Raw genomic sequence first — 56,782 nt, forward strand, 5'->3', positions numbered from 1 at the left:
GTCGGCCCTGCGCTGTTTTGTCGTCACGTATCGGCCGTTGGTACTAGTCGATTGACGATTTTTCGTCGGTTCAGAGGACGTTCTGCACAAAACGTGATGTAGGTCATGCTGATTGTGTTGTAAGTGATTACGCACACAAAGGTCAGTCAAAGGGGGTAGGGGAGGAGCAGTATAGAGTATGAATATCTTCCTGCTCGGTGCTCCCCATGCTCACGCTGCCCCACCGGTTCCCACGGCTGCCCGCCCTGTCGACGGAACCTCGCCGCATTTGTCGATGGATGGCGCTTCTCGTGCTGGCCCTGCTGGCGCTGGTCAGCTTGGTGCCCCATGGCGTGCCCGTCGACCTGGCTATCTGGGCCGGGGTACTCAATGCCATGCTGTTGCCGAGCATGGATCTGGTGCTGGGTGTATTGCTCGAGGGGCTTCGCCCGCTGCTGACCTCCCTTGAGCGTCCGTGGACGCGCCTCCTGCTTGTCGTTTTGGTTGCCGCCGCGATGTGGTGCTTCGCCATCTTTCTGCTGCCGCTGGCGCTGGCCTGCCGTCATCTGCGCGGCCATGGAGCAGCGCAAGACTACTGAGATGGCCGTCAGACCGTTACCATGATGGCAACGCATCGACGCCATCGAGGAATCCCATGACGACAACGCCCTTCGACCAGGCCCAGGCAAGGCTCGACGCCCTGCATGCCGAGGACCCTCGCCGCGTGGAGGTGGGCGGGGCGTCACAGCCCCAGGAGCTGTGGCACGCTGGGCGCATGAGCGCCTGGCTCGAGCGACTCGATCCCGAAGCACCGGAGCTGGTGCAGCTTGCCGTGCACAACCAGCACCTGAAACGCTGGGAGGTGCCGCGCAGTGACTATGAAGAGGGCCGCATCGGCTATTTGACCTGGCGACGTGACCAGGGCAAGCGCGCCGGCCAACTGGCGGCGGAGGTGATGCGCACCTGCGGCTACAGCGACGCTGACGCCGAGGAGGTGGCGCGGATGATCCGCAAGCAGGGACTGGGGCGCAACCCCGGCACCCAGGCGGTGGAAGACTGCGCCTGCCTGGTGTTCCTCGAGAACTACTTCGCCGACTTCTCGCGTCAGGTCGATCACGACCACCTGATCCGCATCGTCCAGATGACCTGGAAGAAGATGTCCCCCGCCGCCCACCAGCTCGCATTGGGCCTGCCCATGAGCGACGAGGCCCGTGCCATCGTCGAGGAAGCGCTGGGGTAGGCAGGGTTGCAAGTGGGCTGCTCAAGCAGCTGGGGGGCGCGAAAGCCTGGGAAGGGCGCCAGTACCAGGGGCTTACCGATTGAATGGGCGCCTGGCTGTCTGGAGGCCGCGACTCTGTTGATATGGCTGATGTGTTGTCGCCAGAATCCACGAGGCGAGAGGTGGCCGAGGGCTCGGGCTCTGTGAGCGTGAAGGAAGATCGAAGGCTAGGCTCTGTCCGAAAAGTCGGCGAGCGAAGGTTAGACAAGGCAAAAATCGGTGAGACAGCGCAGTTTACGGGGTGTAAATGAGCATGTTGATTCGACTTTTAACGCCGTATTACCGAGCGCAGGCACTTTTCAGACAAGCCTTAGCGGTATCGCCAGCGAATCAGTAGCAGGCTCACGCCGAAAACGACGGCGGGCATGAGCCCCAGGACAATGATGGCGGCATTGTGACTCATGAGCTGCCTCCTTTGACGGCATCTTCGGCCGCGCGCAGATGGCCGAGGTAAGTGGCAATCCCCGCCAGGGTTACTGTGGCCAGGCCTATAGCCAATAGTAACAGCCCCACCGGGGCGTGCCTGTTGATCGTGGCGCCTATGGTCAGGCCGACGTACAACTATCGCCTCGGGGGAAGCGACACCTCTCATACTATCCCGGTTGAGTGACATACAAGCGATGCACCTGTGCAGCCCAGCGCCCGGGCGGGGGTACTGGGCCCTCGCCCCGGGACTCGTGTGGAAAAGACAAGGGGGCGAGCAACTTGGCCAACTTGGCGTTGTTCGCCGTGCTCCTTTCGCTGCCCTCTGTTCGCCGCGGGCGAGGGGACTCCTTCCTTTTGACTGGACACATTGTTCCACCGTACAACACGTCCATTACCTAGCCCTAGAACCCCTTGGCCTGCCCTCTGGGCCTTGCCGGGGTGGGCTTGTCGCAGCGCAGGAACTGGCCGTCACCGGCTTGGCCGCAGGGCTTGCCGTCGCGGGCGACGACCTGGCCCCGGCACAGCGCCATGACCACCCGCCCGGTCAGCTCCAGGCCTTCGTAGGGGGTGTAATCCACCGCATGGTGCAGATCGTCGTTGCGCACCGTGACCCGGGCCTCCGGGTCCCATAGGGTCAGGTCGGCGTCGCTGCCCACGGCGATGGTGCCCTTGCGCGGATAAAGGCCGTAGATCTTGGCCGGGTTGGTGGCGGTCAGCGCGACGAAGCGGGTGGCGTCGATGCGCTGCTTGACCACGCCCTCCGAGAAAAGGATCGCCAGGCGCGTCTCGAGCCCCGGGATGCCGTTGGGGATGCAGGAAAAACTCGCCTCCTCGCCATGCAGCTTCTTGCCCTTGTCGTCCTCGTAGCGGAAGGGCGCATGGTCCGACGAGAACACCTGGAAAACACCGCTTTCCAGCGCCTCCCACACCGCCTGCTGGGCCGCCGGGTCCCGGGGCGGTGGGCTGCACACGCACTTGGCGCCTTCGAAGCCGTCCTGGTCCAGGTCATCGGCGGTCAGCATCAGGTACTGGGGGCAGGTTTCGCCGTAGACCCGCAGGCCACGGCTCTGGGCCCAGCGGATCTGCTCGATCGCCTGGGGGCCGGAAACGTGGACGATCAGCAGCGGTACGTCGATCAGCTCGGCCAGCGAGATCGCGCGGTGGGTGGCCTCGCGTTCGGCGATGGAGGAGTGGGCCTCGGCGTGGTAGCGCGGGGCGGTGTGGCCTTGAGCTTCCAGCAGTTCGGTCAGGTAGGCGATGCAGTCGGCGTTTTCGGCGTGGACCATGACCATGGCGCCCTCGCGGCGGGCCAGCGCCAGCACCTCGAGCACCTCTCGGTCGTTGAGCTTCAGGTCGTCGTAGGTCAGGTAGATCTTGAACGAGCTGTAACCCTCCTCGATCAGCGCCGGCAGCTCCTCGCGCAGCACCGTCTGGTTGGGGTCGGTGACGATCATGTGAAAGGCGTAGTCGATCATCGCCTTGCCGTCGCTCTCGCGGTGGTAGTCCTCCACCGCCGCGCGCAGTGACTGTCCCTTGAACTGGGCCGCGAAGGGAATCACCGTGGTGGTGCCACCGGCCGCCGCCGAGCGGGTACCGCTGGCGAAGTCATCTGCCATCACCGCGCCGTCACCCAGCGGCTGGGCCAGGTGGCAGTGGGCGTCGATGCCGCCGGGCATCACCCACAGGCCGCTGGCGTCGATGGTCTCGCCGACTGGGCCTGCACCCTCGGCGAGTCCTTCGCCGAGGGCGACGATACGCCCGTCGCGAATGCCGATATCGGCGACAAAGCGGTCGGCGGCGGTGATCACGGTGGCGTTGGTGATCAGAGTATCGAGGCGTTGCATCTTGCTCTCCAGAGACCGGCTCGCGCCGGAGTTATTCATTGTTGTTCAGGTGCTTGGTGCCAAGGCGTAGCGGATATCGCCGATCATCCCATCACCCCCGGCAGCCACAGCACGATGGCAGGCCATGCGGTGATCAGGGCGACGAAGGCGAGCATCACCGCGAGGAAGGGCAGGCTGCCGATCATCACGTCGACGATCGAGCCGCGTCCGCGCACCCCCTGCACCACGTAGAGGTTCATGCCGATGGGCGGGGTGATCAACGAGATTTCCATCATGATCACCAGAAATACGCCGAACCACACCGGATCGAAGCCGAACTGCACCACCATGGGCACCACGATGGGTACGGTAGCGATCATCATCGACAGGGTCTCGAGAAAGCAGCCCAGCACCAGGTAGAACACCACCAGTGCGAGGATCAGCCCCAGCGGCGACAGTCCCAGTTCCGAGACCCACTGGGTCAGGGCGAAGGGGATGCCGAGAATGCCGACGATATAGTTGAGAAAGAACGCCGCAGAGATGATCAGCATGATCATGGCGGTGGTACGTGCCATGGACAGAAAGCACTCGTGAAGCATGGCGATGGTCAGCTTGCGGTTGAGCGCCGCGAGCAGCAGTGCTGCCACCACCCCCAGGGCGGCGGCCTCGGTGGGGGTCGCCCAGCCGCTGTAGATGCTGCCGATGACGATGGCGAAGACGAACGCCGGCGGCAGCAGATCGACCAGCGAGCGCAGACGTTGGGCCAGCGGCACGCGCGGCTCGCGCTCGCCGGCGACCCCGGGGCGCAGCAGGCTCATGCCCATGATCACCAGCATGAAGGTGGCAGCCAGGGCAAGCCCGGGTACGATACCGGCGATAAACAGGGCGCCGATGGAGGTGTTGGTGATCGCCCCGTAGATGATCATGTTGATGCTGGGTGGAATCAGGATGCCGAGCGTCGCCCCGGCGGCCAGGGTGCCCAGCGCCAGGCGCTCGCTGTAGCCGCGTTCAGCGAAGGCCGGCAGGGCCACGGTGCCGATGGTGGCGGCGGTGGCCACCGACGAGCCGGACATGGCGGCGAACACCGATGAGGCGCCGATGTTGGTGTGCAGCAGACCGCCAGGCAGGCGGTTGAGCCACACCGACAGCGCCGAGTACATGCGCTCGGTGATGCCGGCCCGCAGCAGCAGCTCGCCGAGCAGGATAAACAGCGGAATGGCGGTCAGGATGAAGTCGTTGAGGGTGCCCCACAACAGGTCGCCGAAGGAGAACAGCAGCGGGGTGCCCAGGTAGAGCATGGCGCCGAGGGCGGCGGTGGTGAAGATGGCCACCGCCACATGGATGCCCAGCGCCATCATGGAAATCATCAGGGCAAAGCCCAGCAGTACCTCGGTGACGGAAATCATGGTGTCTTCTCCCGGCCGGCTATCTGGCCATCCGCCGAATGGCCAGGCGAGCCACTCTTCGCGCCAACATAGTGGCGACGCGCTTCGTCGAGCTCGTCATCGGCGCTGAGCGGGTCGCAGCCGGCGTTGAGCGCGCCGATCTGGCCGCGCGTTAGCTGGACTCCGGCCCGGACGGCGGCTCGCAGGGTGACGATGGCGAACACCGAAAGCCCGATCAGCCACAGCGACTGGGGGATCCACAGCGGGGTCTGCAGTGGGGTGCTGGCCAGGCTGGAGAATTCCAGGGTCTCGCCCAGGGTCGCGCCCGCCCGCCACAGCATAAACAGCGAAAACACGCACAACAGCACCAGCGCCACCAGGTTGAGCAGGGCGCGCAGCCGGGGCGGCAGTCGCGTCAGCAGGACGTCGACCCGGGTATGGGCGCGCTGGGTCAGGGCGAAGGCGAAGCTGAAGGCGACACCGATAGCCAGCACATAGCCACCGATCTCGTCGACCCCCTGCAGCGAGAAGGCGAAGAACTTGCGCGCCAGCACCTCGAAGGTGATCAGCGCAGACAGCAACAGCGCGCCGTAGCCGGCGGCCAGAGCGGCACCGCGGGACAGACGGGCAAGTCCCCGGTCGAGCCGGGAGTCCGGTGATACAGCCATCGATGCGGCAGCGGATGCAGCGCCGGGCGATCTGGCGTCGGGTGGCGAATGCGCACCGGAGGGACGGGAATCGGACATCGGGATGCTCCTGGGGACGGGGCCGCCGCATGGGCGGCCCCTGGTCGTGGGCGACAGGGTCGATCAGCCGCCGCTCAGGGCGCGCTGGCGCTCAGGCCGGTGACCTCGCCGACGCTTGCGTTCCACAGCGCGGTGCACTCGGGGTAGCGGGCGTCGCAGGTCTCCGCCCACACCGGCAGCACCGCCTCGGAGGTGATCTGTTCGATGCGCGCGCGGGAGTCCTCGTCGATGTCCACCAGGGTCATGTCGTAGGCGGTGTGGTTCTCGCAGCTCGGCTGACCGGTATTGCAGGCGATGGCATCGTCGTTGACGGTGTAGGCCAGGTCCCACATCTGGTCCTCGAGGCGGGCGAAGGCCTCGCTCAGCGACGCCTGCTGCTCGGCGTCGAAGCCGTTCCAGGTGTCCAGGTTCATGAAGTGGCCCTGCACCGAGTAGGACAACGGCAGCGGTACGAAGTGATCGGTCACTTCCGGCCACTTTCCGTTACTGCCGGCCGACGGTGCGGTCACTCCGCAGTCGGCGACGCCGCGCTGCAGCGCCAGGTAGACCTCGCTGAACTGCAGCGTCACCGGCACCGCGCCGAGTCCTTCCACCAGCCGTGACATGGACGGCGTGAACACCCTCACCTTCTTGCCCGCCAGGTCGTCGGCACCGTTGATGTCACCGTTACAGAACATCATCTGCGGGCCGAATGGCCACAGCGTCATCAGCTTGGCGTTGAAGCGTTCCTGCAGGCGGGCGTCGAAGTCGGCGCGGAAGGCGTCCACCGCCTCGCGCTGCTGGTCCAGGTCGGCGGTGACCCCGGCCAGATCGATGCCCTCGAAGAACGGCTCGTCGCGGGAGGCCATACCGATCTGCACCGACATCACGTCGAAGGCACCGGAGCGTATGTTGCGCAGGGCGTCCGCGGCTTCCACGCCGATGGCGTCCATCGGGTTGTAGCTCACCGCCAGGTCGTCACGGGCATCGAGCTCGGCGAAGAAGGGCCGCTCCACGTTGTCCACGTGCAGCTTGTTGCCGGAGAAATTGCCGGCTACTCGCAGCAGGGTTTCGGCCTGGGCCTGGCTGGTGGCCACCAGCAGGGGGGCGGCGATCAGGGCGCCGAGGGTAAGCCGGCGGGTCGCCGTCACGAGGGAGGGAGTCGTCATGGGAGAACCTCATCTTGTTGTTGGTGGTTGTTGCAGGTGCTGATGTTGCTATTGCTGTTTCTGTGGAGAGGGGCGGGGGAGTGTCAGCCGAGCCGAGGGTCGTGAAACAGCTGGCCCCAGCCGTTGATGGCGCTCGGGTCCTTGCCTGCCAGCAGTAGGCTCTTCCACACGGTGACGCTGACCGAGTCGTAGATGGGAATACCGAGCTCCCGCTCCAGCTCCTCGACGATGCCGGCCCCGCGCAGGTTGGTGCACAGGATGGTGATCGCCTCCGGCTCTGCTCGGGCGACCTCGCGGACCATCTCGGCCAGGGTCTGCTCATCGTATTCGGAGAACGAGAAGTTGCCGCGGTCGTTGAGGTGACGCTCGGCCACCACCTCGACTCCTTCACGCCGGTAGTTGTCGACGATGGCGGCCTGGATGTCGTCAAGGTATGGGGTGACCAGCCCTAGACGCTTGACCCCGGTGCGCTCGAGCACCTCGTTGAGCGCCAGCACGCTGCTGGTCGCCGGTATGCCGGTGGCTTCGGTGATGGCGGCGCACAGGCGGCGGTCGGCGTCGAACCCGAGCCAGCTCGAGGAGGTGCCATTCCAGGCGATCACGTCCATGCGGGCATCGCTGAGCAGGCGGGCGGCGTCAAGCTGTGGTGCGGGGTCGAACTGGGCCAGGGCCGCCTCGCTCAGCGAGATTTCCTTGACCGTGAAGCGCTGAAAGTGGGCACTGACCGCTGGCATGAGGTCCCGCAGTATGGCGCTGGTGTAAGGCTCCAGCACGGTGTTCGACGAGGGGGTCAGCATTCCGAGAAGGGTGCGTTGCATGGGCGTGGCGATCCTGTGCAAGGTCGTGTTGTTGTTGTGTGGGGCGTGCCCCGGAGGCGTATCGGCGGTGGCCGGTCTTGCCTGTGGCGCGCTACACTGAATCTTGAAAGAAATTCGGAATTCCAAATTTCTACGACCTTTTCAGCATTGCATAACGTCGAGTTTTTGCAAGTACACTGCATCAATCGCCATGACATCTTGCTGTGAAAGTGGCAGTGGACGCCTGGCCACCATCGTGGAATCCGCGCCTTGGGATCTTCGATGGGGTGTGGAAATAACTTTGATTTCAGCGCTTTGTTGAGTGCTGGTGGTCGATGGTCGGCGTGCTGAGCAGTGGGTGCCCGCTCCAGGGCGCTGTGGGCTGAAGCGACGCCCCAGTCCTCCGCAAGCAGCCAGCATGAGCACCCAGGAGCACCGAGGAGCAAAAGGAGCCGCCATGAACGAGTCCCTGGATCAGGACGTGCTGTCACCGCCTCGCCCGGCGCCGCTCAAGCGCTCGAGCCTTTATGAGGCGGTGGCCGAGCGCCTGCGCGAAATGGTACTGGAAGGAGAGCTGGCCCCCGGCAGCCGGATCGCGGAAAAACCCCTGTGCGAGGCCTTTGGGGTGTCGCCGACGCCACTGCGCCAGGCGCTCAAGGTGCTGGCCAGCGAAGGCCTGGTCGAGATGCTGCCCCATCGTGGGGCCCGGGTGACCAGGGTGGATCGTGACGAGGTACGTGATCTGTTCGAGGTCATGGCGGCACTGGAGTCGCTGGCGGGCAACCTGCTGGCGGTGCGCGCCTCTGATGCCGACATCGCCGAGATCCGCCGACTCCATGACGAGATGATGGGCTATTTCGCGGACAATCAGCGCAAGCGCTACTTTGCCCTCAATCAACGCATTCACCAGCGTCTGGCGGACCTGTCCGGCAATCGGGTGCTGAAAGACCTGGAGCAATCGCTGACGTTGCGTATTACCCGGGCGCGCTACATGGCCAACCTGGACGCCAGCCGCTGGGAGGAGTCCGCTCGCGAGCACAGCTACTTCGTCGAGGCGCTTGAGGCGCGGGACGCCCAGGCGCTGTCCGAGGCCCTGAGCCTGCACATGCGCAAGACCGGCCAGGCCGTGCTGCAGGGGCTGCCCGACAACGCTGGCGACGACTGACCGCGAGCGTTGCCTGGCGCGGGGCTGCAGGTGCTGGCCGCGCCGTCCCCCGAACCCTTTCTGCCGAACCTTTTCTCCCGAACGCTTTCTCCCAAACCTTTGCCCTCGAGCCCCTTTTCCCAGGGCTCTTTTCCCTTCGAGCCTCCCCTCAAGCCCTGCACCAAGGGGCTTGGGCCCACTGCTCCTTGCTACCGGACACTCCCCGCCGTGCACGGCTTGCCACCCATAGTTCGCCACCCATGGTTCGCCACCCACGGCTCGGCGCCCGGAAGATCTCCTGTCGCATGGCCTCCGCATGTCATAAGTCGCTTCTTGCTGAATGTGAAAACAACAACTATCTGATAAATAAAGTTTTTAAAAAAAATAGTATTCAAGATTTGGAATTCTTTAGTGTGTTCGACTAAGGTCAAAGCAGGTGGGCTCGCTTGAGCGTTCCATCACCGATTCCTTACCCAATACCAACAACAAGGATTGCGACATGACGACTCCCTCCCGTCTTTCCCTGCTGGGTGCCGGCGCGCTGGCCCTGGGTCTTTGCACACCGCTGCTGGCCCAGGCCGAAGACCTGCGCTTTGGCGGCAACTTCACCGATGATCACTCCAGCAGTCGCGCCATGGCGCGCTTCGCCGAGACCCTGGCGGAGCAGAGCGATGGCGATCTGACAGCCCAGCTGTTCCCCAACATGCAGCTTGGCGGCGCCGGCGAGAATCTCGATCAGGTCAGTTCCGGCGCCATCATGGGCAGCTGGATCGGCATCTCCTACCTGTCGCGTACCGTGCCGGAACTCGAGGCGCTGAGCCTGCCGTTCGCCTTCGACAGCCGCGAGGACGCCTTTGCGCTGATCGACGGCGAGGTCGGCGAGCTGCTCGACGAGAAGCTCGCCGAGGCCGGGTTCGTGGCGCTGGGCTACATGGAGCTTGGCTTCCGCCACGTCACCAACGCCGAGCGGCCGCTTGAGTCGATCGAGGACTTTCAGGGCCTGAAGATCCGCCTGCAGCCCAACCAGACCCACCTGGACACCTTCCGCGCCATCGGTGCCAATCCGGTGTCGATGGACATCAAGGAGGTCTACGGCGCGCTGCAGCAGGGGGTACTCGATGGTCAGGAGAACCCCTACAGCATCATCGAGACCAAGCGTCTGGACGAGGTGCAGCCGTACCTGTCCGATACCGGCCAATTCTACGACTACATCGTGGTGGTCGCCAATCGCGACAAGTTCGAAGACCTGAGCGACGACCAGCGTGCCACCCTGATGGCGGCCATGGACGAGGCGGTGGCCTGGCAGCGTGAGACCGCGGCGGCCGAGGATACCCAGGCCCGCGATACCCTGATCGAGCGCGGCATGCAGTTCACCCCGATCAGCGACGAGACCCGCGCGGCCCTGCGCGAGGCCAGCCAGAGCGTAGTGGATGATCTGCGCGAAAAGCTCGGCGCTGAGCTGGTCGACAAGGTGCTCGAGGAGCTGGGGGCATGACACGGGCCTGGCAACGCCTGGAGGCCCACGCGGGCCATCCGGTTCGGCGCCATTTCCTGCATCTGCTGGCGTGGCTGGACCGTGGCTCCTACTACGCCATCCTGCTGGCCATGGGCCTGATGACGGTGCTGGTGTGCGCCCAGGTGGTGGCACGCTACCTGCTCGGCACCAGTATCGACTCCGCCGATGAGCTGTCCCGGTTGTGCTTTGTGTGGGCGATCTTTCTGGCCATTCCCCACGGTATCAAGAGTGGCATCCACGTCGGTATCGATGCCCTTGTCAGCCACTTGCCCGCCGGCGCCCAGCGCCGGCTGGCCCAGCTGATGGCGGCGTTGGGGGTGGTACTGATGGTGATCCTGGGGGTGGTGGGAACCGGTGCGGTGATCGACAAGTGGCCGCAGCTTATGCCAACCATGCCGATCACCGCGGCGGTGTTCTATATCGCGGTGCTGATCTCGGCGATCCACTGTGCGCTGCATCTGATCGCCCAGTGCCTGGAGCTTGAGCCGCTGCCTTCCGCCCCGGTTGGACCCGACTCAGGCCATGACCGCGGTGAGGAGGTGCGCCCATGACCCTGGCGATTATTCTGAGCTTTGCGGTACTGGCGCTTCTGCGTATGCCGCTGGCCTTTGCCCTGGGCCTTGCCTCGCTGGTGGGGCTGGTCGTTGGCGGCATGGACCTGGCGGTGCTGCCCCAGCGCATGATGCACTCGGTGGACAGCTTTCCACTGATGGCGATTCCGCTGTTCATGCTGGCCGGCGAGTTGATGGTGGCGGCAGGGATCCTTCAGCGCCTGGTCGACTTCGCCAACTCGCTGATCGGCCGCGTCCACGGCGGGCTCGCCCACGTGGCGATCGTCGCCGGGATGGTGCTGGCGGCGGTCAGCGGGGCGGCGGTGGCCAGTGCCAGCGCCCTGGGCAGTTCGCTGGTGCCGTCCATGCGTCAGCAGTACGACACCGGCTACAGCAGCGCGGTGGTTGCCTCGGCGGCCAACCTGGGGGCGATCATCCCGCCCAGCAACGCGATGATCGTCTACGCCTTGATGGCCGGCTCCAGCGTCTCGGTAGGCGGGCTGTTCATGGCGGGTATCGTGCCGGGACTGGTGCTGGCGCTGGGCTTCATGGGCCTGGCCAGCTTCCTGTCGATGCGCCGTGGCTATCCGCTGGCCGGCGGAGTCATCGGGCTGCGCCACGTGCTGGTGCAGACCTGGCGGGCGCTGCCCATTCTGCTGATGCCGATCGTCGTGGTCGGCGGCATCGTCGCTGGTGCCTTCACCCCGACGGAGGGGGCCGGCATCGCCGTGCTCTACGCGCTGGTGATCGGCTTCTTCGTCACCCGCCAGCTACGCCTGTCGCACCTGCCGCGGGCGATGTTCAACGCCGCGGTCACCGCCGCCATGGTGGGGGCGCTGATCGCCTTCGCCTCGACCATGACCTTTGCCTTCACCATCGATCTGGTGCCGATGCGTCTGACCAGCGCCCTGCAGGGGCTGACCAGCGACCCGCTGATGTTCCTGCTGCTGGTGATGGGGCTGTTGATCCTGGTCGGCATGTTCGTCGAGTCCAACGCCGCCTACATCATGCTGGTGCCTCTGCTGGCGCCGATCGCGCTGTCCTACGGCATCGATCCGCTGCTGTTCGGCTTTCTGTTCGTGATGAACCTGGTGGTGGGCATGATGACGCCGCCGGTGGGGGTGCTGCTGTTCGTGATGTGCGGCATCTCCAATATCAGCCTGAACGAGCTGATGAAGAGCGCCTGGCCCTTCATCGTCTTCCAGTACGTGGTGCTGGTGGCGTGTATCGCCTTCCCCTCGCTGGTCACCTGGCTGCCGCGGGCACTGGGGTACTGAATGATCGAGGTACTGACGTCTGAGGTACTGACGACTGAAGTACGGCATCGACCGAACGACAAGCTACGAAAAGGCCGAGGTGTCGCATCCGGCGCCTCGAACCGGCCCACCACAAAGAGACTGCCATGAAGCTTCTGGTCATCAATCCCAATATTTCAGACGACGTCAGTGCGCTGATCGAGCGTGAAGCACGGGCAAGCCTGCGCCCGGGCAGCGAGCTGAGCATCGCCACCGCGCCCTTCGGTGTGGCCTACATCGAGACCCGCGCCGAGGCGCTGATCGGCGGCTATGCGACCCTGGGTCTCGCCGCCGAGCGCTACCCCGGCCACGACGCTGTGGTGGTGGCCGCCTTCGGCGATCCCGGTCTGCCCGCGTTGCGCGAGGCCCTGCCGATCCCGGTGGTGGGGCTGACCGAAGCGGCGCTGATGAGCGCCTGTCAGTACGGCGGGCGTTTCTCGATCATCGCCATCTCCCAGCGCATCCAGGCCTGGTACCGCGAAACCGTGGACAGCTACGGCCTGGGCTCGCGGCTGGCCAGTATCCGCGCCCTGGACGAACCCCTGGCCGCCATCGGCAGCGTGCAGCAGGACCAGGGCGGGCGCCTGATCGAGCTGGCCGAACAGGCGGTCAGAGAGGACGGCGCCGACGTGCTGATCCTGGCCGGGGCCCCGCTGGCGGGGTTGGCCCGCCAGGTCGCCGCCGAGCTGCCGGTGCCGGCGCTGGACGGCGTGACCTGCGCCATCACCCAGGCCCAGGCGCTGGTCGATCTCGGTCGCGCCAAGGCCACCGTCGGCAGCTACGCCGCGCCCCCCGACAAGCCGCACAAGGGCTTGAGCAGGGAGCTGGCAACGCTGATCGGCCGGCGCTGACCTCTCGTCTCCGGGCCAGCCCCGTCGCTATACTTGGACGCTGGCCCTATCCTTGTTCCTTTCCCTCACCGGTCGCTGGATCCTGCCCATGACGTCGACAACCGACGACGCCACCGTCGCTTCACCCTCCGATAGAGGCGCGCGTCAGCGAGCGCCTCACCGCCGCCGTATCCAGGCGCCGTCCCTGGCCGATGAAGCCTACGACTTGCTCAAGGGGCTGATCGTCCACGGTGAGTTGGCCCCGGGGGAGCGTCTGCTGGAGCCGGCTCTGTGTCGGCGTCTGGGCATCTCGCGCACCCCCCTGCGCGATGCCTTGAACCAGCTGGCGGGTGAAGGCCTGGTGACCCTGCGGCGCAATCGCAACGCCCTGGTCACCCTGCTTGATGGTGACGAACTGCGTCATCTGTTCGAGGTCGAGGCCGGGCTCGAGGCCATGGCGGTGGAACTGGCGGCCGGGCGCATGACAGAGACCGAGCTCAAGCGGCTGGCCTCACTGCAGACTCGCCTGGAAAAGCAGCACGCCAAGGGCGATCGCGACGGCTACTTCGCCACCAATACCCGTATCCACGCGCTGCTGGTCGAGGCGGCGCGCAATCCGGTGCTGGTGGAAACCCACCAGCGCCTGCTGGGTCGGTTGGAACGGGCGCGTTATCTGGCGCTGAATCGCCTCGGCCGCTGGCAGGAGTCCACCGATGAGCATCGCGCCATTCTCGATGCCTTGATCGCCAGGGACGCCGACCTTGCCCGCCGCCACATGCACGAACACGTCATGCACACCGGTGTCGCCATCAGCGCCTTGCTGACACGCTGAGCCCTGCGATAGACACGGCGACGGTCGCCTGCTTCTTCTGGTCGCTGAACAGCGATGATCAGGACGAGCCTTGACAGGCCATCCAAACACGACCATATTACAAACGTAAATGATTCTCATTGTTTTGGGCTGTCAGCGTCTGCAGGAGGTCGTCATGTCCTATCGCATCAAGACCGCGCTTCACGGAGCCAACCCGACCCTCGAGATCTTCGACGTCAGCTCGGGCTCCATGCGCATGGCCTGGGAGTACCCGAAGGAGGTGGGCAGCGAAGAGAAGGATCCCGAACTCGCCTCGCTGCGCCGAGAGGAGGCGATCCACGAGCTGTTTCGGCGGCTGTTTCTGCTGACCACCGAACAGTACCTGAAAGGCGAACTCGGCAGGGACGGAAGCGAGGCGTCAGGGTCACACGGCGGTGGGCACAAGGCGCATTGAATGGGTGGTCTGGCAGGGCTTGCCGTGGCGTAGCCACAGCACCTTGTCGGTCAGGTCCATGACCACGCTGAACAGCGTTTCCATCCGCTCGGGTTCAGCGACGCTCGGGTCGAAGTGGCGACACAGGCTGTCCTCGCCGGGGGTATGATCACCGAGCAGGTCGAATAGCCGCTCGGCGTCGAGGGTGGCGCTCTCGTTGGGGGCTGTGCTCGCTGTACCCCGTTCTGTCCCCCTTTCATCCGCACCCGAGCCATCCGTGCCCAGGTCGTCGAGCAGTTGCCCGACCAGCGCGTCGAGACGACTCAGGCGGGACCAGGAGTCCGGCTTGGGGAAGTCCTCGACCCAGTGGGTGGCGGTGTCACTGGCGAGGTGATTGGTATGGGTGACGGCCCCGCGAGCCGGTGCGATGGTTCCCGGTTGCCCGGGGTGAACCTCGAGCCCTTCCGCCTGGCCGCTGCCGTCGGCCAGCAGGAAGTGGGCGGGTGCACAGACACCGTCGTGGGCGATTTGCCGGGCGGCGTCGAGGGTCTCGCACTCGAGCATGGCGCGCAGGGCGATATGGATCGGCAGTCCCTCGCCACAGGTCGCCGAGCGGATGGCATTGAGTCCGACTCCGACACCATTGGCGTTGAGTCCTATCTTGCCGACCATGCCGGCCTCGCCCACGCTGATCAACGGCGGTGCGCCGGGAGCCTGGATCTCGAGGATCACCAGATGGTCGAGTTGGTCGGCGCGCCAGTCCCAGTTCTGGGCGAGCCACTGGCGACCGGCGTGATAGAGCGAAAAGGCCGAGCAGCCACCGCCGGCGCGGGTCAGCGACACCTCGCTGCGACAGTTGAGGGTAAGCACGTCGGCCAGATCACCGCCGATGCCCTGGGCGATGCCGTCGAGCTCCTCGAGGATGGCCGGGTAGCGCCGCTCGATCATCGGCAGGAAGCGTTCGGCGTCGCGTCGCGCCTCGTGCCAGTGCAGGCCCGCCAGGTCATGAAACAGTCGGTCGTAGACGTCGATGCTGGCAAGGATCGCCTCACGGTGCTGACTGCCGTGGGCACGACCGATGTCGAGGCGGCTGCCGGAGAGCCTGGTGGGTGTCAACGACGAGCAGGAGGGGGTGGGAGAGGACGTGGAGGGGGTCATGAAGTGCTCCCTGCGATCGAAGCGGCTGGCGCCGGGTCGCTGACATGGGTGGATATCCCCTCAGCGTAGCAGTTCTGCGCTTGGCATGGCGTCGTAGAGGTGGCCGTCGAGGTGTCTTGGATGAATTTTAATATATTGATATCGTTCAGTTTTTACACGATTCGCTACCCTTCTCGACAATTCCTGGCGAGACTCCCACAGAGCGTTTCACTTTATTAGTCTGCGAAGTTGTATGCTGCCAGAGAGCCTTACCGGCCATCTCAGGAGACACAACATGAAGACCAGAAACGCGCTGCTCGTATTGGCCCTCTTGGCCCTGCCGTTGTCCGCTCAGGCAGGTGTTGTCGACGGCAAGATCGCCAAGCTGGCTGAGCCGCTGGCCCCTGCAGAAGGGCCCTGCGCCAATCATCACACCACTTACTGCGCGGCTGAACACGCTGGTGCCACGCAGGATGCCGACTTCGACGCCCGCGAGACGGCAAGCCAGGAGCAACAGGGCCACAGCTGAAAGCGATGATGCTGGCGGAACCCTGAACGACGATGCCCCGGCCAACTGGCCGGGGCATCGTCGTCTGGCAGGGGCTCGGGGGGCTGGTCAGGTCTTGTTGGCGGCGTTGTAGATGTTCTCGTCGAGTTCGCCTTCGCTCTTGCCGACCAGGGTGGTGACCATCAGGTCTCCGGCCACGTTGACGCTGGTACGGGCCATGTCGAGGATGCGATCGACGCCGGCGACCACCGCCAGGGCTTCCAGCGGCAGGCCGATCTGGGCCATGACGATGGACAGCATCACCAGGCCGGCGCCCGGGACACCGGCGGTGCCGATGGAAGCCAGGGTGCCGGTGACGATGATCATGCCGTAGTCGGCCAGGCTCAGGTCGACGCCGATCAACTGGGCGATGAATACCGCCACCACCCCCTGATAGATGGCGGTGCCGTCCATGTTGATGGTGGCGCCCACCGGCAGCACGAAGCCGGCGACCCCCTCGGACACGCCGAGGTTCTTCGTCGCGCAGCGCAGCGAGACCGGCAGGGTGCCGGACGAGGACGCCGACGAATAGGCCACCACCAGGGCATCGAGGATGCCCTGCAGGTAGCGCACCGGATTGAGACGACCGAGCAGCGACAGCAGACCGGAGTAGACCACCAGCACGTGGACGACGCTGGCCAGGTAGGCCACGCCGATCACCTTGACCAGGGGCAGCAGCACCTCGGCGCCGTAGCTGCCGGCGACGTGGGCGATCAGACCGAACACGCCGAAGGGCGCCAGCGCCATCACCAGGCTGGTCAGCTTGACCATGGCCTCGGCGAAGCTTTCGAACACCTTGACCACCGGCTCGCCCTTCTCGCCGATCAGGGTCAGCGAGACACCGAGGCCAATGGCGAACACGATGATCTGCAGGATATTGCCGCTGGCCAGGGCGTCCACCGGGTTCTGGGGCACCAGGCCGACCACGATCTGCACCAGGCTGGGGGCTTCCTTGGCCGCGTCTGGGTTGGCCTCGAAGGTCATGTCGAGGCCAACGCCAGGCTGAAACAGCCAGGAGGCGGCTAGGCCGATGGCGATGGCGAAGGCGGTGGTGACCAGATACAGCGCGATGGTCCGCGCGCCGATGCGGCCCATCTTCTGGGGATCACGCATGGCGGTGATACCGACCACCAGGGTCGAGAACACCAGCGGCACGATCAGCATCTTGATGGCGCTGATGAAGATGTCACCGATGGGCTTGAACACGCTGGCGCTCTCGCCCATCAGGGTGCCGACGAGGACACCCAGGGCGAGGCCGACCAGGATCTTCTGCCATAGCGGGATACGGCGCCACAGGCCGGGGGAACGATCGGGGGTGGACATGGGGAGGCTCCAGAAGGACAGGGTGGATGGCCTGCCGTGCAAGGTGGGAAGACGCGACACCCATCGATAGTCAGCAAAATGTTCTCGTTGGCTGCTATCGAATGGGCGATCGGCACGATGGAGGCGGATTCTACCGAATAATCTGCCTCGGTGTTTTCATCCGTTGCACACCTTCTGGTGCTCAGAGGCCACCTGGGCGGGGCTTCCAGGTGGCCGGGCTGTTGACGACGCTAGCGGTTCAGCCCTGATCCTGCTGTTCCAGGGTGCGCCGCAGCAGCTGGTGGAAGGCCGCCCAGGAGGCCTGGTCGGCCCGAGCCTGGTAGCGATCGCTGCCGAATACCGTGAAGGCGTGGGGAGCACCGGAGTAGACCTGGATCTCGTAGGGGGCGCCAGCCGCCTCCAGCTCCTCGGACAGCGCCGCCACCTGGTCCATGCCGATGGAGGCGTCGGCCCCACCGTGGGCGACCAGGATCGGTGGCGTATCGGCGGAGTAGCCCTGGCCTTCCGGTGTGTCGAGGCCGCCGTGGAAGGTAGCGAAACCACGCACACTATCATCTGCGTTGGCGCGGGCCATCTCCAGCACCACGGCGCCACCGAAGCAGTAGCCCATCACCACGGTGTCTTCGCCGGCGCCCTGTTCACGGGCCTGGGTCAGCCCCGCCAGGGTCAGTCGTCGCATGCGTTCACGGTCATCGTAGAGCACCGCCATCTCGGCCTTGCGCGCGTCGATCTCCTCGGGGCGGTTGCCGGCGCCGTAGAGGTCCACGGCGAAGGCGTCGTAGCCCGCCTCGGCGAGCATGTCGGCACGCTTTCTTTCATAGTCGGTGAGGCCATCCCAGTCGTGGATGATCAGCACGCTGCCCTTGGAAGAGGACGCGGCGGGGGCGAAATAGCCCTGGAAGGCTTCACCGTCCACCTGGTAGTCAACGTTTTGTCCGGCCATGGCGCCGGCGCTGGCGAGAACAGAGCCGAGACCGATCAGGGCAGGGGCGAGCAGGGCGCAACGAGACATGGTGTGCTCCTTGGCGAGTGAGGGGCGTTGGCCCCGCCAGATGGCAGGGCCTGTGCTGAGTATAGAAGCCTGGCCACAGACGCCAGTCCTGAACCCCATCTTGTTGCATCCAGCCGGCCTAGCGTTGGCGGCGGGGACTTGAGTTTTCCCCGGCGGCCTTCCAGATTGGGGGTATGAAGATCGAGTGGGCGAGCCGCGGCTGACCGCGCTCGTCTCGGCTTCATCTCAGGACAACCAGAGCGAGACCAACAATCATGAAAAAGCGCGTACTGGCGACCGCCGTGGCTGCAACCACCCTGGCGGTCGGCTCCATGGCCCACGCAGAGGTCAAGATCGGATTTCTCGGCGGCTTCACCGGGGGGATCGAGAGCCTGACGCCGCCGATCTACGACGGCGCCCAGCTGGCGGTTGACCATATCAACAACCAGGGTGGCATCCTCGATGGCCAGGACGTGGTGATGCCGACCGGCGACACCACCTGCGGCGACGCTTCGGCGGCGTCCAACGCGGCTGACCGCATGGTCAACACCGAGCAGGTCACCGCCATCGTTGGCGCGCTGTGTACCGGTGCCACCATCGCCGCGGCCAACAACGCGGCGATTCCGGGAGGCGTGACCATGGTGTCTCCGGCCTCCACGGCGCCGGCGGTCACCGACCTCGACGACAATGACCTGGTGTTCCGCACCGTGCCCTCCGATGCCTTCCAGGGCGAGATGCTGGCCAAGTTGCTGATCGATAAGGGCATCGAGGAAGTCGCCGTCACCTACGTCAACAACGACTACGGACGCGGCCTGTCCGACGCCTTCAGCTCGGCCTTCGAGGACGGCGGCGGCAGCGTGCTGGAAAACCTCGCCCACGAGGACAACCGCGCCGACTACCGCAGCGAACTCGGCACCCTGTCGGCCACCGGCGCCCAGACCCTGGTGGTACTCGCCTACGCCGACACCTCCGGCCAGACGGTGGTGCGCCAGGCCTACGAGAGCGGCATGTTCACCCAGTACGTGGGGGCCGACGGCATGGTCGGCGACAGCCTGGTCGAGGCCATCGGCGCCGACGTGCTCGACGGCATGATCGCCACCCGTCCGGGCAGCCCGGACCTTCCCGGCACCGAGATCTTCACTGAACTTGCCAACAACGCCGACATCGACCCCACCGCCGTATTCGCCGCCCAGGCCTACGATGCGGCCTTCCTGCTGGGGCTGGCCATCCAGCAGAACGGCAGTGCCGAGCGCGAGGGTGTGTCTGAGGCGCTGCGCAGCGTGTCCTCTCCCCCCGGTGAGGTCATCCTGCCCGGTGAGTGGGAGAAGGCGGTGGAGCTGATCGCGGCGGGGACCGAGATCAACTATGAAGGCGCTTCCGGTACCCAGGACTTCGACGACAACGGCGATGTGCCTGGTGTGGTACAGGAAATGGCCGTGGAAAACGGCACTTTTACCGGCAAGGGCTTTGTTGAATAGCCGCCATGACGTAAAGTAAGGCGAGTCGTCGACGGACGACAACGCATCCGGGCGGTCGCCTCCGCCCAATGACCGCGCCAATGCTCGCAACAGAGGCGCTCAAGGAAAGCCCCCGGCCATCTGGCTGGGGGCTTTATCGTTGGTAGGGGCCTGTCATTGGCGTCGAGCTGGCGATGTCGTGCGATATGGCCAGTGATGGGGCAAGAGGCGTGAGAGGCGGGCCCTGGCGACCCTGGGCCGCCAGGATGAGACCATCAGTGACGACGACCGGCGTCAGGCACTGTCCGCAGTAGCGGTGTCGACGGACACGCCTCAGTCATGGTGCTTGACCTTCTCCGGCAGCAGCCCCTTGGGGGCGACGCGCAGCACCACCGTGATCAACAGCCCGATGACGAATACCCTGGCCTGCAGGGCTCGGCTTTCCAGGTTGCTGGGTAGCTCCCAGCCGAAGCTGGCCTGGCCGAAGTGGGCGATCAACTCCATCACGTAGAGCGCCAGCGGCTCTGACATGATCCAGATGATGTACACCGCCACCGCGCCGAACAGGGTACCGAGGTTGTTGCCCGGCCCACCCAGGATGACCATCACCAGCACCAGGAAGGTGTGGTTGAGCGGCAGGTAGCCGTTGGGGTCGAAGATGCTGTTGAAGCTGCCGAGTGCCGCGCCGCCGAGGCCCATCAGCACGCAGCCCAGCACGAAGATCTCGAGCCGGCGGCGATTGATGTCCTTGCCCATGGCGGCAGACGACACCTCGTTGTCGCGAATCGCCCGGATCATGCGGCCCCAGGGGGCGTTGTAGGCTCGGTTGAGCAAAAAGAAGATGCCCAGGATCATCACCGCCGTCACCGACAGATAGAGCGCCCGCGCCAGGGTAAAGCCTACCTCGCCGGGATCGGGTACCGGCCACGGCAGCGGCGACACGGTGGCGGTGCCACGGGTCAGCCAGTCGGAGTTCTTGAGAAAGGCCTTGATGATCTCGGCGATGCCCAGGGTGGCGATGGCCAGATAGTCGCTGCGAAGCCCCAGGCAGACGTGGCCGATAAAGTAGCCGATACCGCCGGCCAGCGCTCCGCCGACCACCCAGCCGACCCACACCGGCAGGCCGAACCCGCCGATGAAGCCCATCTGGCTTTCGATGGCGTCGGTGACCTCGCGCAGTTCACTGATCACCACCATGTAGACGACGAGGCCGATCACCACGGTGATCAGGGTGCGCAGCCAGGACGGCACGCCCAGGCGAGTCATGCGCGACAGCGCGAATACCAGCGCGATACCGACGGCCAGATACCCCAGTACCTTGGCCAGCTCACCGGGCAGCGGGCTATCCCAGAAGGCCGGATTGACCGGCACGCTGAAGGTCATGGCGCAGAAGCCGCCGAGGGCGACGAAGCCCATGACGCCTGCGTTGAACTGGCCGGCGTAGCCCCACTGGATGGTCAGGCCCAGGGCCAGGATGGCGTAGCAGCTGGCTTCCACCAGCATGCGTGTCGAATAGGCCGAACCCATGGCCATGTAGACCGCGCCGACGGCGACGGCGAGGACCACCAAGAGGCTGAGTTCGCGCACCGGAAAGCGGCTCTGGGGCGCGGTGTTGGCGTCGTCGCGGCGATGAAAGTTGTTGGTCGTCATCAGATCACCTTGCCCTTGAAGATGCCGGTGGGGCGCCACACCAGGATGGCGACGAGGATGAAGAAGGGCACCACGATCTTGTACTCGGTGCCGACGAAGGCCAGGTTACTGGGCAGCTCGAGCCACTCGGGCAGGCTGTCGCTGAAGGGCCGCAGCAGCACCCGCCAGTTGAACACCGCCAGGGTCTCGGCGAAGCCCACCACGAAGCCGCCGGCGATGGCGCCGAAGGGGTGGCCAACACCGCCGACGATGGCGGCGGCGAAGATCGGCAGCAGCAGGTGGAAGCTCAAGTCCGGCTTGAACGTCACGTCCATCGACAGCAGGGTGCCAGCGATGGCGGCCAGGCCACCGACGATCACCCAGGTCACGGCGACGATGGTGTTGGTGTTGATGCCCGATGCCCGGGCCAGGTCCGGGTTGTCGGACATGGCGCGCATGGCCTTGCCGAGCCGGGTACGCGACAGAAACAGCTGCAGCCCGATCACCGCCACCAGGGTCAGCACGAACAGATAGATCTGCGGCTCGGTGATCACCACCGGCACCCGGGCGCCCTCGAAGGGCAGCGCCAGGCGGAAGATCTCCTTGCGGTCATCGACGTACAGGCTCTGGCCGCCGGTGCCCGAGAACAGCCGGATCAGGCCCTGCAGCATCAGGGTCACGCCGAGGGAGCCGATGACCATCACGATCGGCTTGACGCCGTGGGCGCGCAGCGGCTTGTAGAAGGCCTTGTCGATGCCCACCGCCAGCGCCGCCGTCAGCACCATGGCCAGCGGCAGCATGACGATGGCGGTGGGCACACCGATGACGTCGCCGGCATGGGGGAACAGCGTCGCCAGCAGCAGCACCATGAAGGCGCCGAAGGTCATCATGTCGGCGTGGGCGAAGTGGGCAAAGCGCATGATGCTGAAGACCAGCGTCACGCCCACCGCGCCGATGGCGTAGATCGACCCGGTGACGCTGCCGGCGATCAGCACGTTGTTGATGAAGAACACGAATTCGTTCAAGGCGATATCTCCGCGCTAGGACTCGGCGTCAGCCGCCGAGGAAGCTCTTGGCCACGTCAGGATCGGCAAGCAGCGCCTGCCCCGTGTCGGTGAAGCGGTTCTGGCCGGCGGCCAGCACGAAGCCCTTGTCGGCGATGGCCAGGGCCTGCTTGGCGTTCTGCTCCACCATCAGGATGCCGACGCCGGCGGCGTTGACCTCCTTGACCCGGTCGAAGATCTCGTACATGTACTTGGGCGACAGCCCTGCAGTCGGCTCGTCGAGCAGCAGTAGTTCGGGTTCGGCCATCAGCGCCCGGCCCATGGCCACCATCTGGCGCTGGCCACCGGACAGCTCGCCGGCAGGCTGATGACGCTTTTCGTGAAGGGGCGGGAAGAATTCGTAGACCTTGGACAGCATGCGTTTCATGTTTCCCGGCTTGAGGAAGGCCCCCATCTCGAGGTTTTCCTTGACCGTCAGGCTGGGAAAGACGTTGTGCTCCTGGGGCACGAAGCCCATGCCCAGTTCTACCAGGCGGTTGGTGGGCAGGTTCTGGATCGGTTCACCGCGCAGCAGGATATCGCCCTGGGTCACGTTCAACTGGCCGAAGATGGCCTTGAGCATGGTCGACTTGCCGGCGCCGTTGGGGCCGACGATGACGCCGATCTGGTCGGCCTCGATGGCCATGTCCACCCCGTTGAGGATGTTCATGCCGCCATAGCCGCCGTGCACCTCGCGTGCATCGAGTAGAGGCATAGTCCTGTTCTCTGCATAAGAGCGCCTGTCGCGCCCTGGTTGTTGTTATCGCCGCGCCTGCAACGGGAGGGGCCCCCGGGTGGCGCGGTGTCTGTTGCCGGGCCGCTGTCAGGCCGCGCCGGCGCCGAAATAGGCTTCGATGACCTCGGGGTTGTTCTGGATCTCCTCGATGGAGCCCTCGACCATCACCGAGCCCTGGGCCAGCACGATCACCGGATCGCACAGCCTGGCGATCATGTCCATGTCGTGCTCGATGACCAGGAAGGTGTAGCCGAACTCGCGGTTCATCCGTTCGATATTGCCGATCAGGTCTCCCAGCAGGGTGCGGTTGACCCCGGCGGCGATCTCGTCGAGCAGCACCACCCGAGCGTCGGTCATCATGGTGCGGCCGAGCTCCAGAAGCTTCTTCTGGCCACCGGAGAGGTTGCCTGCCAGCTCGTTGCGCACATGATTGAGGCCGATGAACTCGATCACCTCCTGGGCCCGGCGCTTGACCTCGGCCTCCTGTGCTCGCACCGCCTTCGGCGCGAACCAGGCCTTGGCCAGGGACTCCCCGGGCTGGTCCGGGGGCACCATCATCAGGTTTTCCAGGGCGGTGAGCTGGGAGAACTCGTGGGCGATCTGGAAGGTGCGCAACAGGCCCTTGTGAAACAGCTCGTTGGCCGGACGATTGGTGATGTCCTCGCCGTCCAGCAGGATCTGCCCGGAATCCAGCGGCAGGGCGCCTGCGATGATGTTGAACAGGGTCGACTTGCCCGCACCGTTGGGGCCGATCAGACCGGTGACGGAGCCTTCCTCGACCTGAATCGAACAGTCGTTGATGACGTGAAGGCCGCCGAAGGCCTTGTTGACGTGTCGTACATCGATGATGGCTGACATCTTGGGTCCCGCCGTGTTGTCTATTGTCGTTGTTGCGTTGTTGCGTTGTTGCGTTGTTGCGTTGGTGTTGTTGGTGTCGTTGCGGTCTTGATTGTCGGGCTTCCCGACGTCCCTCAGCCGCTGGCGGCGTGCTGCTCGGCCATCAGCCGGTAGGCGGCGAAGGCGCCTACCAGTACGCAGGCGCCGATGGTCGGCAGCCAGTAGCCCTGGACATAGGGCAGGGCACGCAGAAAGACGAAGGCGACCCCGGTCGGCGCGATGAAGCGCACCAGAAACCGCCACAGCCTGAGCCAGCTGGAGCGGGTGTGCATTTCCTTCATCGATTCGGACTGGGTCAGCGACCAGCCGGCGAACAGCGCCACCAGCAGGCCGCACAGGGGCAGCGTGATGTGGGTCACCAGTTCCAGCACGGCGAAGGCGCTGCGACCGAACACGTCATGCACGGGGCTGGCCTCGGCCCAGACGTTGAAACTCGCCACCGTGGCGAGCCCCAGCCCCCAGGCCAGCACCGACACCAGGGCCACCGCCAGTACGCGACTGAGGTCGAAGCGCTCGACCAGATAGGCCGCGACCGGCTCGATCAGCGAGATTGCCGAGCTGATCGCGGCCCCCAGTACCAGTACGAAGAAGATGGCGCCGACCAGCGAGCCTGAAGGCATCACCGAGAATGCCAGCGGCAGTGACACGAACATCAGCCCCGGCCCTTCATCGGCGGCAAGTCCCGCACCGAACACCAGGGCGAAGATCGCCAGCCCCGCGATTACCGCCACCAGGGTGTCGATCAGGGCGATGGCGAAGGCGGTCAGGGTCAGCGAGGTCTCGCTGGGCATGTAGGCGCCATAGGCCATGATCGCGCCCATCCCCAGACTCAGCGTGAAGAACGACTGCCCCATCGCCTCGAGCCAGCCTTCCAGGCTCAACTCGGACAGCGAGAAGGACAGCATGAAGCGACTGGCCGCCGCCATGTCGCCGCTGGTCGCGGCGTAGAACAGCACCACCAGCAGAATGACCAGCAGGGTCGGCATCAGGATGCGCAGGGCACTCTCCAGTCCACGATGAACACCCCGGGCGACGATGTAGGCGCAGATGGCGAGAAACAGCGTGTGGTAGAGCGTCAGCTTCAGCGGCGAGGCGATCAGGTTGGCAAAGTTGTCGGCCAGCATGGCGGCGTCGGCGTCGCGCAGTGACCCGGTCAGCATCTCGCCAAGATAGTGCAGCGCCCAGCCGCTGATCACCGAGTAGAAGCTCAGGATCAGCAGCGCGGACAGGCCACCGAGCCAGCCGATGGTCTCCCAGGCGCGGGAGGTGCGATGACAACGGGTGAGAAAGCGCATGCCCATGATCGGGCAGCGCCGGCTGTTGCGCCCAAGCATGATCTCGGCGATCAAAATCGGGATGCCGACGGCAAAGACGCACAGCACGTAGACCAGCAGAAAGGCGCCACCACCGTGCTCGCCGGCCAGGTAGGGAAAGCGCCAGAGGTTACCCAGGCCCACCGCCGAGCCGACGGCGGCCAGCAGGAAGGTGCCTTTGTGGGTCCAGATGTTATCGCTGCTCATGGGGCTTCCGTCGACATGTCGGCGTCGCGACGCGGTAATGGCTGACCGGGCCGAGGCCCGGTCTGACATGTCAACTTTGCGATACAACCATGGCGCCTGACTAGGGGCGATGCGTTTAGCAGGCGTTGGCGGGACGGGTTTCCGTCACTGGCGGGTTCTGGAACTCGTCGTCAGCTGCTGGTATGGGGAGCCAGGGCGCGGTGATCGTCGCCAAGACGCACGGTATCGCCGATCGACAGGTCGCCGATATTCTTGGTGCGCTCGCCTGTGCGCACGGAGATCAGGGCGACCACGTCGCCGATGCTGGCGGTGTCGTCGTCGACCCTGGCTTCCACCCTGACCCTGACCGAATAGCCATGGTAGCGGCCGGCGATGATACTGCCGACGTGGGCGGTGGGGTATTCGTCGGGCTTGTCGGCGAAGTAGCGCTGAACGCTGTCAGCGCCGGGATCATCCCATTCGACGTGCTTGTGCATTCGCGTATCTCCTTGTTCGCGAAGGATGACGGTGCCCCATTAGCATAGACCGCAACTAGGGCGGTCGCCGTCTTCACCCCTAACGGTTATCAGTCTGCATCAATTGTGGCAGCGCTCGGCCCGGAAAGTTCCACTGAAGTCGCGCCATGGCCGCGCCTGGGCCTCGCCAAGCAGACGGCGATGCCCGACGGCCACAAACGACGACGCCCGCCATGAAGAGCCGGGCATCGATATTGTCTATTCCGCAAAACGACGATGCCCGACGGCCGCAAACAACGATGCCCGCCAGGAGGCGGGCATCGATGAAGCGAGAAAACGCAGCGCTTACTTCTTGGTGGCGCGCTTGCGCTCGTTCTCGGTCAGGAACTTCTTGCGCAGACGGATATGGTTCGGGGTGATCTCGACCAGCTCGTCGTCATCGAGGAACTCGATGGCCTGTTCCAGGGTGAAGCGTACCGGCGGGGTCAGCACGATGTTCTCGTCGTTGCCGGAGGCGCGCATGTTGTCGAGCTTCTTGCCCTTGGTGGGGTTGACCACCATGTCGTTGGCGCGGTTGTTGATGCCGACCAGCATGCCTTCGTAGACCTCGGTGCCGTGGTCGATGATCAGCTTGCCGCGCTCCTGCAGGGCGTACAGGGCGTAGGCCAGGGCCTTGCCCGGAACCATCGACACCAGCACGCCGTTGCGACGCTCGATGGAAGCGTCGGGCTTGAGCGGGCCGTAGTGGTCGAAGCGGCTGGTCAGGATGCCGGTACCGGAGGTCAGGGTCAGGAACTGACCACGGAAGCCGATCAGGCCGCGCGCCGGGATGATGAAGTCCAGGCGGACCCGGCCCTTGCCGTCCGGGTTCATGTTCTTGAGCTCGCCCTTGCGGTAGCCGAGCTCTTCCATGATGGCGCCCTGGTGCTGCTCTTCGCAGTCGATGATGACTTCTTCGTAGGGCTCCTGCTTCTCACCGTCGATCTCGCGGATGATGACCTCGGGACGACCCACGGCCAGCTCGAAGCCTTCACGACGCATGCTCTCGATCAGCACCGACAGGTGCAGCTCGCCGCGGCCGGAGACGATGAACTTCTCCGGGGACTCGCCCTGCTCGACACGCAGCGCCACGTTGTGGATCAGCTCCTGGTCGAGACGATCGCGAATGTTGCGGCTGGTGACGAACTTGCCGTCCTTGCCGGCAAACGGAGAGTCGTTGACCTGGAAGGTCATGGACACGGTGGGCTCGTCGACGGTCAGTGCCGGCAGTGCCTCGACGGCGGCCGGATCACAGATGGTGTCGGAGATCGCCAGGTCGTCGATGCCGGTGATGCAGACGATGTCCCCGGCGGTGGCCTGCTCGGTCTGTACCCGCTCGAGACCCAGGTGGGTCATGACCTGGCCGACCTTGCCCTTGCGGGTCTGGCCTTCCTTGTTGATGACCACCACCTGCTGGTTGGGCGAGATGGCGCCGCGGGTGATGCGGCCAAGGCCAATGACGCCGACGTAGCTGGAGTAGTCGAGTGCCGAGATCTGCATCTGCAGCGGGCCGTCGAGTTCCACCTTGGGCGGCTCGACGATGTCGACGATGGACTGGAACATCGGCGTCATGTCGTCGGACAGCTGGTCAGGCTCGGGACCGGCGATGCCGTTGAGGGCGGAGCAGTAGATGATCGGAAAGTCGAGCTGCTCGTCGCTGGCGCCGAGGTTGTCGAACAGATCGAAGATCTGGTCGATGACCCAGTCCGGGCGTGCGCCGGGGCGATCGATCTTGTTGACCACCACGATCGGCTTGAGGCCCTGATCGAAGGCCTTCTGGGTGACGAAGCGGGTCTGCGGCATGGGGCCGTCGACGGCGTCGACCAGCAGCAGTACCGAGTCCACCATCGACATCACGCGCTCGACCTCGCCGCCGAAGTCGGCGTGTCCAGGGGTGTCGACGATGTTGATGTGGTAGTCCTGTCCCTCGGGGGAATTCCAGCGGATCGCCGTGTTCTTCGCCAGGATGGTGATACCGCGTTCCTTCTCCTGGTCATTGGAGTCCATGATGCGCTCCTGACCCTCGGCCTTGCGGTCCAGAGTGCCAGACTGACTCAACAGCTTGTCGACCAGGGTGGTTTTGCCGTGGTCGACGTGAGCGATGATGGCGATGTTGCGAAGATTCTCGATCACGACGGGATCCTGCTGGAAAAAGTGGGGCAGCATTATAGGGCCTGGGCGATGACAACGACCAGCCTTGTTGGCGCCAATCTCGGCATCGATCCTCAAGATGCTGAACTATCAAGCACCTGCGAGGCGAAAAAAGTAGGCGAAATCGACAGAAAGGACGATCTGACGCTCAGGCGCGCTGCACGACCATCTTGGCGCGACAGGCCTTGAGGCGAGTGGCGAGGTCCTCCACCGCGCTCAGGTCCAGCGACGGGTCGAAGCCTCCCAATCGATCGAACCAGGTACGTTCGACGCCCAGGGCCCGGGTCGGTGTACGTCGCAGCAGGCTGAGCAGCGATAGCGGGCAGGGGCGAGCAGGACGCACCACCGGGCGCGAATCATCGCAGGCGGCTGCCATCATTCGCTCGACCCAGTGGGTGTCCAGAGGGCCGAGGCAGAAGCCGAGCATGCGTCCGTTGCTGTGGGAGGCGGCCAGATTGAGGCGCCGCCCCATGGGCGCGGGCCTGCTGCGCACCTGGCGATAGCCGACGACGGCGTGTTCGCCCGGTTCGCCCAGTAGTGGTGGCGCCATATCGCCATCGTCGATGACGAGGATCTCGCCTCTTCCCTGGAAGAGGGCGACCTGCTGGCGAGCTTCCGCGAGCCGGCGAGGCAGTTCCTTGCCGGTAAGTCGGGCATCAATGATCAAGCTGATTTTCACGACGACACTCCGAGGAGGGTGACGCCGGCCGGCAGGGGAGGCGGTCGGAGTCGAACGTAATAAAGTGTATCTTTGCGTTGCGAAAGGTTCCAGCGCCCGCTGACACCTCGCGATCGGCCCGGCAGAGTTTATATATCCTGTCACAAAGGTCCAAAGTGGTGCGTCACAGTCTTTATTGCACTTTTGTGGTGCATTGGTCGGCGACTCCTGAAGACTATGGGCCTTTGTGCCCTAAGCTGGCGCAAAGGGTCTGTTTGGATAAAAAAGATGCGAAACAACGGGTTGGGATTTTTTTGGTCGATGCTGGTGCAATGCTGGCACGCAATCTGCATTGTGGTTGGCAGTGTCATCGTGTCGCGCACGTTGCCATGGGCAGTGTCCCGGGAGCGTGCTACAAAGGATCCCGGTACCCCTTTTGTTCCCTGGATCATCCCCCGTTTCAAACCGGTGACATGGGATTGGCGCCGTTGCGCAACGCTCGAGTCACGAGACAAGTTCCACTCTGGAGGACCACATGTCAGACAAGACCCTCGCCCTGATCAACGAACATGATGTGAAGTGGGTTGACCTGCGCTTCACCGATACCCGCGGTAAAGAGCAGCACGTCACCATTCCGGCCGCCGAGGTCGACGAAGAGTTCTTCGAGAATGGCCAGATGTTCGATGGTTCCTCCATCAACGGCTGGAAGGGCATCAACGAGTCCGACATGATCCTGCGTCCGGAGGACGGCACCGGCTTCCTCGACCCCTTCACCGAAGACGCGACCCTGATCCTGCGTTGCGACATCATCGAGCCGGCCACCATGCAGGGCTACGAGCGTGATCCGCGCTCCATCGCCAAGCGCGCCGAGGCCTACCTGCAGTCCTCTGGCCTGGGCGATACCGCCTTCTTCGGCCCCGAGCCCGAGTTCTTCATCTTCGACGAGGTGCACTGGAAGGCCGATATCGAAGGCGCCATGTACAAGATCAGCTCCGAAGAGGGTGCCTGGTCCACCGACCGCGCCGTCGAAGGTGGCAACCTCGGTCACCGTCCGCGGGTCAAGGGCGGCTACTTCCCGGTTCCGCCGGTGGACAGCTTCCATGACATGCGCGGTGCCATGTGCAACACCCTCGAGGCCATCGGTCAGAAGGTCGAGGTGCACCACCACGAGGTGTCCAACGCCGGCCAGAACGAGATCGGTGTTGCCTTCAACACCCTGGTCAAGAAGGCCGACGAAGTTCAGGAAATGAAGTACGTGATCCACAATGTGGCTCACGCCTACGGCAAGACCGCCACCTTCATGCCCAAGCCGCTGGTCGGCGACAACGGCAGCGGTATGCACGTCCACCAGTCTTTCTGGAAGGACGGCCAGAACCAGTTTGCCGGTGACGAGTACGCCGGTCTGTCCGAAATGGCACTGTTCTACATCGGCGGTATCATCAAGCACGCCCGCGCCCTGAACGCCTTCACCAACGCTTCTACCAACTCCTACAAGCGCCTGGTGCCGGGCTTCGAAGCGCCGGTCATGCTGGCCTACAGCGCCCGTAACCGTTCTGCTTCCATCCGTATCCCGTACACCGCAAGCCCGAAGGGCAAGCGTGTCGAGGCGCGTTTCCCCGACCCGACCGCCAACCCCTACCTGTGCTTCGCGGCGATGCTGATGGCCGGTATCGACGGCATCAAGAACAAGATCCACCCCGGCGACGCCATGGACAAGAACCTCTATGACCTGCCGCCGGAAGAAGGCAAGGCCATCCCGACCGTGGCCGAGAGCCTCGACCAGGCGCTGGCAGCCCTCGACGAGGACCGCAGCTTCCTGACCGAAGGTGGCGTCTTCACCGACGACATGATCGACGCTTACATCGAGCTCAAGAACGAGGACGTCGAGCGTCTGCGCATGGCGACCCACCCGATCGAGTTCGACATGTACTACAGCTGCTGATCGGCATAGCGCCTCGTGCGTTCCGTCGGCCCCGCGATGATCGCGGGGCCGATTTTTTTGCGCGGGCCTTGCGCCTGGGCAAGGGATCCCCTTGGCGCGGGTCGTGGCTGCCGTCATCCTCGTCAGGGGAAGGTCGGCGAGGGCAATCACGATGATGCAGCGGTGGACGCGCAGGGCAGGCCGGGAGAGGGGCGAGAGCGCTCCCTCGTCGCCGAGTCGGCCGTCACTGATGGCCATTGCCTTGCTGGCAGCGTCCGGGCTGGCGTTGCCGGTGGCAGAAACCGTGCCGGCGAGCACCATCTATCGCAGTGTCGGTCCCGACGGCGTCGTGCGCTACAGCGATACGCCCTCGGCCGGCGCCCGCGCGCTGGAACCGCCGCCGTTGTCCAGCGCCCCTGCGCTGGATGTGGCGGCGCCCTCCAGGCCGACGGCGCCTTCAGTACCAGGCCCGGATAGCGACGCCGATGTCTTCCAGCCCCACGATGTCCTGGCCATCGCCTCTCCGGCGGATGACAGCGTGTTGCCCACGGGGGCCGGGGGAAGATTGAAGGTGCTGGCCGCGATCAGCCCGCCTCCGGCGACGGGGGATCGCCTCGGCCTGGAGGTCGACGGTGTGCTCGCCACCAGCGTCACCGGCATCGGCCCACTGTGGCTCACCAATCTGGAGCGTGGCGAGCATCGCCTGGGCCTGGTGGTGCTGGCCCCGTCGGGAGAGGTGCGTCAACGCAGTGCCGATATCGTCATCCACGTACAGCGCGCCAGCCGCCTGCTTCCCGCCAACCCCCTTCGTCCTGCGCCGCCTTGACCCGCGATCTGCGGGCCTTGTGCGGACAGTGATCCAGGCGAGACTGCCCTGCACCAGGTTGGTGCACTAAAATGGTGCGTAGGTGCGCCGACGGTGACCCGCCTCCTCGACAAAAGCACCGTCCTGGCGCCTGCGCGGCGGGAATGTGCCACTGGCACCAAGGCTGGCCCGCTTCTTGCTTTGATTGTTGTTGTCTGACGCCTGCTCGAGGCCGAGACCTGGACCGCCACCATGGCATGCCGGCTTGGCGCCGTGGCGGCCTCTATCGAGCGGGCGCTTTGCCCCATCAGGATGGACCCATGACGCCTGGCATCATCGAACACCTCACAACTGCGGTCATGCTGCTCGACGGCGAGCTGCGACCGACCTGGATGAACCCGGCGGCCGAGACCCTGCTGGCGGTCAGCGCCAGTCGGGTTGCCGGCGTGGCGCTGAGCGACTGGCTCAGCGGCGAGGATGATATCGCCGAGGTGCTGATACGTGCCCGGGACGGGCAGCATCCCTATACCCAGCGGGAGGCGCGGCTGGTCCTCGCCGGTGGAGACCCCTTGACGGTGGACTACACCGTGACGCCGCTGTCGCCTGACGAGCTGCTGCTGGAGATGGAACCACGGGACCGGCTGTTGCGAATTTCCCGCGAGGAAGCGCTGCAGTCGCGCCAGGAAACCATGAAGGTGCTGGCGCGGGGGCTGGCCCACGAGGTCAAGAATCCCCTGGGGGGGATTCGTGGCGCGGCGCAATTGCTCGAGCGTGACCTGGAGCAGACGCCGGCGCTCAAGGAGTACACCCGGATCATCATCGAAGAGGTGGATCGGCTCCGGGATCTGGTCGATTCCATGCTCGGGCCCAACCGGGTGAGTCGGCGAGAGCCGCTGAACATCCACCGGGTGCTGGAGCGGGTACGCGCGCTGCTGCTGGTCGAACAGCCGCGGGTGAGCATCGAGCGCGACTATGATCCCAGCCTGCCGGAGTTGACCGGCGATGAAGCCCAGTTGATCCAGGCGGTGCTCAATGTGGCCCGCAACGCCGTCCAGGCGCTGGTCGAGTCCGAGACACCGAACCCGGTGATGACCCTGAGGACCCGCGCGCGCCGCCAGTTCACCCTGGGCGCCCAGCGCCATCGTCTGGTCTGCGACGTCAGCGTGATCGACAACGGCCCGGGCGTCCCCGAGACGCTGCGCGAGACCCTGTTCTATCCGATGGTGTCCGGTCGTGCCGAGGGCAGCGGCCTGGGGCTGTCGATCGCCCAGTCGGTGCTGCACCAGCACGAAGGGCTGATCGAGTGCGAGTCCGAGCCCGGACGCACCGAATTCCGTCTGTTGATTCCCCTGGAGATGAGTCATGACTGATACCGCTCGTGTAATGATCGTCGACGACGACCGGGCCATACGCTGGGTGCTCGAGCGCGCCCTGGCGCAGCCGGACCTTGAGGTCGAGGCGGTCGAGCGGGCCGACGGTATCCTCGATCGACTGCTGGCCGAGCCGCCCGACGTGCTGGTCACCGATATCCGCATGCCAGGCATCGACGGACTCGATCTGATGGCCAAGGTGCGCCAGGTGCACCCGGACCTGCCGGTCATCGTGATGACCGCCCATTCCGACCTGGACAGTGCGGTGGCTTCCTATCAGGGCGGGGCCTTCGAGTACCTGCCCAAGCCGTTCGACGTGGACGAGGCGCTGGCCCTGGTGCGACGCGCGGTGGCCCACGTGCGCGAGCGCCAGCGGCCGGTCAGCGTGCCCGAAGGACTCGACGCCGAGATCATCGGTGAGGCGCCGGCGATGCAGGAGGTGTTCCGGGCCATCGGGCGCCTGGCGCACTCGCATATCACGGTGTTGATCAACGGCGAGTCCGGGACCGGCAAGGAGCGCGTGGCGCGTGCGCTTCATCAGCACAGTCCCCGCGCCGCCAATCCCTTTATTGCCCTCAACATGGCGGCGATCCCCCGGGATCTGATCGAGTCGGAGCTGTTTGGCCACGAGAAGGGCGCCTTCACCGGCGCCAGCGCCAGTCGCCAGGGGCGCTTCGAGCAGGCCAACGGCGGCACCCTGTTCCTCGACGAGATCGGTGACATGCCCTCGGAGACCCAGACCCGGCTGTTGCGGGTGCTGGCCGACGGCGAGTTCTATCGGGTCGGTGGTCATACGCCGGTCAAGGTGGACGTGCGCATCATCGCCGCGACCCACCAGGACCTCGAGACGCTGGTCGCCGATGGCCGCTTTCGTGAGGACCTGTTCCACCGCCTCAACGTCATCCGCGTGCACCTGCCAAGGCTGTCCCAGCGGCGCGAGGATATTCCCCGGCTGGCGCGGCACTTCCTGGTCGAGGCGGCCAAGGAGCTGTCCACCGACGTCAAGGTGCTGACCCGCGAAGCCGAGGAGTTCCTGACCCGGGTGGACTGGCCGGGCAACGTGCGTCAGCTCGAGAACACCTGTCGCTGGCTGACGGTGATGGCCTCCGGGCGCGAGATCCTGGTCGAGGACCTGCCGCCGGAGCTGCGCGGCGGCGATGACAGCGCCGCAGGCGGGGACTGGCGTGAAGCCTTCCGCGCCTGGGCCGACAGCGCCCTGGCCTCCGGCCACACCCACCTGCTCGAGGAGGCGGTGCCGGACTTCGAGCGCATCCTTATCGAGACCGCGCTCAAGCACACCGCCGGGCGCAAGGGCGAGGCTGCCGAGCTGCTGGGCTGGGGGCGCAATACCTTGACCCGCAAGCTGAAGGTGCTGCTGCCGTCGTTGGCGGAAGACCAGGAGGTCTGAGCGGGCCGGGGCGGCGAGTCCGGGGGGCATCGGTTTAACCAGCCTGCCCGGACCGGCCTACCCCAAGGGGCATATCATCAGCCTGTTATCGGTGGCCTAGAGTGGTGGCGACGTTGCACCGCTACTCTCGGCGTCGGGGGTAGCGTCACGATTCTGAGGCCTACCCCCATGAACCTTTCACGCTCTCGTCGGCTTGGCCTGGTGGCCATGTCGCTGGTTTTCATCTCGAGCCTCTCGCTTGCCCAGGAGCGGTCCTCGCCACGCACCGTACCGGCCAACAGCGAGCCTGCTGCCAGCAGCGAGGATCTTGCTGCCATCGCCAAGGAAACCACCAACCCGGTGGGATCGGCCTGGATGCTGTGGATGCAGAACGACTATACCCACCTGGACGGCGACGACTTCGACGGTCGCTGGTCCAATTCCTTCAAGTTCCAGCCGGTCATGTCCTTCCCCTTCGAGATGGCAGACGACAACTGGAACCTGGTGGTGCGCCCGGTGTTCCAGTACAACTCGACTCCGATGGACGAGAGCTTCGGTACCCTGGCCCGGGGCGGCAGCCCGCTGGACATCGATCCCGACGAGTGGAGCCGCAATGCCCCCCATCGCGGGCGTACCGAGGGCCTGGGTGACACCGCCCTGGTGACCCTGGCCGGCCCGGCCCGCGCCGACGGCGTCATCTGGGGCCTGGGGCTGACCCAGATCTTCCCCACCGCCGAGCATGATGTGCTGGGCCAGGGCAAGTTCCAGGCCGGGCCGGCGGCCCTGATCGCGCGCCTGGCGCCCAATCCCGGCGGCTGGAACATGGGCCTGCTGGCTCAGCACTGGTGGTCCTACGCCGGAGAAGATGACCGCGAGCACACCAGCCAGACCGATCTGCAGTACTTCCTCAACTACCGGCTCAGCGGCACCGAACTGGTGGGCATGACACCCAACGTGCGCATCAACTGGGAGGCCGACAGCGGCGAGAAGGTCAACTTCCCGATCGGCCTGGGCTATTCCAACGTGGTCCGCATGGGCAGCACCCCGGTTCGCCTGGCCGCCGAGATCCAGCACAGCGTGATCCGCGGTGATGAGTGGGATGCGGACTGGAACTTCCGCTTGATGTTCATCCCGGTGGTCAAGAACCCGTTCATGTAACGGCGCTGGCAGCCTACGCAAAGGGGCCCCGCCATGGCGGGGCCCCTGTGCATCTGCGGCCGACCAGCAGGCCCGCTATCAGGCAAGCGTCAGCGGTTCGGTGCGGGCTTCGAGCCAGGCCAGCGCCTGGCCGTCGAGCCTCGGCGCCAGCCGGCGGCGGACCTCGTCGTGGTAGGCGTTGAGCCAGTCAATCTCGGCCTGATCCAGGGTGAACAGGTTCAGGCAGCGGGTGTCGATGGGACACAGGGTCAGGGTCTCGAACTCGAGGAAGTCGCCGAAGTCGCTGGGGGCCGCGGCGCGGTTGGCCACCAGGTTCTCGATGCGCACCCCCCACTGGCCGGGACGGTACACCCCAGGCTCGTTGGAGGTGATCATGCCTTCGCGCATGGCGGTATGTTCGGCGACGGAAGCGCCCGAGCTGATCACCTGAGGACCTTCGTGGACGTTGAGGAAGTAGCCCACGCCGTGGCCGGTACCGTGACCGTAGTCGCGGCCGGTGGCCCACAGCGGCGCCCGCGCCAGAGCGTCCAGCCGCGAGGCGGCGATGCCCTCGGGGAAGCGCGCCCGCGACAGTGCAATCATGCCCTTGAGCACCAGGGTGCAGTCTTCGCGCTGAGCCTCACTGACCGCGCCGACCGGGACCATGCGGGTGATATCGGTGGTGCCACCGCGGTACTGGCCGCCGGAGTCGATCAGCAACAGGCCGTCGCCCTCGATCACCGAATGGGCCTCCTGGGTCGCGCGGTAGTGGGGCAGGGCACCGTTAGCGTTGAAGGCGGCGATGGTATTGAAGCTCTCGCAGACGAAGTCCTCGTCCTTGGCGCGTTCTTCATACAGGCGGACCTCGACGTCCAGCTCGGTGACCCGTTCGCCGGCGGCGAAGGCGGCCTCCAGCCAGGCGAAGAAGCGACACAGGGCCGCGCCGTCGGCTTCCATGGCCTGACGCACGAAGCCGAGCTCGTGGGCTGTCTTGATGCCCTTGGCCAGGGTGCTGGGCTGGAAGGCTTCGACCACGGTCATCTCGTCCGGCAGGGCCTGGCGGGTCCCCAGCGTCAGCCGGGCCGGATCGATCAGTACCCGTTCGTCCCGCGGCAGGGCGGACAGCCGCGCCGCCCAGTCGGCGTAGTCGGCCACCTCGACGCCATCGGCCTTGAGCGCATCGAGCAGTTCGGGAGCGAGCTTGCCCGGTGCCACGAACAGGGTGGCGGTGGCGCGACCGATCAGCAGGTGGGACAGGAACACCGGATTGAAGCCCACGTCGGCACCGCGCAGGGTGGTCAGCCAGGCGATGTCGTCCAGCGTCGACACCAGATGCCAGTCGGCGTGGTGCTCGGCCATGGCCGTGCGTACCCGGTCCAGACGCTGGCGCCGGGTCTCGTCCAGATAGCGGCTGGCGTGGGGTTCGATGGCCCCGCTCGGCAGGCTCGGGCGATCGCGCCAGATCTCGTCGAGCAGGTCGCTGTCGCCGCGCAGGACGACGCCCCGTTCACCCAGGATGTCCTCGAACTGGCGGCCGTGGGCCAGGGACACCACCTGGGCGTCGTAGCCCAGGGTGTCGCCGGCCTCGAGACGCTCGGCCAGCCACAGCATCGGTGCGCTGGCCTGGCCCTGGGTCAGCTTCATCATGCTGATGCCGGTGCCGGCGAGTTGAGCCTCGGCTTGCACGAAGTAGCGGCTGTCGACCCACAGGCCGGCCTCGTCCTGGGTCACCACCAGGGTACCCACCGAGCCGTCGAAGCCGGACAGCCACTCGCGACCGGCCCAGTGCTCGGGCAGGTATTCGCTGTTGTGCGGATCGCTGGACGGTAGCCACCAGGCATCGATGGCGTGGCGGCGCATCGCCTCGCGCAGATCGCTCAAGCGTTGGCGAGCGGTATCGGCACTGGCTGAGGTCATGCTCAGACTCCTGTTCTGACAATGGCTTCGGCGTCCGCGCGGTGGGCGGCCGCCGGATCGATAAGACGGTGATGCTTCAGCATGCGCTTGAACACCGGCACGAGCAACAGCAGCACCCCGGCGAAGATCACCAGGGCGATAGCCGACCGCCCGAACAGTTCCGGCAACTGCTGAAGCTCCTCGGCGTTGACGTGACCGCCGATCAAGCCAGCCACCAGGTTGCCGAGGGCGGCACCGGTGAACCACAGGCCCATCAACTGGCCCTGGGTGCGACGCGGCGACAGCCCCGACATGGTGGACAGCCCCACCGGCGACAGGCACAGCTCGCCCAGGGTCAACAGCAGCATGCTGCCGACGATCCACCAGGGTGACACCAGCCCTGTGCCTGTCAGTACCTGTTGCGCCGCCAGCACCATCAGGCCAAAGCCGCAGGCTGCGAGCAGCAGGCCGAGGACGAACTTCATCGGGCTGCCCGGTTCCAGTCGGCGACGACCGAGCGCCGGCCACAGCCAGCCGAACAGCGGACCCAGCAGCACGATGAATACCGGGTTCAACGACTGGAACCACAGGGTGGGGACCTCCCAGCCCATCACGTTGCGGTCGGTGTAGTTGGCCGCGAACAGGTTATAGGAGGTGGGCTGCTGCTCGAAGGCGGCCCAGAAGAAGGCGGCGGCGACGATCAGCACAAAGCAGATGGTGACGCGAATACGCTCGTCACCGCTGAGTCCAGAGAACAGCATCAGGTAGGCAAAGAAGCCCAGCGAGGCGACGATCAGCACGCTGGTCATGGCCTCGGCCACCGCGCGGGCGTCGATGGTCACCACGCCGGTAGCGACCAGCGCCACCAGGGCGGCGATCAGCGCCAGGCACAGCGACACGACGGGGCCGACGTGACGACGGCGCTGGGCCGGGGCGTCCCAGGTGGAGGCGCGGCCGCGCTCGGCGTCGGCGCGCTGCATGGCGGGCACCGCCCACAGGCGAAACAGCAGCAGTGCGATCAGCATGCCAAGGCCGCCCATGGCGAAGCCCCAGTGCCAGCCCAGCGAGTCCATCAGCAGCCCGGTGAACAACGGCGCGAACAGGCTGCCGATGTTGATGCCCATGTAGAAGATGGCGAAGCCGCCGTCGCGGCGCACGTCGCTTTCGTCATACAGGCTGCCGACCATCACCGAGATGCAGGTCTTGAATAGCCCGGTGCCGAGCACGATGAAGATCAGCCCGACAAAGAAGGCGACGGCACCGAGCAGGGCCGACAGCGCGATGGACAGATGACCGAAGGCGATCAGGATGGAGCCGTACCACACCGCCCGGCGCTGGCCGAGCCAGTTGTCGGCGAGCCAGCCGCCGGGCAGCGCGGCCAGGTAGATGGCACCACCGTAGATGCCGACGATGGCAGCGGCGGTCTTGGGGTCGAAGCCGAGCCCGCCGTCGAACAGTGAGGCGGCGATGAACAGCACCAGCATGGGGCGAATGCCGTAGAACGAAAAGCGCTCCCACATCTCGGTGAAGAACAGTGGCCCCAGGGCGCGGGGGTGACCAAAGAAGCCCTTGTCGGCGGCCGAGCCGTCGGAGGAAGTGGATTGCATGAAACCAGGCCTTTTCAGGGTGGGAAGGCGAACGTCGACGCCTCTACATCAAGCGCCCCGGGACGGAGGCGGCATGCGAACAGAAAAACGTGTGAAGAACACGATAATGTGCGAGTCCGCAACAAAAATTGCTGTGGATCACGATTTGGGCGGTGAATTCTATGGAAATCACCGGTCAAGGGGAATACCTCTGCGGTCTGGCACCGTCAGCGTACGGACGTCTCAGCGAAAAGGCGTATGTCCAACATGAGCCAATAGCCTCTATATTGGTGAAATATCGACTTTTAGGGACTTCTTCGCCATGACGTCATCGCCGCCCCAGCGAGCACCTGCCAGGATCGAACTGACCGAAGTGGGGCTTCGTGATGGCCTGCAGAACGAGGCGCGGGTGCTGTCCACCGAGCACAAACTCGAATTGCTGCACGGGCTTCACCGGGCGGGACTCAGGCGCTTCGAGCTGACGTCTTTCGTCAGTCCCCGGGCGGTACCGGCGCTGGCCGACGCCGCGGAACTGGTGGCCGCCGCCAAGGGGCTGGCGGATGCCCGCTTCAGCGCCCTGGTGCCCAACCTGCGCGGTGCCGAGCGCGCACTGGAGGTGGGCATCGATCGGGTGGTGCTGTTCGTGTCCGCCTCCGAGACCCACAACGCGCGCAACGTCAATCGCTCGATCGACGCCTCCCTGGCCGGTTTCGCCGATATCGTCGAGCGCCTGTCCGGCAGCGGTATCGAGGTACAGGGCGCCATCGCCACGGCCTTCGGCTGTCCCTTCGAGGGTGACCTGCCGGCCGGGCGCATCGGTGAGCTGGCGCGTCGCCTCGGCGAACTGGGTATCGATGACCTCACCCTTGGCGATACCACCGGCATGGCCACGCCCGCCGTGGTCTCGCGGGTGGTGGGTGAGATCGCCGAACAGGCCCCGGCGGCGCGGCCGATCCTGCACTTTCACAATACCCGGGGTCTGGCGTTGGCCAACGTCATGCAGGGGCTGTCGCTTGGCGTCACGCGTTACGAAAGTGCGGTCGGTGGTCTCGGCGGCTGTCCCTTCGCCCCAGGCGCCAGCGGCAATCTGGCCACCGAGGAGCTGATCTACCTGCTAGAGGAGCTGGGGCATGACACCGGCGTCTCGCTGGAGTCCTTGATCGAGGTGGCGGGGCTTGCCGCGCGGCGACTGGAACGTGCGCCGGGCTCTCAGCTGGCCCGGGCCGGCACTCGGCTCAGGCTGCATCGACCCGATGCGGTGCCCACCGCAAAGGGCTGAGTCAGATCCCTGAACCTGGCAAGACCAGACGACACCACCACAGACATACCGACGGATACGCAAACCTATGGATGCTAGCCCCGGCAGGGATGACAGCGACGACCCGCGGCCATCGACCCAGGACGCCACCGGCCTTGCCCCGGGCAGCCTGGCCGGCATACGTGTGATCGATCTGACCCGGGTGATCTCCGGCCCCTTCGCCAGCCAGATGCTGGGGGATCACGGCGCCGAGGTGATCAAGATCGAGACCCCGGGGGAGGGCGACGTGGTCCGCCGCCAGGGCAATATGGTCAACGGCTTCAGCGCCTACTTTGCCCAGTTCAACCGCAACAAGCGCTCGATCACCCTCAATCTGCGCGAGCCCGAAGGACGCCAGATCCTGAACCGCCTGCTCGAGGACGCCGACGTGCTGGTGGAGAACTTCCGCCCCGGGGTGCTGGCCAAGATGGGACTCGACGACGACACCCTGAGGCAGCGCTTCCCGCGCCTGGTGGTGGGGCGGATCAATGGCTTCGGATCCACCGGGCCCTACCGCGACCGACCCGCCTACGATTTTGTCGCCCAGGCCATGAGCGGCTTCATGGGCGTCAACGGGGCCGAGGGGGGCGAGCCGATGCGCGCCGCGCCACCGATCAGCGACATGGTGGCGAGCCTCAACCTGGCCTTCGGGGTCAGCGCGGCACTGGTGCGTCGCGAGCGTACCGGCCAGGGCGAGATTCTCGAGACCGCCCTGACCAACGGCCTGGTGGCGATGCTGGGCTATCTGGCGGCGGAGTACTTCGCCACCGGCGAGGTCCCCCGGCGTACCGGCAATGACCATCCCATGCTCTACCCCTACGGCCTGTTCGAGGCCAGCGATGGCGAGGTCGCCATCGCCCCCAGCAGCGAGACCATGGTGCGTCGTCTGCTGGAGGCGCTGGGTCGTGTCGATCTGCTCGAGCAGCCGCGCTTCGCCGACAACGCCCAGCGCATGGCGCACCGCGAGGCGCTGCGCGAGATCCTCAACGAGGTGACGCGCCGGCGCAGTGTGGACGACTGGATCGAACACCTGAACACCGCCGGCGTGCCCTGTGGCCGAGTGCAGGATCTGCGCGAGACCTTCGATGACCCCCAGATCATCGACCAGCGCATGCGCCTGACCCTGGATCAGGGCGAGGCCGGACAGATCGCCACCACCGGCTTTCCGGTGAAGATGCGCGAGGCCCCGGCGATGATCCAGCGACCGGCGCCACAGCTTGGCGAGCATACCGACGAGGTACTGGCCGAACTCGGCTTCGGTGCCGACGAGTGTCGGGCGCTGCGCCAGCGCGGGATCGTCTAGGCTGGGTGGCGGTCCCCGCCGGACAACGCCAAGCGGGTGGCCGCGCAAGATGGCGACTCGACAACCGCCAGGCAATCCGCCAGATGGCCGGTGCCGGCTGGTGACAACGATGCAGGACCGCAGGACCGCAACACCCACAACGAAAACGCCAACAACGAAAAACAAGGAGCCTTCCATGCCCTCGACTCTGACCACCCGCCTCGGCCTGCCGCTGCTCGCGCTCGGCCTCGGTGTCTCGACTTCGGCCAGCGCCCTGCCCATCGACGAGTGCATCGCCCCGGCCGACCCCGGTGGCGGCTGGGACTTCACCTGCCGCAGCGTCGGCAAGCTGCTCACCGACCTGGAACTGACCGACGGCTCGGTGCAGGTCACCAACATGCCCGGCGGTGTCGGCGCGGTGGCCTTCTCCAACGTGGCCTCCAAGCGTGCCGATGACAGCAACCTGATCGTCGCCACCAGCACCGTGGGCATGACCCAGATTGCCCAGGGTCGCTATCCCGGGGGTGCCGAGACCATGCGCTGGCTGGGCATGCTCGGTACCGACGTCGGCGTCATCCTGGTCGACGACGAGAGCGAGTACGAGTCCCTCGAGCAACTGCTGAAGGCCATCGTCGCCGATCCGACCTCGGTGGCCATGGCCGGCTCCAGTGGTGCCGGTGGCTGGGATCACATTCGGGCATTGATGCTGGCCAAGGCCGCCGGCCTGCCCGGCGACCAGGTCGGCGCCCTGCGCTGGGTGCAGTTCGACGGCGGCGGCCCCGCGGTAACCCAGATGATGGGCAACCACGTGGACGTGGTCTCCACCGACCTGGGCGAGGTCGCCGGCTTCATCGAGTCCGGCGACGTGCGGGTACTGGCGGTGATGTCGGACGATCCGCTGCCCGAGCCCTTCGACGAGCTGCCCACCGCGGTCAGCCAGGGCTATGACGTCACCGGCTACAACTGGCGCGGCTTCTACACCGGCGGCGAGGTCTCCGACGAGGACTACGCCAGCATGGTCGAAGACCTCGAGACCCTTTACGCCAGCGACGAGTGGAAGGACGTGGCGGCGCAGAATGGCCTGGTGCCGCTGTGGCGTGGCGGTGACGACTTCTCGAGCTTCGTCGAGGAATCCATCCAGCGCGTCGAGGCCATCTCGCGCGAGATCGGGGTTATTCAATGAGTCAGATGAGCGACCTCGACGCTCACCAGCATCGCCGGCCGGCCCAGGTCGGCGATCGCCTGGCCGGCGCGGTGCTGCTGGTGCTGGCGCTGGGGGCCTGGTGGCATTCTCATAGCTTCGTCACCGGCTTCATGCAGCCGGTGGGGCCGGGGGCTTTCCCCCGGCTGGTCAGCCTGCCGCTGGCGGCGCTGTCGGCCTACCTGATCCTGCGCCCGGGCTTCAACGAGCGCTGGCCGGATCGTGCCGGCCTGGCCCGACAGCTGGCGGTGCTGCTGCTGCTGGCGGCCTACGCTGGCCTGCTCGAGCCGCTGGGGTTTGTTCCCGCCACCCTGGCCTGCGCCATCGTACTGACGCGGCTGTTCGGCGCGGCCTGGGGCCAGGCGCTGATCGCCGGCACAGGACTGGCGCTGGGGCTGTACGCACTGTTCGAGTTTGCCCTCGGCATGCCCTTGCCGGACGTGCCCTGGTGGGGAGGGGGACACTGATCATGGAAACGCTTGCCTTTCTTGCCCAGGGCTTCGCCGTGGCGACCCAGCCGGAATTTCTGCTGCTGGCGCTGATCGGCTGCGCCGTGGGAACCCTGATCGGGGCGCTGCCAGGGCTCGGCCCGGTCAACGGGGTGGCGCTGATGATCCCGCTGGCCTTCAACTTCGGCCTGGATCCCACCGCCGCGCTGATCCTGCTGGTCAGCGTCTACTATGGCTGCATGTACGGTGGGCGGATCAGTTCCATCGTGCTCAATATCCCCGGCGACGAGCCGGCGATGATGACCACCCTGGACGGCTACCCGATGGCCCTCAAGGGGCGCGGAGGCGAGGCCCTGGGGCTGTCGGCGGTGGCTTCCTTCGTCGGCGCCACCATCGCCACCATCGGGCTTACGCTGTTCGCGCCGCTGTTGGTGGACCTGGCGATCAAGTTCGGTCCGGCCGAGTACTTCGCGCTGTTCCTGCTGGCCTTTGCCACCATCGGCGGGGTGACCAGCGGCAGCTTTACCAAGAGTTTCATCGCCGCCTGTCTGGGCCTGCTGCTGGGGACCGTGGGCATCGACCCGGTGTCCAGCGTCGCGCGCTACACCTTCGGTACCTTCGAGCTCTACGACGGCATCGACTTTATCGTGGCCCTGGTGGGACTGTTCGCCATCTCCGAATGCCTGGTGTTTCTCGAACAGCGCCATGACGCCGACAAGCCGCATATCAAGCTGGGCTCGGCCTGGCCGGGGATGAAGGCGTCGCTGTCGTGCAAGGGCACCATCGGTCGTGGCTCGCTGATCGGCTTCGTCTCCGGGGTGCTGCCCGGCGCCGGCGCCTCGCTCGGCAGCTTCCTGTCCTACATGCTCGAGAAGCGCTGGCTGGGAGCCAAGGGCGATTTTGGCAACGGCGACCCGCGCGGTGTGGCCGCGCCCGAGGCGGGCAACAACGCCGCCGCCGGTGGCGCGCTGATTCCGATGCTGTCGCTGGGCATTCCCGGCAGCGGCACCACCGCGATTCTGCTGGCCCTGCTGCTGTCGATGAACATCACCCCGGGGCCGCTGTTGTTCGCCCAGCAGCCCGAGATGGTGTGGGGCCTGGTGGCGGCGCTGTTTATCGGCAACATCATGCTGCTGGTGCTCAACGTACCGCTGGTGGGACTGTTCGCTCGGGTGCTGCAGGCCCCCAGCTGGCTGCTGATGCCGATGGTGGTTCTGATCGCCTTTGTCGGGGTCTATTCGCTCAACAACAGTCCCTTCGATCTGTACATGATGCTGGCCTTCGGGGTGCTCGGCTATGTGCTCAGAAAACTCGAGATTCCCACCGTGCCGGTGGTGCTCGGCCTGCTGCTGGGCGGGCAGATGGAGTTCAATCTGCGCCGGGCGATGTCGATCAGCGGTGGTGACTGGAGCATCCTGGTCAACAGCGGGATCTCGATCGGGATCTACGCCTTCGCCGCCACCCTGATCGTGGCCGGAGCGGTCTACGCCATGATGCTCAAGCGTCGGCTGGCGTAGAGAAGCGTCGCTAAAGCGTCGCTAAAGAAAGAGGGCCCGGTGGAGGTGTATCCACCGGGCCTTTCCATCGACTTTCCATCGATGCGCCTAGGGCCTGTCATGAGGGTCCTGGCGACCTCGCGGTCGTGGCCTTGCAGGTGTCGTCCCGGGTGTCAGAATGGAGGGCCACAAGGAGGGGCCATCGATGAAGACCATGAACTGGGAACGACTGCTCGATCCGGGCCGACTGCACGATCCGCGTGGCGGGACTCGTGACGAGGTGGGACGCAGTCCCTTCCACAAGGATCACGATCGCATCGTCTTCGCCGGCTCCTTTCGTCGCCTGGGACGCAAGACCCAGGTGCATCCCCTCACCGACAACGACCATATCCACACCCGCCTGACCCACTCGCTTGAAGTGGGCTGCGTCGGCCGTTCGCTGGGCATGAGCGTGGGTGAGCTGCTGCGTGACCGCCTGCCCGACTGGATCACTCCGGCGGATCTGGGGGTAATCATCCAGGCGGCCTGTCTGGGACATGACATCGGCAACCCACCTTTTGGCCATGCCGGTGAGTACGCCATCCGCGACTGGTTCAAGTGCGCCGAGGTCAACGGCAGCGGGCTGCTCGAGGGACTGTCGCCGCTGGAGCGCGAGGACCTGCTGACCTACGAAGGCAACGCCCAGGGCTTTCGTATCGTCACCCAGATCGAGTACAACCAGTTTCGCGGCGGCATGCGCCTGACCGCAGCGACCCTCGGTACCCTGCTCAAGTATCCGTGGACGGTGACCCACGGTGGCAAGGCCGGCAAGTTCGGCTGTTATCAGAGCGAACTCGGTGCACTTGAGCAGGTGGCCGACCATCTGGGACTGATTCCCCAGGGCGAGCACCGTTGGTGTCGCCATCCGCTGGCCTGGCTGGTGGAGGCCGCCGATGACATCTGCTACGCCCTGCTTGACCTCGAGGACGGGGTGGAGATGGATATCCTGGCCTTCGACGAGGTGGCCGAGATCCTGACCCAGATCGCCGGTGGCGAGCCGTCGGACTACGCCGAGATGAACCGTACCGGTGTGTCTCAACGCCGGCGTATCGCGGCGCTGCGAGGGGCGGCCATGGAGCGAGCGGTCACCGACGTGGGCCAGGTGTTCGTCGAGCATGAGCAGGAGCTGCTTTCCGGGACGCTTCAGGATGACCTGCTGGAGCTGTGCCACCCGGATCTGGACTGGGGGGTCAAGCTGGCCAAGCAGCTGGCGCGCAAGCGCATCTTCCGCAATACCCGCAAGGCCAAGCTGGAGATCGGTGCCTACACCACCCTCGGCATTCTGCTCGAGGCCTTTATCGGCGCGGCCCACGAGTTGCACCACACCGGCCATTCGAGCTTCAAGCACCAACGGGTGCTGGCGCTGATCGGCGAGAACACCCCGCTGCCGTCCTGGTCCCTGTACGACAGCTATCGACGCATGCTCGACTTTATCGGTGGGATGACGGACCACTACGCGGTCGACCTGGCGCAAGAGATGGGCGGAAAGCTGCGGGGTGATTGAAGAATTGAGTGTGTTCAGGCGGCAAGCTGCGGGGTGATTGAACCAGGGCGTTCCGGCCAAGGGAGTCCAGCGGCGGACGATAGGGCGTTTGTCGCTGCGCGGCCTAAGTCAATGGATGACGTTTGATGCAGGAAGACTGCGTATACTGGGGAAAACGATAACAAGGGTATGGCCCGTGAAAAGGAAATCCTCCCCCGCCTCTTCCGATCAAGGCTTTGATGCGATCGACAAGCCCACCTTCTTCGGTTCGCTGTTTCTCCTCCTTGCTGTCACTCTGCCTCTGGTGGTGTTCCCCGAACAGGGGGCAACCTGGGTCATCGCGGCCAAGAACTTCATTACCAATGAACTTGGTGTGCTGTATCTGGCCCTGGGGCTCGGGGCCAGCGGCTTCATGCTGTTCATCGTGTTCAGCGATATCGGCCAGATCAAGCTGGGTGACCCCGAGGAACAGCCGGAGTTCTCGACCCTGTCCTGGGCGGCGATGCTGTTCTGCGCCGGTATCGGCGCCTCGATTCTCTACTGGTCGATGATCGAGTGGATCTACTACTACCAGGCGCCACCCTTCCATGTGGAGCCTCAGTCGCCGGATGCGGCGCGCTGGGCGGCGGCCTACGGTATCTTCCACTGGGGGCCGGTGGCCTGGTCGATCTATCTGATCCCGGCGATTCCCATTGCCTACTTCTACTACGTGCGCAATCACAGCGTGCTCAAGATCAGCGAGGCGCTGATGCCGGTGCTGGGCGAGAGCCGTGCCCACCGCTGGCCGGGCAAGCTGATCGACGTGCTGTTCGTGTTCGGTATGCTGGGCGGCGGTGCCACCACCCTGGGACTGGCGGCGCCCTTGATCAACGAGGGGCTGCATGAGCTGTTCGGTTTTCCGAAGACCCTGGCGACGCGCATCTTCGTGCTGATGCTGTGTACCGTTGTCTTCGGCTACAGCGCCTTCGTCGGCCTCAAGAAGGGTATCAAGGTGCTGTCGGACATCAACTTCTGGCTGGCGGTGTCGCTGCTGACCTTCGTCTTCATCGTCGGGCCGACCCAGTTCATGGCCAGCACCGGCCTGGATGCCCTTGGCAGGGTGCTCAGCAATCTGGTGCACATGGGTACCTGGACCGAGCCCTTCGCCCGCTTCGAGAATTTCCAGGACACCCACTTCCCTCAGGACTGGACCATCTTCTACTGGGCCTGGTGGCTGGTGTTCGCCCCCAGCGTCGGCCTGTTCATCGCGCGCATCTCCCGCGGCCGCACCATCCGCTCCATGGTCGCGGGCTCGATCTTCTTCGGTACCCTGGGCTGCGCCCTTTTCTTCATCATCCTCGGCAACTACGGTCTCTACCTGCAGCTGTCCGGCACCCTGGATCTGGTCACCATTCTCAATGAGCAGAGCCCCACGGCGGCGATCTTCGCCACCCTGTCGACCCTGCCGCTGAGCTACCTGGTGATCTTCGCCTTCACCCTGCTGGCGCTGATCTTCACCGCCACCACCTTCGACTCCATCTCCTACATCCTGGCGGCGGTGGTGCAGAAGGAGGTCGACGAGGAACCGATGCGCTGGAATCGACTGTTCTGGGCCTTTGCGCTGTCGTTCATGCCGGCGGTGCTGATGTTCATCGGTGGGCTCGAGACCCTGCAGACGGCCTCGGTGGTAGGGGGTGTGCCCTTGCTGCTGGTGGCGCTGTTGTTGTGCATCTCGACCGTGCGGGCGGCCCACTACGATCTGCGCTATCAGCCGGACTACACCGACAAGGAAATCTATATCGAGGAATTCCCCGAGGACGACCCCTGGACCGAGGATGGCACCTGGGAGTTGCCGGAAGGGGAGCACCACGGTGTCGATCATGACGACAAGCCCCACCAGGAGGGCGACCCGGCGAGCCATCCTTCACGGCTGTAATCAGCGCTCAGCGCCGACTGCTCGGGCCACCGTCATTGCGACGGTGGCCCGTTTTCTTGTGGTCGATCTTGTGAAGGGGGATCGCTCCGAGAGCGGCGACCAGCAAGGCTCAAGGATCAGGCCGCCTGGCGCCAGCTATCCTGCTCGAGGTGTTCGAGGATCGCCTCTCCCACGCTGGTCTCGGGGGAGTCGATGCCCTGGTTGCCGAACAGGCGGTTGAACTCCAGCACCATCGGGGCGTTGTCGACCATGGCGATGTCGAAGCCGGCATGATCGATGCCCAGGCGCTGGGCCAGGGTGGTGGCAAGCTCGATGGCGGAGGCCGGCACCGGGTCGTGGCGGATCTCGCCGCCGCGTGCCACATTGGTGCGAAAGTCGCCCAGCGGGCTCTCGCGCCAGTAGGCGGCCAGCACCCTGCGCCCGACCACCACGATGCGCAGGTCGCGTTCGATGGGCAGGTAGCGCTGGGCGTAGAGCAGATTCTCGCTGGACAGGTGATCGATCAGCGCCTCGCGGGAGCGAATCAGGCGCACGCCCTCGCCCATGGAGCTGCGCACCCGCTTGACCACGAACGGGTAGCCGAAGCGCGCCTCCACCTGGTGGATGGCGTCTGAATTGACCCCGAGGATGGCGGTATCGGGCGTTGCCTCGGGGCAGCAGGCCTGGAAGGCGCGGGTCTGTTCGATCTTGTCGTGACCCAGGTGATAGCTGGGTAGACTGGGAAAGACGCGCGGATTGAGGCCGTAGGCCAGGGCATTGATCTGCCAGTATTCGGGGAACAGCAGGGCGTCGGCATCGGCCAGGGCCTGGCGATGGTCATTCATGTGCTCAGGCTTGATGTATCGCGCCCCCGGGACCCCCAGACTCCGTAACGGATCGAAGGTGATCAGGTTCATGAGACAGTCATCCGAGAAAGACGAAAGAGGATTGAAGCGAGGCGGCGCACCTTGCCAACTGTGGTCGCCGATTGCAAGGCGACAGGGGGACCGGGGAGCCCGTCGACGGCAACCATGGCGTGCGCTGGCTGCGGTGCTGCTGGCCCTCACCATGGTCGCTGGCACCCAGGCCCACGAGCCGCAGGAGCAGCGTGAGGCACTGGAGGATCTCGAGCGAGAGCACTTCGATCATTATGTGCTGGCGCTGACCTGGCATCCCGGGTTCTGCGCCAGCCGCCGTCAGCCGCCACGAGAGTGCCGGGATCCGTCGCTGATGGTCGGGGCCGACGACGGCTTCGTGATCCACGGGCTGTGGCCGTCACGCCCCGTCAGGCTGATCTCACAGGGCGTCAGTGTCAGCGAGTGGCGCCGCCAGGGCTGCTTTCTTGAACGCCCGAGGCCAGCGGGCGACTTCTGCCAGGCAGGGCCTGCCATCGATATCGGCTCATCGCTTGAACAGGAGCTCGACGACGCCATGCCCGGCAGGGCCAGCTGTCTCGACCGTTACGAGTACGCCAAGCACGGTGCCTGCCTGTCGATCAGCGATGATGACTTCTTCGACGGTGCCCTGGCGCTGACCGAGATCGTCAACGCCGGGGCCCTGGGGGACTTCATGCGCGACAACCGAGGTTCGACGGTCAGGCGCAATGCGCTGATCGCGGCCTTCGAGGAGGCTTTCGGACGGGGTACCGGCAGCTCCCTGTCGCTGCAGTGCGGGGGCTCGGGCAACCGACTGCTCACCGAGGTGCGCATTGGCCTGGAGGCGGAGCACATCGATGACTTTCCGGCCAGAAAGAGCTTCGCTCCGGTGGATCATGGACGCTGCCCCAGCCGGATCGAGCTGCGCCGCTTCTAGGGCTCGTCCGAAAAGTGCCTGCGCTCGGTAATACTGCGTTAAAAATCGGATCAAAATGCTCATTTACACCCCGTAAACTGCGCTTTCTCACCGATTTTTGCCTTGTCTAACCTTCGCTCGTCGACTTTTCGGACAGAGCCTAGATGGACGGGCCTTCCAGGTGGCCAAGCTCCCGCGTCAGTGTTCGCCGGTTCAAGGCCTCGATGACCCGGTCGTGCAGCGTCGGATCCATCGGCGCGATACCAGGGCAGGCGTCGGTCAGATGGGCGGCCAGGCCTTCGCCGCTGACCACGGCAAGATCGTCGTCGGGGACCTCACGTTCGATCTTCCAGCCGGGCAGGGCAAGGATGCCCTTGACCGGCACCGGCTGCCCCAGTTCGCGACATAGCCAGGAAGCGACCCAGCGGGTGGCCTGGCGGGCCTTGCGCTGGGGGCGTCGCTCCATCCAGCCGGGAAAGCGCAGGCGCTCGTGTTCGACCACCACGGTGTCCTCGGTCTCGCCGGCGGGACTGATGGCCGGGGTGCGGGCACGGGTCTCGATGACGAAGACGGCGTGGGGGGTGATCGCCACGTGGTCGATCACGAAGGTGTCGGCGGGCACGTCGTGAAACACGAAGTAGGGGTGGGCCTCGGGGCGAATCAGGCGTTCGAGCTCCTGACCCACGGCCAGTTCGCAGGCGAGCCCCAGCTTCAGGCGACGGATACGCTGGTAGTCACGCATCAGTCGGAAGCTGACCACGATCGCCAGCAGTGTGCACAGCACACCGTAGAGCGCCCATTCGATCCAGTTCTGGTGGCGCGAGAACAGCATCCGGCCCATGCCGTAGACCAGTGGGGTCAGCACCAGCACAGGGCCGAGGGCGGCGTTGAGGAACAGGGTGGCGAAGGCGCGATCCAGCCGATCGCGCAGGGCCTGCCCAGGCTCACGCAGCGGGTGGGCGTCGAACGGCGAGCGTACTCGCGCGTCGTGCAAGCTTCGGAGTGCCACCACCACCGTGGCGGCCGCCGCGAGGGGGAACAGAAAGAACAGCGGCAGCAGGTAGTCCAGCCAGGCCATCGGCACTCCTTGCCCGTGAAGAATCCCGTCCATTGTAGACAACGACGTGCCTGTTGGGCCATGGCGCCCTTGGTCTTATCGATCGCCCGGGGGTAGTCTTGGCCATGGGGGCAGGGCCGGCGGGCCTGTCCCGGGTGCTGGTGCGCGGTCACAAGGGGAGGAGCAATGACGAATGTCGGCGGCGGTAGCGAGGCTCGAACTTGCGTCAACCGAGAAGCGTCAGCGTCGGCGATGGATGCGCTGTACGCCCTCGTCTGTCGTCACCGGCGCATCGCCGTGCTCAGTGGCGCCGGCATCAGCACCGCCAGCGGTATCCCCGACTATCGCGACGCCCAGGGCGAGTGGAAGCGCTCGCCGCCGATCGACCATCGCGACTTCATGTCTCGCCACGCCTCGCGTCAGCGCTACTGGGCGCGGGCGATGATCGGCTTTCGCGTGCTCAACGAGGCCAGCCCCAACGCGGCGCACCGGGCCATCGCCGAGCTCGAGCTGCGCGGCAAGGTCTCCGGGGTGATCACCCAGAACGTCGATGGACTGCACCAGCGCGCGGGTTCCCGGCGGGTCATCGATCTGCACGGCAGGGCGGATCTGGTGGTGTGCATGAGCTGCGGTGCGCGCCAGATGCGCCATGCTCTGCACGATGAGCTGGCACGCTGCAATCCGCAGTGGGTGGCGCAAACGTCGCCGGTGCGGCCTGCGCCGGACGGCGATGCAGACCTGGAGGCGGACTTCTCGAGCTTTCGGGTGCCCTCCTGTGGCCGCTGTGGCGACGGTATCTGGAAGCCCGATGTGGTGTTCTTCGGCGACAACGTGCCAGCGGCGACGCTGGCCAGCGCCCGAGGGCTGCTCGAGGACAGCGACGCCCTGCTGGTGGGCGGCAGTTCGCTGATGGTCTATTCCGGCTTTCGCTTCGTGCGCGAAAGCGTGAAGGCGGGACGCCCGGTGGCCTGCATCAATCTGGGGCGCACCCGCGCCGATGAACTGTTCGACGTCAAGCTCGAGGCCCCGGCCGATCGGGCGCTGGAAGCGCTGGTCCGGGACCTGGGCTAGGCGCCGGCCCAGCCAGTTTTCAGACGAGCCAGAGCTCAGCCTCCGGCCAGCTTGACCCTGTAGCCTTTCTTCTCCAGGGCGTCTTTCAACACCTGGCGATGGTCGCCCTGGATCTCGATGACGCCGTCCTTCAGCGCGCCACCGGTGCCGCAGCGCTTCTTCAGCTCCTTGGCCAGGGCCTTCAACTCCTTGTCGGCAAGCGGCACGCCGTCGATGGTGGTGACACCCTTGCCCTTGCGCCCGCTGGTTTCCCGGCGGATTCGCACCACCCCATCCAGGCTGGCCAGGCGCGCCTGGTCCTGGATCTCGTCGCAGCGGCAGGCGTCCTTCGGTTCACGGCAGTCCGGGCAGATGTCGCCGTGTTCGGTGGAGTAGACGAGCGAGCCGAGTTGTTCCTTCAGCGATGCCATGGTGGTGCGCTCCTGTCGGGTGGTGCGATGGTGCGGTCGGATCAGGCCAGCTGGACCGGGATGGCGTTGCTGGTGTGGCTGATCTCGTTGCCTTCCTGGAGGTAGACCAGGGAGGGCTTGTGCTGGTCGAGTTCGCTGTCGCTGTAGTGGGCGTAGCTGCAGATGATCACGCGCTGGCCTTCGCTTGCCAGGTGGGCAGCGGCGCCGTTGACCGAAATCACCTTGGAGCCTTCCTCGGCACGGATGGCATAGGTGGTGAAGCGCTGGCCGTTCTCGACGTTGTAGATCTGGATCTGTTCGTTTTCGCGGATACCGGCGAGGTCGAGCAGTTCACCGTCGATGGCGCAGGAGCCTTCGTAGTTGAGCACGGCGTGGGTCACGCGAGCCATGTGCAGCTTGGCCTTGAGCATGATGGTGTACATCTAGGGGGCTCCTATCGAGGTAGCGTCACAGTGAGGTTGTCGATCAGTCGCGTGGCGCCGAGACGGGCGGCCACCAGCAGGATGGCGTCACGGGTGGTGGCGGTCACCGCGCCGAGGTCACGGGCGCGCAGCTCCAGATAGTCGGGAGCAAAGCCGTGGGAGGCCAGGCGCGCGCGTCCCTCTTTAAGGGTGGCGTCGATGTCGGCGCCGGCCTCGAGGCTGCGCGCAAGCGTCACCAGGGTGGCCTGCAGTTCGGCGGCGGTGGCGTGCTCGGCCTCGCTCAGGTAGCCGTTGCGCGACGATAGCGCCAGTCCCGAGGCCTCGCGCACCGTGGGCACCCCGACGATCTCGATCGGCATGTGCATGTCGTGGACCATGCGGCGAATGACCGCCAGTTGCTGGTAGTCCTTTTCGCCGAAGCAGGCGAGGTCAGGCTGGACGATATGGAACAGCATGCTGACCACGGTCGAGACGCCGTCGAAGTGGCCGGGTCGGGCGCCGCCACACAGGCCTTCGCTGACCTCGGGTACCCGCACCAGGGTCTGGCCGTCGAGGCCGTCGGGGTACATGGTCGCCGGGGTCGGGGTGAACACCATGTCGCAGCCAGCGGCCTCGAGCTTGGCCAGGTCCGCCTCGAGGGTGCGCGGATAGTTGTCCAGGTCTTCGCTGGGGCCGAACTGCAGCGGATTGACAAAGATCGAGGCGACCACCAGGTCACAGCGCTCGCGGGCCGCTTCCACCAGCGCCAGGTGGCCCTGGTGAAGGTTGCCCATGGTCGGCACCAGGCCGATGCGGGCACCACTGCGGCGGTGAGGCGCGAGCGCTTCGCGAAGCTTGGCGATGGCGGAATGGACGTGCATCGCAGACCTCCTAGAAGCAGTGCTCGGCAGCCGGGAACTCCCGCGCCAGCACCGCTTCGTGGTAGCGACGGAAGGCGCCTTCGATGTCCTCGGCTTCGGCCAGGAAGTTCTTGACGAAGCGCGGGGTCCGCCCGTGGGTCACGCCGAGCACGTCGTGCATCACCAGGATCTGGCCGTCGGTGTCGGGGCCGGCGCCGATACCGATCACCGGCACTTCCAGAGCTTCACTGACGGCACGACCGAGACTCGCCGGCACGCACTCCAGCAGGATCACCGAGGCGCCGGCCTCGACCAGCGCTCGGGCGTCCTCGAGGATACGGCTGGCGGCTTCGGCCTCGCGTCCCTGGACCTTGTAGCCACCGAGCTGATGCACGGTCTGGGGGGTCAGCCCCAGATGGGCGCAGACGGGCACCCCGCGACGGGTGAGTTCACGGATGTCATCGGCCATCCAGCCCTCACCCTCGACCTTGACCAGCTCGGCGCCGGCCCTCATCAGCGCGGCGGCGTTGTCCAGCAGGCGCTCGCGACTGGGATTGCCCATGAATGGCAGATCGACCATCAGCAGGCTGTCGCCCTTGCCGCGTGCCACGCAGCGGGTGTGGTAGAGGATGTCGTCCATGGTGACCGGCAGGGTGCTGTCGTGCCCCTGCAGGACCATGCCAAGGGAATCCCCGACCAGCAGCACGTCGATGCCGGCGCGCCCGGCGGCGGCGGCAAAGGAGGCGTCATAGGCGGTCAGGCAGCTGAAGGGTTCACCGGCGCGCTTGCGAGCCTTCAGCGAGCTCAGGGTGACGGAAGTCATGGCGTGTTCTCGTGTTGGCGGTGGGGCGACTTCTATGACCGCCCCAGAGTGATCACCGCGGATTGTTACCGATGGGTGAATCTGTGTCGATAGGTAACGTTGACCAAGGCAGAGCAGGGTTCAAGGTAACAGCGACCAAAGTGGTAGAGGTCGATCGGCGTCTAGTGAGTGCCTGGAGGCTTCGGGCCACCTGGGCTCCAGGTGCTCAGCGAACGGCCTCGGTGGCGTTCAATGGGGATAGATCACCCGAGGTGAGGGCGCCGTTCCAGCGCTCGGCCAGCGATGCCAGGGTCTGACCGTCGGGCAATCTGAGGTCTGTGGCGATCTCGGCCAGCGGCAGTACCACGAAGGCGCGGTTTACCAATTCCGGGTGTGGCAGCGTGAGGCGCGGGTGGCGCCACTCGGCGTTGCCCATCCACAACAGGTCGAGATCAAGGGTGCGGGGCCCCCAGTGGCGCTGGCGTACGCGTCGATGACGTTGCTCCAGCGCCTGCAGTTGGTCGAGCAGGGCCAGCGGCGACAGCCGGGTGTGGAGTTCGGCCACGGCGTTGACGTAGTCGGGCTGGTCCTGGGGACCGACCGGGCGGCTGGCGTACAGCCGAGAGGCCGCGACTCGACGCGTCAACGGCAGCCGGTCGAGCTCCTCGAGAGCCTGCTCGACCTGACGACGGGGGGCGTCGAGATTGCTGCCGAGGCCGATAAAGGCCTGGGTATGGCGCCCCACCTGGTTCACTCGTCCGACTGCGGCGGTTGTTGCGGGCGCGGCTTGCGCCGCCGGCGACGGCGCTTGCGCGGGGCGGCGGTGCCGGCAGGGTCGGCGCCTACCTTGCCCAGCAGACGGCGCTGTTCGTGCTCGTCGGCTTCCTGAAAGGCGGTCCACCAGTCACCCAGTCCCGGTTCGAGTTCGCCGGCGGCCTCGCGCAGCAGCAGGAAGTCGTAGGCGGCACGGAAGCGCGGATGGTCACGGGTCTGGAAGGCACGCTTGCCACGACGTAGCGGCAGACGCTGCTGCAGGTCCCAGATGTCTCGCATCGGCATGCTGAAGCGCTTGGGCAGCGATACGTGCTGCAGCTCGCGGCTGATGACCTGCTGGGCGGCGGTCTGCAGGGCCGGAACGGGAGGCATGCCGTCGGCCTCGAGATCACGCTGGCGCAGCTGCACCGGCCCCCACATGAAGGCGGCCAGCAGGAAGGCGGGCGTGACCGGGCGATCCTCGCGAATGCGACGGTCGGTGCTTTCCAGTGCCTGCTCGATCAGCGGCTCGGCCCAGGGTAGCTCGGCCATGCACTCGTCGGCTTCGGGGAACAGCATCGCGAACAGGCCATAGTCCCGCAGCAGACGGAAGGTGGTCAGACCCTCGCCGGACAGGAACAGCTTGAGGATCTCGTCGAATAGCCGCGCCGGAGGAATCTGCAACAGCAGCGGCGCCATCTCAGCGATCGGCGCCTCGGTATCCGGGGCGATATCGAAGTCGAGCTTGGCGGCGAAGCGGATGGCCCTGAGCATGCGCACCGGGTCCTCGCGGTAGCGGGTCTCCGGGTCGCCGATCAGGCGCAGGGTACGCGACTCGATGTCGTCGACCCCGCCGGCGAAGTCATGCAGGCTGAAGTCGGCAATGCTGTAGTACAGGGCGTTGACGGTGAAGTCGCGACGCAGCGCGTCTTCCTCGATATTGCCCCAGACGTTGTCGCGCAGCAGCAGGCCGTCATCGGACTGGGAGGCGACATGCTCGCCGTGGTCGTCACGGGGCTTGCCACGGAAGGTGGTGACCTCGATGACCTCGCGGCCGAAACGCACGTGCACGATACGGAAGCGACGGCCGATGATGCGTGAATTGCGAAACAGCTGCTTGACCTGCTCCGGCGTGGCGTCGGTGGCCACGTCGAAATCCTTGGGAGCGATCCCGAGCAGGGAGTCACGCAGGCAGCCTCCGACCAGATAGGCTTCGTAGCCGGCGTTGTGCAGGCGGTAGAGCACCTTGAGGGAGGCTTCGCTGAACTGGCGACGGGACACGGGGTGTTCGTCGCGTGTGAGTACGCGGGGCATCGGCGGTCCTGCGGCGGCTTCCTGAGCGCCGAACAGCGACTTCAAGTGCTCGCCTGGGCTCTGTAGAAAGCGGGTAAATCCTTTGATCATGCGGCGATTTGGACTCGCGGGGTACGGAAAGGTGATGAGTGTAGCGGACGCTCCCGGCCTTGCAAAGCGCAGTGGACAAAGCCGCTCGGGTGTCAAGGACGACAGTCGGCGCAGTGTTCGTGCTGCGAAGAGGCGCAAAAGGTCCGGTTGCCCATGGCGATTGAGCCCTTGGGGGCTGTCTCGTCTGGCGGGGCAACGACTGGCTTGACGCTCGGAGGCCAGACAGCAGAAGGGGAGGCCAAGG

At 65.6% G+C, this 56,782-nt stretch carries 51 protein-coding genes; 25 read left to right on the top strand and 26 right to left on the bottom strand.

Annotated features, from left to right (window positions below):
• The first annotated feature begins 206 nt into the window (after positions 1-206).
• Together RBB39_RS14530 and RBB39_RS14535 are read left to right on the top strand one after the other, a co-directional pair.
• Complete coding sequence (locus tag RBB39_RS14530; protein WP_124805224.1) at positions 207-578, top strand: hypothetical protein; 372 nt, start codon at positions 207-209, stop codon at positions 576-578.
• 56 nt (positions 579-634) lie between these two features.
• Positions 635-1,219 (top strand): DUF4202 domain-containing protein, encoded by a 585-nt coding sequence (locus RBB39_RS14535; protein ID WP_045993490.1) that lies wholly within the window; start codon positions 635-637, stop codon positions 1,217-1,219.
• An 866-nt stretch (positions 1,220-2,085) separates the two neighbouring features.
• Here the strand turns inward: RBB39_RS14535 and hydA are convergent.
• From hydA to RBB39_RS14560, 5 genes are all read right to left on the bottom strand, one after another.
• Positions 2,086-3,567 (bottom strand): dihydropyrimidinase, encoded by a 1,482-nt coding sequence (gene hydA, locus RBB39_RS14540; protein WP_083970361.1) that lies wholly within the window; start codon positions 3,565-3,567, stop codon positions 2,086-2,088.
• A 44-nt stretch (positions 3,568-3,611) separates the two neighbouring features.
• Complete coding sequence (locus RBB39_RS14545; protein ID WP_083970360.1) at positions 3,612-4,913, bottom strand: TRAP transporter large permease; 1,302 nt, start codon at positions 4,911-4,913, stop codon at positions 3,612-3,614.
• Complete coding sequence (locus RBB39_RS14550) at positions 4,910-5,638, bottom strand: TRAP transporter small permease subunit (RefSeq protein WP_222516384.1); 729 nt, start codon at positions 5,636-5,638, stop codon at positions 4,910-4,912. The genes RBB39_RS14545 and RBB39_RS14550 overlap by 4 nt, the downstream gene beginning before the upstream one ends.
• Before the next feature lie 74 nt (positions 5,639-5,712).
• The gene (locus tag RBB39_RS14555; RefSeq protein ID WP_222516385.1) at positions 5,713-6,786 is read right to left on the bottom strand and encodes a TRAP transporter substrate-binding protein; all 1,074 of its coding nucleotides are present in this window, start codon (positions 6,784-6,786) and stop codon (positions 5,713-5,715) included.
• 83 nt (positions 6,787-6,869) lie between these two features.
• Positions 6,870-7,604, bottom strand: coding sequence for an aspartate/glutamate racemase family protein (locus tag RBB39_RS14560; protein WP_222516386.1), 735 nt, complete (start codon positions 7,602-7,604; stop codon positions 6,870-6,872).
• 436 nt (positions 7,605-8,040) lie between these two features.
• On the opposite strand from RBB39_RS14560, the gene RBB39_RS14565 reads away from it, so the two are divergent.
• The 7 genes from RBB39_RS14565 (at position 8,041) to RBB39_RS14595 (ending at position 14,184) form a co-directional block, all read left to right on the top strand.
• On the top strand, positions 8,041-8,748 hold the full coding sequence (locus tag RBB39_RS14565; protein ID WP_045992404.1) for a GntR family transcriptional regulator: 708 nt from the start codon (positions 8,041-8,043) through the stop codon (positions 8,746-8,748).
• 478 nt (positions 8,749-9,226) lie between these two features.
• Positions 9,227-10,222 carry a TRAP transporter substrate-binding protein gene (locus RBB39_RS14570; RefSeq protein ID WP_306169165.1) on the top strand — a complete coding sequence of 332 codons (996 nt, stop codon included), beginning with the start codon at positions 9,227-9,229 and terminating at the stop codon, positions 10,220-10,222.
• Complete coding sequence (locus RBB39_RS14575) at positions 10,219-10,794, top strand: TRAP transporter small permease (RefSeq protein ID WP_124805238.1); 576 nt, start codon at positions 10,219-10,221, stop codon at positions 10,792-10,794. Before RBB39_RS14570 ends, RBB39_RS14575 begins: the two co-directional genes overlap by 4 nt.
• On the top strand, positions 10,791-12,071 hold the full coding sequence (locus RBB39_RS14580; protein WP_108132155.1) for a TRAP transporter large permease: 1,281 nt from the start codon (positions 10,791-10,793) through the stop codon (positions 12,069-12,071). Before RBB39_RS14575 ends, RBB39_RS14580 begins: the two co-directional genes overlap by 4 nt.
• 125 nt (positions 12,072-12,196) lie before the next feature.
• A complete protein-coding gene (locus RBB39_RS14585) occupies positions 12,197-12,940 on the top strand; it encodes an aspartate/glutamate racemase family protein (protein WP_045992402.1) in 744 nt (247 codons plus the stop codon).
• 88 nt (positions 12,941-13,028) lie between these two features.
• Complete coding sequence (locus RBB39_RS14590; protein WP_108132156.1) at positions 13,029-13,751, top strand: GntR family transcriptional regulator; 723 nt, start codon at positions 13,029-13,031, stop codon at positions 13,749-13,751.
• A gap of 154 nt (positions 13,752-13,905) precedes the next feature.
• Positions 13,906-14,184, top strand: coding sequence for a hypothetical protein (locus RBB39_RS14595; protein WP_045992400.1), 279 nt, complete (start codon positions 13,906-13,908; stop codon positions 14,182-14,184).
• Here RBB39_RS14595 and RBB39_RS14600 read toward each other — a convergent pair.
• The gene (locus RBB39_RS14600) at positions 14,155-15,321 is read right to left on the bottom strand and encodes a C45 family peptidase (protein WP_306169166.1); all 1,167 of its coding nucleotides are present in this window, start codon (positions 15,319-15,321) and stop codon (positions 14,155-14,157) included. The two genes, RBB39_RS14595 and RBB39_RS14600, sit on opposite strands and share 30 nt — an antisense overlap.
• Positions 15,322-15,595: 274 nt before the next feature.
• On the opposite strand from RBB39_RS14600, the gene RBB39_RS14605 reads away from it, so the two are divergent.
• Positions 15,596-15,829 carry a hypothetical protein gene (locus tag RBB39_RS14605; protein ID WP_045992398.1) on the top strand — a complete coding sequence of 78 codons (234 nt, stop codon included), beginning with the start codon at positions 15,596-15,598 and terminating at the stop codon, positions 15,827-15,829.
• Positions 15,830-15,916: 87 nt separating this feature from the next.
• On the opposite strand, the gene RBB39_RS14610 is transcribed toward RBB39_RS14605, so the two are convergent.
• The gene (locus RBB39_RS14610; RefSeq protein WP_108448679.1) at positions 15,917-17,170 is read right to left on the bottom strand and encodes a dicarboxylate/amino acid:cation symporter; all 1,254 of its coding nucleotides are present in this window, start codon (positions 17,168-17,170) and stop codon (positions 15,917-15,919) included.
• A gap of 238 nt (positions 17,171-17,408) precedes the next feature.
• Positions 17,409-18,182: a dienelactone hydrolase family protein gene (locus RBB39_RS14615; RefSeq protein ID WP_306169167.1), complete on the bottom strand. Its 774-nt coding sequence runs from the start codon at positions 18,180-18,182 to the stop codon at positions 17,409-17,411.
• A 251-nt stretch (positions 18,183-18,433) separates the two neighbouring features.
• On the opposite strand from RBB39_RS14615, the gene RBB39_RS14620 reads away from it, so the two are divergent.
• Complete coding sequence (locus RBB39_RS14620) at positions 18,434-19,639, top strand: ABC transporter substrate-binding protein (protein ID WP_045992395.1); 1,206 nt, start codon at positions 18,434-18,436, stop codon at positions 19,637-19,639.
• A 312-nt stretch (positions 19,640-19,951) separates the two neighbouring features.
• On the opposite strand, the gene RBB39_RS14625 is transcribed toward RBB39_RS14620, so the two are convergent.
• The 8 genes from RBB39_RS14625 to RBB39_RS14660 form a co-directional block, all read right to left on the bottom strand.
• Complete coding sequence (locus RBB39_RS14625; RefSeq protein WP_045992394.1) at positions 19,952-21,268, bottom strand: branched-chain amino acid ABC transporter permease; 1,317 nt, start codon at positions 21,266-21,268, stop codon at positions 19,952-19,954.
• A complete protein-coding gene (locus RBB39_RS14630) occupies positions 21,268-22,272 on the bottom strand; it encodes a branched-chain amino acid ABC transporter permease (protein WP_045992393.1) in 1,005 nt (334 codons plus the stop codon). Before RBB39_RS14630 ends, RBB39_RS14625 begins: the two co-directional genes overlap by 1 nt.
• A 28-nt stretch (positions 22,273-22,300) precedes the next feature.
• Positions 22,301-23,005, bottom strand: a complete 705-nt coding sequence (locus RBB39_RS14635) for an ABC transporter ATP-binding protein (protein ID WP_124805245.1) — start codon at positions 23,003-23,005, stop codon at positions 22,301-22,303.
• A 108-nt stretch (positions 23,006-23,113) separates the two neighbouring features.
• Complete coding sequence (locus RBB39_RS14640; protein WP_045992391.1) at positions 23,114-23,884, bottom strand: ABC transporter ATP-binding protein; 771 nt, start codon at positions 23,882-23,884, stop codon at positions 23,114-23,116.
• A gap of 113 nt (positions 23,885-23,997) precedes the next feature.
• A complete protein-coding gene (locus RBB39_RS14645) occupies positions 23,998-25,443 on the bottom strand; it encodes a sodium-dependent transporter (protein ID WP_045992390.1) in 1,446 nt (481 codons plus the stop codon).
• A gap of 170 nt (positions 25,444-25,613) precedes the next feature.
• Positions 25,614-25,919 carry a hypothetical protein gene (locus RBB39_RS14650; protein ID WP_108132161.1) on the bottom strand — a complete coding sequence of 102 codons (306 nt, stop codon included), beginning with the start codon at positions 25,917-25,919 and terminating at the stop codon, positions 25,614-25,616.
• Between the two features lie 324 nt (positions 25,920-26,243).
• A complete protein-coding gene (typA, locus tag RBB39_RS14655) occupies positions 26,244-28,070 on the bottom strand; it encodes a translational GTPase TypA (protein ID WP_197037093.1) in 1,827 nt (608 codons plus the stop codon).
• Positions 28,071-28,236: 166 nt separating this feature from the next.
• Positions 28,237-28,767 carry a glycosyltransferase family 2 protein gene (locus RBB39_RS14660; protein ID WP_108448683.1) on the bottom strand — a complete coding sequence of 177 codons (531 nt, stop codon included), beginning with the start codon at positions 28,765-28,767 and terminating at the stop codon, positions 28,237-28,239.
• Between the two features lie 514 nt (positions 28,768-29,281).
• On the opposite strand from RBB39_RS14660, the gene glnA reads away from it, so the two are divergent.
• The 5 genes from glnA (at position 29,282) to RBB39_RS14685 (ending at position 35,387) form a co-directional block, all read left to right on the top strand.
• Positions 29,282-30,688, top strand: a complete 1,407-nt coding sequence (gene glnA, locus RBB39_RS14665; RefSeq protein ID WP_045992386.1) for a glutamate--ammonia ligase — start codon at positions 29,282-29,284, stop codon at positions 30,686-30,688.
• Positions 30,689-30,917: 229 nt separating this feature from the next.
• The gene (locus RBB39_RS14670) at positions 30,918-31,493 is read left to right on the top strand and encodes a DUF4124 domain-containing protein (RefSeq protein WP_306169168.1); all 576 of its coding nucleotides are present in this window, start codon (positions 30,918-30,920) and stop codon (positions 31,491-31,493) included.
• A gap of 299 nt (positions 31,494-31,792) precedes the next feature.
• Positions 31,793-32,842 carry a nitrogen regulation protein NR(II) gene (glnL, locus tag RBB39_RS14675; protein ID WP_222516395.1) on the top strand — a complete coding sequence of 350 codons (1,050 nt, stop codon included), beginning with the start codon at positions 31,793-31,795 and terminating at the stop codon, positions 32,840-32,842.
• Entirely contained in the window at positions 32,835-34,250 is a 1,416-nt protein-coding gene (gene ntrC / locus RBB39_RS14680) for a nitrogen regulation protein NR(I) (protein ID WP_045992383.1), read from the top strand. The genes glnL and ntrC overlap by 8 nt, the downstream gene beginning before the upstream one ends.
• Before the next feature lie 168 nt (positions 34,251-34,418).
• Entirely contained in the window at positions 34,419-35,387 is a 969-nt protein-coding gene (locus RBB39_RS14685; RefSeq protein ID WP_222568745.1) for a hypothetical protein, read from the top strand.
• A gap of 78 nt (positions 35,388-35,465) precedes the next feature.
• Here the strand turns inward: RBB39_RS14685 and RBB39_RS14690 are convergent, their stop codons facing one another.
• Positions 35,466-37,283, bottom strand: a complete 1,818-nt coding sequence (locus tag RBB39_RS14690; protein ID WP_306169169.1) for an aminopeptidase P family protein — start codon at positions 37,281-37,283, stop codon at positions 35,466-35,468.
• Between the two features lie 2 nt (positions 37,284-37,285).
• Positions 37,286-38,869: a peptide MFS transporter gene (locus RBB39_RS14695; RefSeq protein WP_045992381.1), complete on the bottom strand. Its 1,584-nt coding sequence runs from the start codon at positions 38,867-38,869 to the stop codon at positions 37,286-37,288.
• Positions 38,870-39,170: 301 nt separating this feature from the next.
• Between RBB39_RS14695 and RBB39_RS14700 the strand changes: the two genes are divergently transcribed.
• The 7 genes from RBB39_RS14700 to RBB39_RS14730 all read left to right on the top strand — a co-directional run bounded on the left by RBB39_RS14700 (position 39,171) and on the right by RBB39_RS14730 (position 48,010).
• Entirely contained in the window at positions 39,171-40,127 is a 957-nt protein-coding gene (locus RBB39_RS14700; RefSeq protein WP_253554310.1) for a hydroxymethylglutaryl-CoA lyase, read from the top strand.
• 67 nt (positions 40,128-40,194) lie between these two features.
• On the top strand, positions 40,195-41,448 hold the full coding sequence (locus RBB39_RS14705; protein WP_306169170.1) for a CaiB/BaiF CoA-transferase family protein: 1,254 nt from the start codon (positions 40,195-40,197) through the stop codon (positions 41,446-41,448).
• Between the two features lie 175 nt (positions 41,449-41,623).
• Positions 41,624-42,610, top strand: coding sequence for a tripartite tricarboxylate transporter substrate binding protein (locus RBB39_RS14710; protein ID WP_045992379.1), 987 nt, complete (start codon positions 41,624-41,626; stop codon positions 42,608-42,610).
• Positions 42,611-42,615: 5 nt separating this feature from the next.
• Entirely contained in the window at positions 42,616-43,095 is a 480-nt protein-coding gene (locus RBB39_RS14715; protein ID WP_045992378.1) for a tripartite tricarboxylate transporter TctB family protein, read from the top strand.
• A gap of 2 nt (positions 43,096-43,097) precedes the next feature.
• Complete coding sequence (locus tag RBB39_RS14720) at positions 43,098-44,594, top strand: tripartite tricarboxylate transporter permease (RefSeq protein WP_045992377.1); 1,497 nt, start codon at positions 43,098-43,100, stop codon at positions 44,592-44,594.
• 184 nt (positions 44,595-44,778) lie between these two features.
• Positions 44,779-46,116, top strand: coding sequence for a deoxyguanosinetriphosphate triphosphohydrolase (locus RBB39_RS14725; RefSeq protein WP_213229398.1), 1,338 nt, complete (start codon positions 44,779-44,781; stop codon positions 46,114-46,116).
• A 175-nt stretch (positions 46,117-46,291) separates the two neighbouring features.
• Positions 46,292-48,010, top strand: coding sequence for a BCCT family transporter (locus RBB39_RS14730; RefSeq protein ID WP_045992375.1), 1,719 nt, complete (start codon positions 46,292-46,294; stop codon positions 48,008-48,010).
• Between the two features lie 116 nt (positions 48,011-48,126).
• Here the strand turns inward: RBB39_RS14730 and RBB39_RS14735 are convergent, their stop codons facing one another.
• Complete coding sequence (locus tag RBB39_RS14735; RefSeq protein WP_045992374.1) at positions 48,127-48,906, bottom strand: RimK family alpha-L-glutamate ligase; 780 nt, start codon at positions 48,904-48,906, stop codon at positions 48,127-48,129.
• A gap of 151 nt (positions 48,907-49,057) precedes the next feature.
• On the opposite strand from RBB39_RS14735, the gene RBB39_RS14740 reads away from it, so the two are divergent.
• Positions 49,058-49,801: a ribonuclease I gene (locus RBB39_RS14740; protein ID WP_222568752.1), complete on the top strand. Its 744-nt coding sequence runs from the start codon at positions 49,058-49,060 to the stop codon at positions 49,799-49,801.
• Between the two features lie 139 nt (positions 49,802-49,940).
• On the opposite strand, the gene RBB39_RS14745 is transcribed toward RBB39_RS14740, so the two are convergent.
• The gene (locus RBB39_RS14745; RefSeq protein WP_045993302.1) at positions 49,941-50,858 is read right to left on the bottom strand and encodes a nuclease-related domain-containing protein; all 918 of its coding nucleotides are present in this window, start codon (positions 50,856-50,858) and stop codon (positions 49,941-49,943) included.
• 165 nt (positions 50,859-51,023) lie between these two features.
• Here RBB39_RS14745 and RBB39_RS14750 point away from each other — a divergent pair, with 165 nt between their 5' ends.
• Complete coding sequence (locus RBB39_RS14750) at positions 51,024-51,908, top strand: NAD-dependent protein deacetylase (protein WP_306169171.1); 885 nt, start codon at positions 51,024-51,026, stop codon at positions 51,906-51,908.
• A 35-nt stretch (positions 51,909-51,943) separates the two neighbouring features.
• On the opposite strand, the gene RBB39_RS14755 is transcribed toward RBB39_RS14750, so the two are convergent.
• The 6 genes from RBB39_RS14755 to pcnB all read right to left on the bottom strand — a co-directional run bounded on the left by RBB39_RS14755 (position 51,944) and on the right by pcnB (position 56,538).
• Positions 51,944-52,318: a translation initiation factor Sui1 gene (locus RBB39_RS14755; protein ID WP_045993300.1), complete on the bottom strand. Its 375-nt coding sequence runs from the start codon at positions 52,316-52,318 to the stop codon at positions 51,944-51,946.
• Between the two features lie 41 nt (positions 52,319-52,359).
• Positions 52,360-52,740 (bottom strand): aspartate 1-decarboxylase, encoded by a 381-nt coding sequence (gene panD, locus RBB39_RS14760; RefSeq protein ID WP_045993299.1) that lies wholly within the window; start codon positions 52,738-52,740, stop codon positions 52,360-52,362.
• Positions 52,741-52,751: 11 nt separating this feature from the next.
• A complete protein-coding gene (gene panC / locus RBB39_RS14765; RefSeq protein WP_222568754.1) occupies positions 52,752-53,600 on the bottom strand; it encodes a pantoate--beta-alanine ligase in 849 nt (282 codons plus the stop codon).
• Positions 53,601-53,610: 10 nt separating this feature from the next.
• Entirely contained in the window at positions 53,611-54,402 is a 792-nt protein-coding gene (panB, locus tag RBB39_RS14770; protein WP_045993297.1) for a 3-methyl-2-oxobutanoate hydroxymethyltransferase, read from the bottom strand.
• A gap of 205 nt (positions 54,403-54,607) precedes the next feature.
• Entirely contained in the window at positions 54,608-55,126 is a 519-nt protein-coding gene (gene folK / locus RBB39_RS14775) for a 2-amino-4-hydroxy-6-hydroxymethyldihydropteridine diphosphokinase (RefSeq protein ID WP_045993296.1), read from the bottom strand.
• Positions 55,127-55,131: 5 nt separating this feature from the next.
• A complete protein-coding gene (pcnB, locus tag RBB39_RS14780; protein ID WP_045993295.1) occupies positions 55,132-56,538 on the bottom strand; it encodes a polynucleotide adenylyltransferase PcnB in 1,407 nt (468 codons plus the stop codon).
• Between the last annotated feature and the right edge of the window lie 244 nt (positions 56,539-56,782).

Source organism: Halomonas sp. MMSF_3323, assembly GCF_030733595.1.
GTDB lineage: Bacteria > Pseudomonadota > Gammaproteobacteria > Pseudomonadales > Halomonadaceae > Halomonas > Halomonas litopenaei.

What these genes read in the sequence shown, in the direction of transcription:
- RBB39_RS14530 (WP_124805224.1), top strand. Translation starts at nt 207, where the DNA reads ATGCTCACGCTGCCCCACCGGTTCCCACGGCTGCCCGCCCTGTCGACG.
- RBB39_RS14535 (WP_045993490.1), top strand. Translation starts at nt 635, where the DNA reads ATGACGACAACGCCCTTCGACCAGGCCCAGGCAAGGCTCGACGCCCTG.
- hydA (WP_083970361.1), bottom strand. Translation starts at nt 3,567, where the DNA reads ATGAATAACTCCGGCGCGAGCCGGTCTCTGGAGAGCAAGATGCAACGC.
- RBB39_RS14545 (WP_083970360.1), bottom strand. Translation starts at nt 4,913, where the DNA reads ATGATTTCCGTCACCGAGGTACTGCTGGGCTTTGCCCTGATGATTTCC.
- RBB39_RS14550 (WP_222516384.1), bottom strand. Translation starts at nt 5,638, where the DNA reads ATGTCCGATTCCCGTCCCTCCGGTGCGCATTCGCCACCCGACGCCAGA.
- RBB39_RS14555 (WP_222516385.1), bottom strand. Translation starts at nt 6,786, where the DNA reads ATGACGACTCCCTCCCTCGTGACGGCGACCCGCCGGCTTACCCTCGGC.
- RBB39_RS14560 (WP_222516386.1), bottom strand. Translation starts at nt 7,604, where the DNA reads ATGCAACGCACCCTTCTCGGAATGCTGACCCCCTCGTCGAACACCGTG.
- RBB39_RS14565 (WP_045992404.1), top strand. Translation starts at nt 8,041, where the DNA reads ATGAACGAGTCCCTGGATCAGGACGTGCTGTCACCGCCTCGCCCGGCG.
- RBB39_RS14570 (WP_306169165.1), top strand. Translation starts at nt 9,227, where the DNA reads ATGACGACTCCCTCCCGTCTTTCCCTGCTGGGTGCCGGCGCGCTGGCC.
- RBB39_RS14575 (WP_124805238.1), top strand. Translation starts at nt 10,219, where the DNA reads ATGACACGGGCCTGGCAACGCCTGGAGGCCCACGCGGGCCATCCGGTT.
- RBB39_RS14580 (WP_108132155.1), top strand. Translation starts at nt 10,791, where the DNA reads ATGACCCTGGCGATTATTCTGAGCTTTGCGGTACTGGCGCTTCTGCGT.
- RBB39_RS14585 (WP_045992402.1), top strand. Translation starts at nt 12,197, where the DNA reads ATGAAGCTTCTGGTCATCAATCCCAATATTTCAGACGACGTCAGTGCG.
- RBB39_RS14590 (WP_108132156.1), top strand. Translation starts at nt 13,029, where the DNA reads ATGACGTCGACAACCGACGACGCCACCGTCGCTTCACCCTCCGATAGA.
- RBB39_RS14595 (WP_045992400.1), top strand. Translation starts at nt 13,906, where the DNA reads ATGTCCTATCGCATCAAGACCGCGCTTCACGGAGCCAACCCGACCCTC.
- RBB39_RS14600 (WP_306169166.1), bottom strand. Translation starts at nt 15,321, where the DNA reads ATGACCCCCTCCACGTCCTCTCCCACCCCCTCCTGCTCGTCGTTGACA.
- RBB39_RS14605 (WP_045992398.1), top strand. Translation starts at nt 15,596, where the DNA reads ATGAAGACCAGAAACGCGCTGCTCGTATTGGCCCTCTTGGCCCTGCCG.
- RBB39_RS14610 (WP_108448679.1), bottom strand. Translation starts at nt 17,170, where the DNA reads ATGTCCACCCCCGATCGTTCCCCCGGCCTGTGGCGCCGTATCCCGCTA.
- RBB39_RS14615 (WP_306169167.1), bottom strand. Translation starts at nt 18,182, where the DNA reads ATGTCTCGTTGCGCCCTGCTCGCCCCTGCCCTGATCGGTCTCGGCTCT.
- RBB39_RS14625 (WP_045992394.1), bottom strand. Translation starts at nt 21,268, where the DNA reads ATGACGACCAACAACTTTCATCGCCGCGACGACGCCAACACCGCGCCC.
- RBB39_RS14635 (WP_124805245.1), bottom strand. Translation starts at nt 23,005, where the DNA reads ATGCCTCTACTCGATGCACGCGAGGTGCACGGCGGCTATGGCGGCATG.
- RBB39_RS14640 (WP_045992391.1), bottom strand. Translation starts at nt 23,884, where the DNA reads ATGTCAGCCATCATCGATGTACGACACGTCAACAAGGCCTTCGGCGGC.
- RBB39_RS14645 (WP_045992390.1), bottom strand. Translation starts at nt 25,443, where the DNA reads ATGAGCAGCGATAACATCTGGACCCACAAAGGCACCTTCCTGCTGGCC.
- RBB39_RS14650 (WP_108132161.1), bottom strand. Translation starts at nt 25,919, where the DNA reads ATGCACAAGCACGTCGAATGGGATGATCCCGGCGCTGACAGCGTTCAG.
- glnA (WP_045992386.1), top strand. Translation starts at nt 29,282, where the DNA reads ATGTCAGACAAGACCCTCGCCCTGATCAACGAACATGATGTGAAGTGG.
- RBB39_RS14670 (WP_306169168.1), top strand. Translation starts at nt 30,918, where the DNA reads ATGGCCATTGCCTTGCTGGCAGCGTCCGGGCTGGCGTTGCCGGTGGCA.
- glnL (WP_222516395.1), top strand. Translation starts at nt 31,793, where the DNA reads ATGACGCCTGGCATCATCGAACACCTCACAACTGCGGTCATGCTGCTC.
- ntrC (WP_045992383.1), top strand. Translation starts at nt 32,835, where the DNA reads ATGACTGATACCGCTCGTGTAATGATCGTCGACGACGACCGGGCCATA.
- RBB39_RS14685 (WP_222568745.1), top strand. Translation starts at nt 34,419, where the DNA reads ATGAACCTTTCACGCTCTCGTCGGCTTGGCCTGGTGGCCATGTCGCTG.
- RBB39_RS14690 (WP_306169169.1), bottom strand. Translation starts at nt 37,283, where the DNA reads ATGACCTCAGCCAGTGCCGATACCGCTCGCCAACGCTTGAGCGATCTG.
- RBB39_RS14695 (WP_045992381.1), bottom strand. Translation starts at nt 38,869, where the DNA reads ATGCAATCCACTTCCTCCGACGGCTCGGCCGCCGACAAGGGCTTCTTT.
- RBB39_RS14700 (WP_253554310.1), top strand. Translation starts at nt 39,171, where the DNA reads ATGACGTCATCGCCGCCCCAGCGAGCACCTGCCAGGATCGAACTGACC.
- RBB39_RS14705 (WP_306169170.1), top strand. Translation starts at nt 40,195, where the DNA reads ATGGATGCTAGCCCCGGCAGGGATGACAGCGACGACCCGCGGCCATCG.
- RBB39_RS14710 (WP_045992379.1), top strand. Translation starts at nt 41,624, where the DNA reads ATGCCCTCGACTCTGACCACCCGCCTCGGCCTGCCGCTGCTCGCGCTC.
- RBB39_RS14715 (WP_045992378.1), top strand. Translation starts at nt 42,616, where the DNA reads ATGAGCGACCTCGACGCTCACCAGCATCGCCGGCCGGCCCAGGTCGGC.
- RBB39_RS14720 (WP_045992377.1), top strand. Translation starts at nt 43,098, where the DNA reads ATGGAAACGCTTGCCTTTCTTGCCCAGGGCTTCGCCGTGGCGACCCAG.
- RBB39_RS14725 (WP_213229398.1), top strand. Translation starts at nt 44,779, where the DNA reads ATGAAGACCATGAACTGGGAACGACTGCTCGATCCGGGCCGACTGCAC.
- RBB39_RS14735 (WP_045992374.1), bottom strand. Translation starts at nt 48,906, where the DNA reads ATGAACCTGATCACCTTCGATCCGTTACGGAGTCTGGGGGTCCCGGGG.
- RBB39_RS14740 (WP_222568752.1), top strand. Translation starts at nt 49,058, where the DNA reads ATGGTCGCTGGCACCCAGGCCCACGAGCCGCAGGAGCAGCGTGAGGCA.
- RBB39_RS14745 (WP_045993302.1), bottom strand. Translation starts at nt 50,858, where the DNA reads ATGGCCTGGCTGGACTACCTGCTGCCGCTGTTCTTTCTGTTCCCCCTC.
- RBB39_RS14750 (WP_306169171.1), top strand. Translation starts at nt 51,024, where the DNA reads ATGACGAATGTCGGCGGCGGTAGCGAGGCTCGAACTTGCGTCAACCGA.
- RBB39_RS14755 (WP_045993300.1), bottom strand. Translation starts at nt 52,318, where the DNA reads ATGGCATCGCTGAAGGAACAACTCGGCTCGCTCGTCTACTCCACCGAA.
- panD (WP_045993299.1), bottom strand. Translation starts at nt 52,740, where the DNA reads ATGTACACCATCATGCTCAAGGCCAAGCTGCACATGGCTCGCGTGACC.
- panC (WP_222568754.1), bottom strand. Translation starts at nt 53,600, where the DNA reads ATGCACGTCCATTCCGCCATCGCCAAGCTTCGCGAAGCGCTCGCGCCT.
- panB (WP_045993297.1), bottom strand. Translation starts at nt 54,402, where the DNA reads ATGACTTCCGTCACCCTGAGCTCGCTGAAGGCTCGCAAGCGCGCCGGT.
- pcnB (WP_045993295.1), bottom strand. Translation starts at nt 56,538, where the DNA reads ATGATCAAAGGATTTACCCGCTTTCTACAGAGCCCAGGCGAGCACTTG.